This is a genomic window from Paracoccus simplex (assembly GCF_042648325.1).
GTDB classification, from domain to species: Bacteria; Pseudomonadota; Alphaproteobacteria; order Rhodobacterales; family Rhodobacteraceae; genus Paracoccus; species Paracoccus simplex.
On the sequence record NZ_JBHRXE010000031.1, the window covers coordinates 9,195 to 50,607 of the forward strand.

At 70.1% G+C, this 41,413-nt stretch carries 32 protein-coding genes; 5 read left to right on the top strand and 27 right to left on the bottom strand.

The features are described 5' to 3' along the window. Window positions 1-104: 104 nt before the first annotated feature. The gene (locus ACFOMP_RS11310; RefSeq protein WP_379030585.1) at window positions 105-1,247 is read left to right on the top strand and encodes an alpha-D-ribose 1-methylphosphonate 5-triphosphate diphosphatase; all 1,143 of its coding nucleotides are present in this window, start codon (window positions 105-107) and stop codon (window positions 1,245-1,247) included. A 103-nt stretch (window positions 1,248-1,350) separates the two neighbouring features. Beyond that, window positions 1,351-1,689: a carboxymuconolactone decarboxylase family protein gene (locus ACFOMP_RS11315; protein ID WP_379030505.1), complete on the top strand. Its 339-nt coding sequence runs from the start codon at window positions 1,351-1,353 to the stop codon at window positions 1,687-1,689. 29 nt (window positions 1,690-1,718) lie between these two features. On the opposite strand, the gene ACFOMP_RS11320 is transcribed toward ACFOMP_RS11315, so the two are convergent. The 10 genes from ACFOMP_RS11320 to nadA all read right to left on the bottom strand — a co-directional run bounded on the left by ACFOMP_RS11320 (window position 1,719) and on the right by nadA (window position 18,312). Next, complete coding sequence (locus ACFOMP_RS11320; RefSeq protein WP_379030508.1) at window positions 1,719-3,350, bottom strand: alpha-D-glucose phosphate-specific phosphoglucomutase; 1,632 nt, start codon at window positions 3,348-3,350, stop codon at window positions 1,719-1,721. A gap of 10 nt (window positions 3,351-3,360) precedes the next feature. Beyond that, on the bottom strand, window positions 3,361-5,196 hold the full coding sequence (locus ACFOMP_RS11325) for a 4-alpha-glucanotransferase (RefSeq protein WP_289893493.1): 1,836 nt from the start codon (window positions 5,194-5,196) through the stop codon (window positions 3,361-3,363). Next, window positions 5,189-7,282 (bottom strand): glycogen debranching protein GlgX, encoded by a 2,094-nt coding sequence (glgX, locus tag ACFOMP_RS11330; RefSeq protein WP_379030511.1) that lies wholly within the window; start codon window positions 7,280-7,282, stop codon window positions 5,189-5,191. The genes ACFOMP_RS11325 and glgX overlap by 8 nt, the downstream gene beginning before the upstream one ends. Next, entirely contained in the window at window positions 7,282-8,682 is a 1,401-nt protein-coding gene (gene glgA, locus ACFOMP_RS11335; protein ID WP_379030513.1) for a glycogen synthase GlgA, read from the bottom strand. Before glgA ends, glgX begins: the two co-directional genes overlap by 1 nt. Continuing rightward, entirely contained in the window at window positions 8,679-9,941 is a 1,263-nt protein-coding gene (gene glgC / locus ACFOMP_RS11340) for a glucose-1-phosphate adenylyltransferase (RefSeq protein ID WP_379030516.1), read from the bottom strand. Before glgC ends, glgA begins: the two co-directional genes overlap by 4 nt. 43 nt (window positions 9,942-9,984) lie before the next feature. Continuing rightward, complete coding sequence (gene glgB / locus ACFOMP_RS11345; protein ID WP_379030519.1) at window positions 9,985-12,180, bottom strand: 1,4-alpha-glucan branching protein GlgB; 2,196 nt, start codon at window positions 12,178-12,180, stop codon at window positions 9,985-9,987. A 17-nt stretch (window positions 12,181-12,197) separates the two neighbouring features. Next, window positions 12,198-14,594 carry a glycogen/starch/alpha-glucan phosphorylase gene (locus tag ACFOMP_RS11350; RefSeq protein WP_379030522.1) on the bottom strand — a complete coding sequence of 799 codons (2,397 nt, stop codon included), beginning with the start codon at window positions 14,592-14,594 and terminating at the stop codon, window positions 12,198-12,200. A 245-nt stretch (window positions 14,595-14,839) separates the two neighbouring features. Further along, a complete protein-coding gene (gene nadC / locus ACFOMP_RS11355; RefSeq protein WP_289893487.1) occupies window positions 14,840-15,691 on the bottom strand; it encodes a carboxylating nicotinate-nucleotide diphosphorylase in 852 nt (283 codons plus the stop codon). Next, complete coding sequence (locus ACFOMP_RS11360; RefSeq protein ID WP_379030525.1) at window positions 15,688-17,256, bottom strand: L-aspartate oxidase; 1,569 nt, start codon at window positions 17,254-17,256, stop codon at window positions 15,688-15,690. The genes nadC and ACFOMP_RS11360 overlap by 4 nt, the downstream gene beginning before the upstream one ends. A 3-nt stretch (window positions 17,257-17,259) precedes the next feature. Further along, window positions 17,260-18,312 (bottom strand): quinolinate synthase NadA, encoded by a 1,053-nt coding sequence (nadA, locus tag ACFOMP_RS11365; RefSeq protein WP_289893485.1) that lies wholly within the window; start codon window positions 18,310-18,312, stop codon window positions 17,260-17,262. A 263-nt stretch (window positions 18,313-18,575) separates the two neighbouring features. Here nadA and ACFOMP_RS11370 point away from each other — a divergent pair, with 263 nt between their 5' ends. Further along, window positions 18,576-19,340, top strand: coding sequence for an IclR family transcriptional regulator (locus ACFOMP_RS11370; protein ID WP_379030528.1), 765 nt, complete (start codon window positions 18,576-18,578; stop codon window positions 19,338-19,340). A 5-nt stretch (window positions 19,341-19,345) separates the two neighbouring features. On the opposite strand, the gene ACFOMP_RS11375 is transcribed toward ACFOMP_RS11370, so the two are convergent. The 15 genes from ACFOMP_RS11375 to ACFOMP_RS11445 all read right to left on the bottom strand — a co-directional run bounded on the left by ACFOMP_RS11375 (window position 19,346) and on the right by ACFOMP_RS11445 (window position 36,342). Beyond that, window positions 19,346-19,981, bottom strand: coding sequence for an aminotransferase class IV family protein (locus tag ACFOMP_RS11375; protein ID WP_379030531.1), 636 nt, complete (start codon window positions 19,979-19,981; stop codon window positions 19,346-19,348). Then, complete coding sequence (locus ACFOMP_RS11380) at window positions 19,933-21,066, bottom strand: aminodeoxychorismate synthase component I (protein WP_379030534.1); 1,134 nt, start codon at window positions 21,064-21,066, stop codon at window positions 19,933-19,935. The genes ACFOMP_RS11375 and ACFOMP_RS11380 overlap by 49 nt, the downstream gene beginning before the upstream one ends. A gap of 427 nt (window positions 21,067-21,493) precedes the next feature. After that, the gene (locus tag ACFOMP_RS11385; RefSeq protein WP_289893481.1) at window positions 21,494-22,114 is read right to left on the bottom strand and encodes an SCO family protein; all 621 of its coding nucleotides are present in this window, start codon (window positions 22,112-22,114) and stop codon (window positions 21,494-21,496) included. Continuing rightward, a complete protein-coding gene (locus ACFOMP_RS11390; RefSeq protein ID WP_379030538.1) occupies window positions 22,101-23,093 on the bottom strand; it encodes a DUF1775 domain-containing protein in 993 nt (330 codons plus the stop codon). Before ACFOMP_RS11390 ends, ACFOMP_RS11385 begins: the two co-directional genes overlap by 14 nt. Before the next feature lie 66 nt (window positions 23,094-23,159). Beyond that, complete coding sequence (locus ACFOMP_RS11395) at window positions 23,160-23,567, bottom strand: hypothetical protein (RefSeq protein WP_379030541.1); 408 nt, start codon at window positions 23,565-23,567, stop codon at window positions 23,160-23,162. A 103-nt stretch (window positions 23,568-23,670) separates the two neighbouring features. Then, window positions 23,671-24,936, bottom strand: a complete 1,266-nt coding sequence (locus tag ACFOMP_RS11400; protein WP_379030544.1) for an ABC transporter permease — start codon at window positions 24,934-24,936, stop codon at window positions 23,671-23,673. Beyond that, on the bottom strand, window positions 24,933-25,586 hold the full coding sequence (locus ACFOMP_RS11405) for an ABC transporter ATP-binding protein (protein ID WP_379030546.1): 654 nt from the start codon (window positions 25,584-25,586) through the stop codon (window positions 24,933-24,935). The genes ACFOMP_RS11400 and ACFOMP_RS11405 overlap by 4 nt, the downstream gene beginning before the upstream one ends. Next, window positions 25,586-26,011: a hypothetical protein gene (locus tag ACFOMP_RS11410; RefSeq protein WP_379030549.1), complete on the bottom strand. Its 426-nt coding sequence runs from the start codon at window positions 26,009-26,011 to the stop codon at window positions 25,586-25,588. The genes ACFOMP_RS11405 and ACFOMP_RS11410 overlap by 1 nt, the downstream gene beginning before the upstream one ends. Before the next feature lie 56 nt (window positions 26,012-26,067). Next, window positions 26,068-27,579 (bottom strand): alkaline phosphatase, encoded by a 1,512-nt coding sequence (locus ACFOMP_RS11415; protein ID WP_289893475.1) that lies wholly within the window; start codon window positions 27,577-27,579, stop codon window positions 26,068-26,070. Between the two features lie 108 nt (window positions 27,580-27,687). Then, complete coding sequence (locus ACFOMP_RS11420) at window positions 27,688-30,303, bottom strand: molybdopterin-dependent oxidoreductase (protein WP_379030552.1); 2,616 nt, start codon at window positions 30,301-30,303, stop codon at window positions 27,688-27,690. A gap of 12 nt (window positions 30,304-30,315) precedes the next feature. After that, entirely contained in the window at window positions 30,316-30,651 is a 336-nt protein-coding gene (gene nirD / locus ACFOMP_RS11425) for a nitrite reductase small subunit NirD (RefSeq protein ID WP_379030555.1), read from the bottom strand. Continuing rightward, on the bottom strand, window positions 30,648-33,080 hold the full coding sequence (gene nirB / locus ACFOMP_RS11430; protein ID WP_379030558.1) for a nitrite reductase large subunit NirB: 2,433 nt from the start codon (window positions 33,078-33,080) through the stop codon (window positions 30,648-30,650). Before nirB ends, nirD begins: the two co-directional genes overlap by 4 nt. A gap of 15 nt (window positions 33,081-33,095) precedes the next feature. After that, window positions 33,096-34,304 carry an MFS transporter gene (locus ACFOMP_RS11435; RefSeq protein ID WP_379030561.1) on the bottom strand — a complete coding sequence of 403 codons (1,209 nt, stop codon included), beginning with the start codon at window positions 34,302-34,304 and terminating at the stop codon, window positions 33,096-33,098. Window positions 34,305-34,588: 284 nt separating this feature from the next. After that, the gene (locus ACFOMP_RS11440) at window positions 34,589-35,761 is read right to left on the bottom strand and encodes a CmpA/NrtA family ABC transporter substrate-binding protein (protein ID WP_379030564.1); all 1,173 of its coding nucleotides are present in this window, start codon (window positions 35,759-35,761) and stop codon (window positions 34,589-34,591) included. Continuing rightward, window positions 35,752-36,342 (bottom strand): ANTAR domain-containing response regulator, encoded by a 591-nt coding sequence (locus ACFOMP_RS11445; RefSeq protein ID WP_379030567.1) that lies wholly within the window; start codon window positions 36,340-36,342, stop codon window positions 35,752-35,754. The genes ACFOMP_RS11440 and ACFOMP_RS11445 overlap by 10 nt, the downstream gene beginning before the upstream one ends. Before the next feature lie 239 nt (window positions 36,343-36,581). On the opposite strand from ACFOMP_RS11445, the gene ACFOMP_RS11450 reads away from it, so the two are divergent. After that, window positions 36,582-37,373, top strand: a complete 792-nt coding sequence (locus ACFOMP_RS11450; protein ID WP_379030570.1) for an MOSC domain-containing protein — start codon at window positions 36,582-36,584, stop codon at window positions 37,371-37,373. Then, window positions 37,370-38,206: a pyridoxal kinase gene (gene pdxY / locus ACFOMP_RS11455; RefSeq protein WP_379030573.1), complete on the top strand. Its 837-nt coding sequence runs from the start codon at window positions 37,370-37,372 to the stop codon at window positions 38,204-38,206. Before ACFOMP_RS11450 ends, pdxY begins: the two co-directional genes overlap by 4 nt. A 69-nt stretch (window positions 38,207-38,275) precedes the next feature. On the opposite strand, the gene ACFOMP_RS11460 is transcribed toward pdxY, so the two are convergent. Both ACFOMP_RS11460 and ACFOMP_RS11465 read right to left on the bottom strand, forming a co-directional pair. Continuing rightward, window positions 38,276-40,588: a Tex family protein gene (locus ACFOMP_RS11460; RefSeq protein WP_379030576.1), complete on the bottom strand. Its 2,313-nt coding sequence runs from the start codon at window positions 40,586-40,588 to the stop codon at window positions 38,276-38,278. Window positions 40,589-40,661: 73 nt separating this feature from the next. Beyond that, window positions 40,662-41,108: a hypothetical protein gene (locus ACFOMP_RS11465; protein WP_379030579.1), complete on the bottom strand. Its 447-nt coding sequence runs from the start codon at window positions 41,106-41,108 to the stop codon at window positions 40,662-40,664. Window positions 41,109-41,413 lie beyond the last annotated feature (305 nt).

Consider the following 41,413-nt stretch of genomic DNA (forward strand, 5'->3'; position numbering starts at 1 on the left):
CCCCCCCCGCCACCCCCGGCCGCGCCGGCATCGCGCTTGACCATGGCGCGGCAATCGGCCACCCCTTGCCTTGCCGGAACCCGAACGCCACGCCCGAAAGCCCGATGACCCGAACCATCCTCGCCAATGCCCGCCTGATCCTGCCCGAGACCGTGACCCCCGGCGCGGTGGTGATCGAGAACGGCGCCATCGCCGGGATCCTGCCGGGCGCGGCGGTCCCGACCGGCGCCCTGGACATGGCCGGCGATTTCCTCGCCCCCGGCATGGTCGAATTGCATACCGACAACCTGGAACGCCACATGCGCCCGCGCCCCGGCGTGAACTGGCCCCATGCCGGCGCCATCCTGGCGCATGACGCCGAACTGGCGGGCTGCGGCATCACCACCGTCTTCGACGCCATGCGCGTCGGCTCGATCCCCAATGAGGGGCCGGACGAGGATTACGACAAATATGCCCGCGAACTGGCGCATGAACTGGCCGCCATCCGCAGCCGCGGCGTGCTGCGCATCAGCCATTTCCTGCATCTGCGCGCCGAGGTCTGCTCGGAAACCCTGCTGGCGGAACTGGACGAGTTCGGCCCCGGGGACCGGGTCGGCATCATCAGCCTGATGGACCACACGCCGGGCCAGCGCCAGTTCCGCGACATCGCCAAGCTCGCGCAATATGTGCAGGGGAAATACAAGCTTTCCGACGCGGCATTCGCCGATCACGTCGCCCGGCTCAAGGCGTTGCGCGCCCGGTTCGGCGATGCGCATGAGGCGGCGGCGGTCGAGATCGCGCATCGGCTGGGCGCGGTGCTGGCCAGCCATGACGACACCACCGCCGAACATGTCGCGGTCTCGGCCGGCCATGGCGTGCGGCTGGCGGAATTCCCCACCACGCCCGAGGCGGCGGCCGCCTGCCACCACCATGGCATCATGGTGATGATGGGGGCGCCGAACCTGATCCGCGGCGGCAGCCATTCCGGCAATGTCTCGGCCGCCGAGCTGGCGCGGGCCGGGCATCTGGACATCCTCAGCTCGGATTACGTGCCCTCGGCCCTGCTGGCCGGGGCGCTGATCCTGGCGCGGATCTGGGACGACCTGCCCCGCGCCATAGCGACGGTGACGGCCAACCCGGCGCGGGCGGCGGGGCTGGCGGATCGCGGCGCGATCGCGGCGGGGTTGCGCGCCGACCTGATCCGCTTCGCGATGATGGACGACACGCCGGTGATGCGCGAGACCTGGGTGCGCGGCCGCCGCGCCTGATCCCCGCTTATCTTCGTAAATTCGCAGATAAATTGACCTGGATCAAGCCGCGCCGCTTGCGGCCGGGCTAGCACCGGCCTGCCGGAACCAAGGAGGGCAAGCCATGGGCTACAGGGCCAAGATCGACGGGATGCGGGGCGAGCTGCGGGTGATGAATAAGGCCATCCCCGAGGTGATGAAGGGGTTCGGGGCGCTGTCGCAGGCGGTGGATGCCGGCCCGGCGCTGGAGGCGAAGACCCGCGAGATGGTCGCGCTGGGCATGGCCATCGTGCAGCGCTGCGAGCCCTGCATCCTGTTCCATGTCGAGGCGCTGATGAAGGCCGGCGCCAGCCGCGAGGAGCTGGCCGGCGTGCTGGCCATGGCGATCCAGATGAGCGGCGGGCCGGGCATGATGTATGCCGGCCACGCCCTGGCCTGCTGGGACGAGCTGGCGGCGGGCTGATCCCGCCGCCGCCGCTCCGCCGCCGCGGTTCAGGTGATGACGTCGGGTTGGGTGCGGCCGGTGCGGGTATGGATGCCGGCGATCTCGTCGGCGGCGGCGATGATGCCCGCCAGCGCCCGCTGCGGGTCGTCCTGCATTCGGGCCGGATCGGTCTCGACCCGTTCCAGGTAGACGCGCAGCGTCGCGCCCTCGGTGCCGGTGCCGGACAGGCGCAGCACGATGCGGCCGCCGCCCTCGGTCAGGATGCGCAGGCCCTGCGCCTCGGTGCGCGAGCCGTCCACCGGGTCGTCATAGGCGAACTCGTCCGCCGCCTCGATGCGCAGCCCGGCGGCGGTCCGGCCGGGCAGATCGGCCAGGCGCGCGCGCAGGGCATCGACCAGCCCGTTCGCGGCGGCGGCATCCACCGCCTCGTAATCGTGGCGGGAATAGTAGTTGCGGCCGTATTGCGCCCAATGGCCGGCCATGATCTCGGCCACCGGCTGCCGGCGCTCGGCCAGCAGGTTCAGCCAGAACAGCACCGCCCACAGCCCGTCCTTTTCCCGCACATGGTCCGAGCCGGTGCCGGCGCTTTCCTCGCCGCAAAGCGTGGCGCGGCCGGCATCGAGCAGGTTGCCGAAGAACTTCCAGCCGGTCGGCGTCTCGTAGCAGGCCAGGCCCAGGCTTTCCGCCACCCGGTCCAGCGCCCGCGAGGTCGGCATCGACCGGGCCACGCCCTTGAGGCCGCCGGCATAGGCCGGGACCAGCCTGGCATTCGCCGCCAGCACCGCCAGGCTGTCCGAGGGCGTGACATAGCAGTTCCGGCCGACGATCATGTTGCGGTCGCCGTCGCCATCCGAGGCGGCGCCGAAATCCGGCGCATCGGGGCCGAACATCGCGTCCATCAGCTCCTTGGCCCAGATCGGGTTCGGGTCGGGATGGCCGCCGCCGAAATCGGGCTTCGGGACCGCATTCACCACCGAGCCCGCCGGCGCGCCCAGCTCGCCCTCCAGGATCGCCCTGGCATAGGGGCCGGTCACCGCGTGCATGGCGTCGAAGCGGATGCGGAAGCCGTCGGCGAACAGCGCGCGGATCTTGGCGAAATCGAAGATCGTGCGCATCAGCTCGGCATAGTCGGCGACGGGATCGACGACCTCGATCTGCATATCGCCCAGGCTGGTGCTGCCCGGCCGGGACAGGTCCACGTCCTGCGCGTCGAGGATGCGGTATTCGGTCAGGGCCTTGGTGGCCGCGAAGATCGCCTCGGTCACCGGTTCGGGGGCCGGGCCGCCATTGCCGGTATTGTACTTGACGCCGAAATCCTCGGTCGGGCCGCCGGGATTGTGGCTGGCGGACATGATGATGCCGCCATCCGCCCCGCGCAGCCGGATCAGATGCGAGGCGGCGGGGGTGGAGAGCAGCGCGCCCTGCCCGACGATCACCTTCTTCGCGCCGCTGGCCGCCGCCATGCGCAGGATGACCTGCGCGGCGCGGTCGCCGAAATAGCGCCCGTCGCCGCCCAGCACATAGGTCTTGCCCGCGGCGCCGCCGGTGCCGTTCCAGATCGCCTGCACGAAGTTTTCCAGGTAATGCGGCTGCATGAAGACCGGGGTCTTCTTGCGCAGGCCCGAGGTGCCGGGCTTTTGCCCCGCGATGGGCTTGGTCGGGACGGTGTGAACGGTCATGGACCTCTCCTTAGCGTTCGTGGTCGCGCATGATGCTGGCAGTCCGCGCGACCGAGGGCAATGCCGGGAAATCCCCGGCCGCCACCGGCAGGCGCAACTGCCAGTTCGGATAGTCGCCGACCGTGCCGGGCAGGTTCGGCTGGTCGGCCATGTCAAGCAGCAGCTCGGCCTGCACCGCCACCAGAAGCGAGGGCGTGCGGGCCAGGAAGCCGTGCAGCGCGTCGATACCGGGATCGGGCAGCAGTCGGTCGAAGGCGGCGACCTCCTCGGCGCGTTCTTGCTGGCCGGCGGCGGTTTCCCGCCCGGCGATGCGGGCGCGGGCGGTGATGTCGGCGCCCTGCCGCCAGCCGCGCCAGGTCGGCAGGTCGTGGGTCGAGAAGCTGGCGATGGCGTCGCGGTCATAGGCTTCGGCCGGGCGGAAGGCCGGCGGATGCCAGCCCGCGCGCTCGAACATCGCCACCCGGCAACCGAGGATGCCGGAGGCCGCCAGCGCCTCGCGCAGGCCGTCGGGGATGTTGCCCAGATCCTCGCCGACGATCGCCGCATTGCCGGCGCGCGCCGCCTCGATCCGGGCCACGGCCAGCATGGCGTCGCGCGGCATGGCGACATAGGCGCCGGGCGCGGCATCGGGCACCCAATAGGCGCGCTCGAAGCCCAGGATGTGGTCGATGCGCAGCACCCCGGCGAATTGCAGCTGCCGGCGCAGGGTTTCGGCCAGCGGCGCATAGGCTTGCGCGCGCAGGCCCGGCGGGCTGAAGGGCGCAAGGCTCCAGTTCTGGCCCTGCGGGGCGAAGGCGTCGGGCGGCGCGCCGAGCGAGGCGCCAAACGCGAAGCTCGCGCGGTCCTCCCAGGTCTCGGCACCGAAGGGATGCGTGCCGACGGCAAGGTCGAGATAGAGCCCATGCGCCATGCCGCCGTCGCGCGCCGCCTGCCCGGCTGCCGCCAGGGCCCGCTCGGCCCGCCATTGCAGCCAGGCGTGGAAGCGCATCTCGGCCGCCAGCTCGGCCCGCGCGGCAAGGGCGGCGGGCATGTCGGGCGCGGCGAGCGTCGCCGGCCAGTCGCCCCAGAAGCCCCCCAGCCGCGCCGACAGCGCCTGATGCAGGGCGAAGCGTTGCAGGCCCTCGCCCTCGCCCGCCTGCCAGGCGTCGAAACCGGGATCGCCGGGAAAGGCGTCGTATTCCGCCCGCAAGGCCGCCATGCGTGCCGGGATGTCGCGGGCATAGTCGATGCGCGGGCCGGGGGTGCCGGGGCCGCCGGGCAGGTGGATGACGTTCAGCCGCCGGCGGTGCGAGGGGGTATAGGGGCTGAACAGCCGCGGCTCGGTCGGAAAGCCGGCATGGACCGGGTTGATGCCCAGGAACCCCGCGCCCTGCCCGGCCATGCCCCGCGCCAGCACCGCCAGATCGGCATAGCTGCCGATCCCGGTTTCCGAGATTCCGTAAAGCGGCGCCACCAGCCCCCAGCAACGCGCCGGCCCCGGCAGGCGCGGCGGGGCGGCGAGCAACGTATAGTCCCGGCCGCCGGCCCGCAGGCGGTGGATGCCCAGCGGCAGCTCGGGCAGCGGGCCGCGCCCCTCGGCCTCGGCGCCGCTCTCGAAGGCCAGCTGCCAGTCGCCAAGCGACAGGTCGGGCCGGGAACCGGCTGCGCAGATCACGTCCTGCGGCAGGCGGTCGGCGTGGTCGTCCAGCGCCGCCTGCGCCTCGGCCGCGGTCGGCACGGCAAGGCCCATGGCGGCAAGCAGCGCCACCGCCGTCTCGACCGGGGTCTCGCGCCATTGGCCGGCAAGGTCGTGAAAGCCCGGCAGCACGCCCATCCGCCCGGCCAGGGCCTGCCGGGGGTCAGTCATCCGCGCGCTCCAGATCGAAGGCCAGCACGGACCGGCCGTCCACCGCCAGCCGCTCGGCCTCGACCAGATGCGGGGCCAGGTCGGGGCGGCTGGTGTCCAGGTGCAGCCGCCAGCGCCAGCCCGCCGGGCGCTCGGGCAGCACCACCTCGAGCGGCTGGCCGTTGTTGAAGACCAGAAACAGCGCCTCCTCGCGCTGCGCATATTCCGGGGTGCCGGCGGCCATGCGCAGCTCGGCGCAAAGCACGCGCAGCTCGGGATTGCCCCAATCGGCCGGGGTCATCTGCGCGCCATCCGGGCGCAGCCAGAACAGGTCGGGCAGCCCGTCGGTCAGGCGCGGCCGCGAATGCAGGAAACGCTTCTGCCGCAGGATCGGATGGGCGCGGCGAAAGGCGATCAGCCGGCGGGTGAAGTCCAGGAAGGCCGGATCGGCCGCCGACCAGTCCACCCAGCCGATCTGGTTGTCCTGGCAATAGGCGTTGTTGTTGCCGGCCTGCGAATTGCCCAGCTCGTCGCCGCCGAGCAGCATCGGCGTGCCCTGCGACAACAGCAGCGTCGCCAGCAGGTTGCGGCGCCGCCGCGCGCGGGCGTCCAGGATGGCGGGGGCGTCGCTGGGCCCCTCGGCGCCCATGTTGTCCGAGAAATTCTGCGGATGGCCGTCGCGGTTCTCCTCGCCATTGGCGGCGTTGTGCTTTTCGGAGTAGCTGACCAGATCCATCAGCGTGAAGCCGTCATGCGCGGTCAGGAAGTTCACCGAGGCCGTGGCGGGCCGGCCGGAATGGTCGAACTGCCGGGCCGAACCCGCCATGCGGTCGGCCAGTTCCGGCACCTGCCGGGCGTCGCCGCGCCAGAAGCGGCGGATGCCGTCGCGATACTTGTCGTTCCATTCCAGGAAGGGCGGCGGGAAGCCGCCCAGCTGATAGCCGCCGGGGCCGATGTCCCAGGGTTCGGCGATCAGCTTCACCCGGGTCAGCACCGGATCCTGCCGGATCGCATCGAAGAACGAGGCGCTGCGGTCGAAGCCGCCCCGCACCCGCCGGCCCAGCGTGGCGCAGAGGTCGAAGCGGAAGCCGTCCACATGCATGACCTCGACCCAGTAGCGCAAGGAATCCATGACCATGCGCAGCACCATCGGGTGGTTGACGTTCAGCGTGTTGCCGGTGCCGGTGTCGTTCACGTAATGGCGCGGATTGTCCTGCAGCCGGTAATAGCTGCGGTTGTCGAGGCCGCGGAAGCTGAGCGTCGGGCCAAGCTCGTTGCCCTCGCCGGTGTGGTTATAGACCACGTCCATGATGACCTCGATGCCGGCGGCGTGCATCCGGGCGACCATGTGCTGGAACTCGGCGATCTGGCCCCTGGCCAGATAGCGCGGGTCGGGAGCGAAAAACCCCAGCGTCTGGTAGCCCCAATAGTTCACCAGCCCCTTTTCCAGCAGGAAACGGTCGTTGAGGAAGGCCTGCGCCGGCAGCAGCTCCAGCGCGGTGATGCCCAGGTTCTGCAGATGCTCCAGAACCGGGTCCGAGGCGAGGCCGAGAAATGTGCCGCGATGCGGGACATCGGGATGCGCTTCGGTCAGGCCCTTGACATGCGCCTCGTAGATCACCGTCTCGGCGATGTCGCGGCGCGGCGGCTGGTCGGGGCCCCAGGCGAAGGACGGGTCTTCGACCACGCAGCGCGGCATGAAGCGGGCGCTGTCGCGGCGGTCGAAGCTCAGGTCGGATTCGGGCGCGCCGACCGTGTAGCCCATCAGCGCGTCGTGCCAGACCGGGTGCCGGGTCAGCCGCTTGGCATAGGGGTCGAGAAGCAGCTTGTGATAGTTGAAACGGTGCCCCTCGGCGGGCGCATAGGGGCCGTCGGCACGCAGCCCGTAAAGCTGGCCGGGGCGCAGGCCGGGGACATAACCGTGCCAGACATCGCCGTCGCGTTCCGGCAGGTCCAGCCGATGCGTCTCGGACCGGCCGTCGGCCGAGAACAGGCACAGCGTCACCCGGCGCGCATGTTCCGAGAACACGGCGAAGTTCACGCCCTCGCCGTCGAAGGTGGCGCCCAGCGGTTCCGCCCGGCCCTCGAGGATGCGCAATTGGGTCATCAGGCGGCCATCGCCCCGAACAGTCCGGCATAGGCGCGGGCCGAGGCGTCCCAGCCGACCGGATGCGCCATGGCGTTTTCCATCATGCGGTGCCAGACGGCAGGCTGGCGCCAGAGCGCGCAGAGCCGCGACAGCGCCCGGGACAGCGCCCGGGCATCGACCGGGTGGAACTGCAGCCCGGTCGCCACGCCGGCAGCCAGCCCGGCGGCCGAGGCGTTGATGACGGTATCGGCCAGCCCGCCGGTCAACGCCACCAGCGGCAGGGTGCCGAAGCGCAGCCCGTAAAGCTGGGTCAGCCCGCAGGGCTCGAAGCGCGAGGGCACCAGGATGGCGTCGCCGCCGGCGATCATGCGGCGCGACAGCGGCTCGTCATAGCCCAGCCGCAAGGCGACGCCGGGATGGCGGATGGCGGCCTGCGAAAACGCCGCCTCCAGGCCGGGATCGCCCGAGCCCAGCACCGCAAGCTGGCCGCCGTTTTCCAACAGCGCCGGCAGCGCCTCGATCAGCAGGTCCAGCCCCTTCTGCCCGGTCAGGCGCGAGACGACCACGCAAAGCGGCCCCTCGGCCTCGGGCAGAGCGAACTCCTTGCGCAGCGCGGCGCGATGCGGCGCCTTGCCGTCTGGCGCGGCATAGGGCGGCTTCCAGGCGTCCAGGTCGATGCCGTTCAGGATGCCGGTGAAATCGCCGGCGCGGTCGGCCAGCACCCCCTCCATGCCCATGCCGTATTCCGGGGTCATCAGCTCCTCGGCATAGGTCGGGCTGACGGTCGAGATCCTGTCGGCAAAGACGATCCCCGCCTTCAGCGCCGAGATCTTGCCCCAGTATTCGAAGCCGCGCGGGTTGAACAGATCCGCCGGCAATTGCAGCGCCGACAGCATATGCGCCGGCGCCAGGCCCTGGAAGGCGATGTTGTGGATGGTCAGCAGCGTCCGGACGTCCCGCACCCCCGCCCGGCGCAGATAGACCGGGGTCAGGCCGGCCTGCCAGTCGTGCAGGTGCAGCACCTGCGGGCGCCAGTCCTCGATCCCCTCGGCGGCGATCAGGGCGGCGGCCTTGGACAGCGCGGCGAAACGCTGCGGATTGTCGGGCCAGTCGCGGCCGTCCGGCCCCAGATAGATGCCGCCCGGCCGGTCGAAAAGATGCGGCGCGTCAAGGATGTAAAGCCCCGCATCCCCCAGCGCGCCGCGCCGGATGCGGGCCGGGCCGCCGAACAGCTCGGGGATCTTGCGCACGACCGGCGCCTTGGCCTGCGCGGCCAGCACCGCCGGATAGCCGGGCAGCAGCACCCGCATCCCGACCCCGTGCCCGGCCAGCGCCGCCGGCAGCGCCCCCGCCACGTCGGCCAGCCCGCCGGTCTTGACCAGCGGCACGCATTCCGAGGCGACGGACAGAACCCTCATAAAGACGCTTCCCTTCGATCCAGCATGTCCTGCGTGATCAGCGTGACGCCGCCTTCCGAGACGCGGAACCATTTCGCGTCCTCCTCGGGGTCCTCGCCGACCACGAGGCCTTCGGGGATTCTGACGGCGCGGTCAATGACCACGTTGGTCAAACGCGCGTGCCTCGCGACATTGGCATAGGGCAGCACAACCGCGCGTTCCAGGCTGGAATAGGAATTGGTGTGGACCTGGGTGAACAAGAGCGACTCGCGGATCTCGCTGCCCGAGATGATGCAGCCGCCCGAGATCAGCGAGCTGACGGCGCTGCCGCGGCGGTCCGGCTCGTCATGGATGAACTTCGCCGGCGGCACCAGTTCGGAATAGGTCCAGATCGGCCAGTCGCGGTCCCAGAGGTTCAGCTCGGGATTGAAGTCGGTCAGGTCGATATTCGCCCGCCAGAAGGCATCGACGGTGCCCACGTCGCGCCAATAGACCGGATCGCCGGGCGCGCGCACACAGCTGTCGGCGAAGCGATGCGCCTGCGCCTTGCCGTTCCTGACGATCTGCGGGATCAGGTCGTTGCCGAAATCGTGGCTGGACCTCTCGTCCTGCATGTCGCGGATCAACAGGTCGCGCAGGAAGTCCCAGCGGAAGACATAGATGCCCATCGAGGCCAGCGTCACATCCGGATCGTCCGGCGTGCCGGGCGGGTCCTTGGGCTTTTCCAGGAAGCTGGTGATGACGTCCTTGCCGTCCACCGCCATGACGCCAAAAGCCGAGGCTTCGGTCCGCGGCACGGTCAGGCAGCCGATGGTCACGTCCGCGCCCGCCTCGACATGGTGGCGGATCATCAGCTCGTAATCCATCTTGTAGATATGGTCGCCGGCCAGGATCAGCACGTAATCGACGCCGTAGCTGTCGATGATGTCGATGTTCTGCGCCACCGCATCCGCCGTGCCGCGATACCACATCGATTCGTCATAGCGCTGCGAGGCGGGCAGGATGTCGAGGAATTCGTTCCTCTCGGCCCGGAAGAAGTTCCAGCCGCGCTGGACGTGGCGGATCAGGCTGTGGGCCTTGTATTGCGTGGCCAGCGCCATCTTGCGGATGCCCGAGTTCAGCGCGTTCGACAGCGCGAAGTCGATGATCCGCGACTTGCCGCCGAAATAGACCGCGGGCTTCACCCGCTTGTCGGTCAGTTCGCGCAGGCGCGAGCCGCGGCCGCCGGCCAGAATGAAGGCCATGGATCGTCTGGAAAGCCTTTCCTCACGCTGGACCATCTCTATCCCCTCCCTCTTTACCCGGCACCTGCGCGCGGGATGGTTACATCCTGTCGTCCTTCACGAAGATCAGGGTCGAAAGCGGCGGCAGCACCAGATCGGCATGGGCGGGCTGGCCATGGCTCCCACCCGGCAGGGCGGCGACGCGGCCCAGATTGCCGCGCCCGGTGCCGCCATAGATCGCGGCATCGGTGTTCAGCGCCTCGCGCCACTCGCCCGGCTGCGGAAAGCCCATGCGCCAGCCGCGGCGCTCGACCGGGGTGAAGTTGCAGACCACCACCGCCTCGGGATCGCCCGGCCCGCCGCGCCGGGTCCAGGCATAGACGGAATGGGCGGCATCATTGGCCTCGATCCACTGGAAGCCGGCGCCGGCGCAATCCTGCGCGTAAAGCGCGGGCGTGGCGCGATAAAGCGCGTTCAGGTCGCGGACCAGCGCTTGCATGCCGCGATGCAGCGGCTTGCCGATGCAGGCCCAGTCGATCTCGGCATCGTGGTTCCATTCCGAGCCTTGGGCAAACTCCTGGCCCATGAACAGCAGCTTCTTGCCCGGATGGCCCCACATGAAGCCGTAATAGGCGCGCAGATTGGCAAATTTCTGCCATTCGTCGCCCGGCATCTTGGCCAGCATCGAGCCCTTGCCGTGCACCACCTCGTCATGGCTGATCGGCAGGATGAAATTCTCGGAAAAGGCGTAATGCAGGCCGAAGGTCATCTGGTGGTGATGATGCTTGCGATGGATCGGCTCGCGCCTGATGTAATCCAGCGTGTCGTTCATCCAGCCCATGTTCCACTTGAAGCCGAAGCCCAGCCCGCCGTCATGCACCGGCCGCGATACCTTGGGGTATGAGGTCGATTCCTCGGCCACTGTCATGATGCCCGGTTCCTCGCCATAGGTCAGGCGGTTCATCTCCTGCAGCATGGCGATGGCTTCGTAATTCTCGCGCCCGCCGTCCTTGTTGGGGATCCATTGCCCCTCGGCGCGGGAATAGTCGCGGTAGAGCATCGAGGCGACCGCATCCACCCGCAGCCCGTCGAGGTGATATTCCCGAAGCCAATACAGCGCGTTCGAGGTCAGGTAGTTCATCACCTCGGCGCGGCCGTAATTGTAGATCAGCGTGTTCCAGTCCTGATGGAAACCCTCGCGCGGGTCGGCATGTTCGTAAAGCGCGGTGCCGTCGAACTGCACCAGCCCGTGCGGATCGGTCGGGAAATGCCCCGGCACCCAGTCGAGGATCACCCCCAGCCCGGCCTTGTGCGCGGCGTTCACCAGGTCGCGGAATTCGTGCGGCGGGCCGAAGCGGATGGTCGGCGCGAACAGCCCGACCGGCTGATAACCCCATGAGCCGTCAAAGGGATATTCGCTGATCGGCAGCAGCTCGATATGGGTGAAGCCCATGTCGCGGACATAGTCCACCAGCTCCACCGCCGCCTCGCGGTATGAGATCGGGCGGCCGCCGTCCTTCCTGCGCCAGCTGCCCAGATGCACCTCGTAGATGCTGATCGGCCGGTCGATGCGCTGCGCCTCGGCCCGCGTCCCCATCCAGCCGCCATCCGACCAGCCATAGCCCGCGATGTCGCGCACCACCGAGGCGGTGGCCGGCGGGTGCTGGGCGCCGAAGCCGACCGGATCGGCCTTTCGCGCCAGCCCGCCATAGGCGCCGAGGATCTCGTATTGATAGGCGGTGCCCTCGCCCAGGCCGGGCATGAAGATCTCCCAGACGCCGGTGGCGCCGCGCCGGCGCATGACATGGCGCCGCCCGTCCCAGGCGTTGAAATCCCCGATCAGCGAAACGCGGCGGGCATTGGGCGCCCAGACCGCGAAATGCGTGCCGCGCGCGCCCTGATGCGCGATCACATGCGCGCCGAGCGCCTGCCAGAGCCGCTGGTGCCGCCCCTCGCCCAGCAGGTATTCGTCAAGCTCGCCCAGCACCGGGCCGAAGCGATAGGCGTCCTCGGCCAGCCATTCCTCGCCGTCCCGGCGGCCGCGCAGCAGATAGGGGTCCGCGCCGGGCACCTTGCCGTGGAACAGGCCGGGACAGCCCTCGACCGGCGCCAGCGGATACGCCTTCCTACCCAGCATCGCCGCCAGTTCCTGCGCGCCGGGATCGAAGGCGGTGACATGGCGCTGACCGCCGCGCAGATGCGGGCCGAGCACCGCGAAGGGATCGTCGAAACGCCCCTCGGCGATGCGGGTCAGCACTGCGGGATCGGCGACTTCCTTGGGGTCGATCTGCGCCATGGTTCCCCCTTGCGGCGTCACGCCTGCCCAAGCAGGCTTTGCGCGTTCCAGATGTCCTGCATGTAGCCGCGGATCGTGCGATCCGACGAGAACCAGCCCGAGCGCGCCACGTTCAGCGCCGCCATGCGCGTCCAATCGCTGCGGCTGGCATAGGCGAAATCCACCTCGCGCTGCGCCCGCCAGTAATCGGCGAAATCCGAGGCGACGAGGAAGTAATCGGCCCGCGTCAGGTTCTCGACGATATTCGCATAGCGGTCGGGCTCGCCGGGGCTGAAGGTGCCGCTGCGGATCGCCTCGATGGCACCGGTCAGGCGCGGATCGCCGGCCACGGCGCGGGCGGCATGGTCGGGGACGGCGCGGCGGGCCTCGGCCTCCTCGGCGGTCAGGCCGAACAGGAAGAAGTTCTCGGCCCCCACGCGCTCGCGGATCTCGACATTGGCGCCGTCCAGCGTGCCGATGGTCGGCGCGCCGTTCAGGGCGAATTTCATGTTGCCGGTGCCGGACGCCTCCTTGCCGGCGGTCGAGATCTGCTCGGACAGATCGGCGGCGGGGATCAGCCGCTCGGCCAGGGTGACGTTGTAATTCGGCAGATAGACGACCTGCAGCTTCTCGTTGGTCGCCGCGTCGGCATTGATGACCGCCGCCACGTCGTTGATCAGCCGGATGATGTCCTTGGCGAAGAAATAGCCCGGCGCCGCCTTGCCGCCGAAGATCTTGACCCGCGCCGTCCAGTCGGCCGAGGGGGTCTCGCGCATCTCCTGCCACAGCGCGACGGCTTCCAGGATGTTCAGGTGCTGGCGCTTGTATTCGTGGATGCGCTTGATCTGCACGTCGAACAGCGCATCCGGGTTCAGCATCACGCCATGCTCGCGGGTGGTCCAGTCGCACAGATCGGCCTTGTTGGCGGCCTTGACCGCGGCGAAGTCCTGCAGCCAGCCGGCATCGGCGGCATGCGGCTCCAGCGCCTGCAGCTGCTCCAGATCGCCGATCCAGCCGTCGCCGATGCTGCGGGTGATCAGATCCGCCAGGCGCGGGTTGCAGCCCAAGAGCCAGCGACGCGGGGTGACGCCGTTGGTTTCGTTCACGATGCGGTCGGGCCAGATGCGATGCTGGTCGGCGAAGACCGTGGTCTTCATCAGCCCGGTATGCAGCGCCGAGACGCCATTGACGCGGTTCGACAGGATGAAGGACAGCTCGCCCATCCGCACCTTGCCGTGGTCGCGCGCGGCATTCCTGCGGTCGGGATGGGCCTTGGCATCGGCCGCGTCGATGCGGTCGATGATCTGCAGGTGGCGCGGCAGCAGGTCCGAGAACAGCCCTTCGTCCCAGCTTTCCAGCGCCTCGGGCAGCAGCGTGTGGTTGGTATAGTTCACGCAGCCGCGGGTGATGGCCAGCGCCTCGTCGAAGGGCAGGCCGCGTTCGTCATGCAGGATGCGCAGCAGTTCCGGCGCGGCGACGGCCGGATGGGTGTCGTTCATCTGGATCGCCACCTTCCGCGGCAGCAGGCGCAGGTCGGCATGCTCGGCCTCGAAGCGGCGCAGGATGTCGCGGATCGAGGCGGCCGAGAAGAAATATTCCTGCGTCAGCCGCAGCCGCTTGCCGGCTTCGGTCGAATCCTCGGGATAGAGCACGCGCGAGATGGTGCGCGCCAGCGCCTCGGCCTCGGCGGCCGCCGTGAAATCGCCGGCGTTGAAGCGGTCCAGGTCGAAGGGGTCCACCGCCCGCCCGGCCCAGAGCCGCAGCGTATTGGCCCAGGCGCCGCGCCAGCCGATGACCGGCGTGTCATAGGCCTCGGCCTGCACGAAATTTTCGGGCTCCCAGACCGCGCGGCCGTCGCGGGTCGCGACCCGGCCGCCGAAGCCCAGGGTGAAACGCGCCTCGGGGCGTTCGAACTGCCAGACGAAGGGGTGGTCCAGCCAGTCCTCGGGCGCTTCCACCTGCCGGCCCTCGGCGAAGCTCTGGCGGAACAGCCCGTGCTCGTAGCGGATGCCGTAGCCATAGGCCGGGCAGCCCAGCGTGGCCAGCGACTCCATGAAGCAGGCCGCCAGCCGCCCCAGGCCGCCGTTGCCAAGCGCCGCGTCGGGCTCGTCCAGCAGCAGGTCGGAATTGGCGAGGCCGAAGCTCTCGATCGCCGCCTGCGCCGCCTCGGCCAGTCGCAGGTTGACGATATTGTCCTGCAGCAGCCGGCCGATCAGGAATTCCATCGACAGGTAATAAACCCGCTTGGCATCGGCGCGATAGGTGGCGCGGGTCGATGCCATCCAGCGGTCCACGATGCGGTCGCGCACCGCATGGCTCAGCGCCAGCCGCCAGTCGGAAAGCTGCGCATGATCCGGATCCTTGCCCAGCGTATAGGTCAGGTGCCGCAGGATCGCGTCGCGGAAATCGCTTTGGGGCATTTCGTCCTTGGCCATGCTTTCCCCTGTCCAGTCGCGGCCCCGGCAAGGAAATGCGGGCCGTTTCCCCGATTCTGCTTAAAGCACGTCAGACCGCAAGCGGCGCAAGGGAAAATGTTAGCGATAACTGATTTTCGGCGGAACGTGGCGGAAACGCCCGTCGCCGGCCGGGCGCGGAAAGGCCGGCCCACCGCCGGCCTTTTTCAAGAGATCCGGCTTAGCTGCCTGAACGGGTTATGGGTTTTCGGATTGATACGATCTGGTCAGAAATCCAGACCCAGATCCAGCGTGCGGGCGGAATGGGTCAGCGCGCCCACCGAGATGTAATCCACCCCGGTCGCCGCCACCTCGGCCACCCGGCCGAGTCGCATATTGCCCGAGGCTTCCAGCACCACCCGGCCGGCGGTCATCGCCACCGCCTCGCGCAGCTGCGCGGTCGCCATGTTGTCCAGCAGCACGACATCGGCGCCGCCCTCCTCCAGCACCTGGGCCAATTGGTCGAGGCGGTCCACCTCGATCTCGACCCGCATCATGTGCGAGGCGCGGGCCTTCACCGCTTGCAGCACCGGCCGGATCCCGCCCGCCGCGGCGATGTGGTTGTCCTTGATCAGGATGGCGTCGGACAGGCCGAAGCGGTGGTTGAAGCCGCCGCCATGCAGCACCGCTTGCTTCTCGACCAGCCGAAGCCCCGGCGTGGTCTTGCGGGTGCAGGTGATGCGCGCCTTCGTGCCCGCCGTCTCGGCCACGAAATCCGCCGTCTGCGTGGCGATGCCCGACAGCCGGCCGGCGAAGTTCAGCGCCACCCGCTCGGCCGAGAGGATCGAGGCCGCCTCGCCCTCGATCTCGGCCAGGGTGTCGCCGGGCTGGAAACGGCTGCCGTCGGCATGGCGCGGCCGCCACGCCAGCGCCGGGTCGATCAGCCGGAAGGCGATGCCGGCCAGTTGCATCCCCGAGGCCACGCCCGCCTCGCGCGCCACGATCCGCGCCCGGTAGCGGGTGCCGGCCGGGATCACCGTGCGGGTGGTGATGTCGCCATAGGTGCCCAGATCCTCGGTCAGCGCCGCGCGCAGCAGCGGCTCCAGCACCAGGTCGGGCAGCGGGGGCATCTCGGTCATGTCGTCTCCGGTTCAAGCGAGGCGCGCAGGGCAAGCGCCTGCGATAACGTCAGGCGCGAGCGGCGGCCTTCGGGCAGGGTCTGCGGGAAGTCGGTGCGGCAATGCGCGCCGCGGCTTTCCTGCCGCATCAGCGCCGCGGCGGCGATCAGCGTGGCGGTGGCGGTCATGTTCAGCAGCGCCGGGCAGTCGGGCTGCGCCGCCTCGATGGCGGCGATCTCGCGCAGGCAGCGGCTCAGGCCCGCGGCATCGCGCAGCACCCCCGCCCCCTCGGTCATGGCGCGGCGCAGGCGGGCGACCAGCGCCGGATCGGGCACCGGGCCGGGCGGCAGCAGGTCGGGCAGCGTCACCGGGGCCACAGCCTGCGCCGGGCCCAGCCGCGCCTCGATCGACAGCGCACAGCGGCGGGCAAAGACCAGCGCCTCCAGAAGCCCGTTCGAGGCCAGCCGGTTCGCGCCATGCAGCCCGGTCGAACTCGCCTCGCCGCAGACCCAGAGCCGGTCGAGGCTGGCGCGGCCGTCGCTGTCCACCGCCACGCCGCCCATGTGGTAATGCGCGGCCGCCGCCACCGGGATCGGCTCGCACGTCGGGTCGATGCCGGCCCGCGCGCAGGCCCCCGCCACGGCCGGAAACTCGGTCAGGATGCGGTCGCCCAGACAGGCGCGGGTATCCAGCATCGGCCGCAGCCCGGCCTGGCTTTGCGCATAGATCGCGCGCGCCACCACGTCGCGCGGCGCCAGCTCGGCATCGGGATGCACCGCCGGCATGAAGCGTTCGCCCAGCCGGTTGACCAGATGCGCGCCCTCGCCGCGCAGCGCCTCGGTGGCCAGCGGCGCCGGGTCTTCGCCGCAATCGATGGCGGTGGGGTGGAACTGCACGAATTCCGCATCGGCGATCTCGGCCCCGGCTCGCGCCGCCATGCCGATCACCTGGCCGCGAATGCGCGGCGGGTTGGTGGTCAGCGCGTAAAGCCCGCCCGAGCCGCCGCCCGCCAGCAGCACCGCCGGCCCCCGGATCAGGACCGGTGCCGAACCCTGCGGGCCGGAAAGCGCCACCTCGACCCCGGCGACCGCGCCGTCCTCGACGCGCAGCCCGGTGGCCATCACCCCCTCCAGCACCTGCACCGAGGGGGCCTCGCGCACGCAGGCGACCAGGGCGCGCATGATCTCGGCCCCGGCCTGATCGCCGCGCACCCGCACGACGCGGGCAAAGCCGTGCGCCGCCTCGCGCGACAGCACATAGCCGCCATCCGGCCTGCGGTCGAAGGGGGTGCCAAGCCGGGTCAGATCCAGGATATGCGCCCGCGCCTCGTCCGTGACCAGCGCCGCGATGGCGGGATCGACGGTGCCGGCGCCGGCGCGGAGCGTGTCGCGGGCATGGGCCGCGGCGCTGTCGCAAGGGTCCATGGCCGCCGCCACGCCGCCCTGCGCCCAGGCCGAGCTTGCGCCCTGGCCCAAGACCTCGGGCGAGATCATCAGCACCGGGCGCGGCGCCAGCTTCAACGCCGCGTAAAGCGCACCCAGTCCGGCACCAACGATGATGACGCGGCCGGTCGAGACCTCGCGCATCCGTCAGGCTGCCAGGCGCTGCGACAGGTCGATCATGCGCTGCACCGCCAGCCGGGCGCGATCGGCGACCTGCGGATCGACCTCGACCACGCCGGTCATGGTGTGCAGCGACCAGAGCACCTTCTCCAGCGTGATCTTCTGCATGTAGGGGCACATGTTGCAGGGACCGAGGAACTCGACATCCGGGTTCGCGTCCGAGATGTTCGAGGCCATCGAGCATTCGGTGACCAGCATCACCTGCTTCGGCCGCTCGCTCTCGACCCAGCCCTGGATATTGGCGGTCGAGCCGGCGTAATCGGCCTCGGCCACCACGTCGGGCGGGCATTCGGGATGGGCGATGATCTTCAGCCCCGGATTCCAGTCGCGGAAATCGCGCAGATCCTGGGCGGTGAACTGCTCGTGCACGATGCAGGCGCCGTCCCACCAGACGATGCGCTTCTGCGGCACCTTGTTGGCGACGTTCTGCGCCAGCCACTTGTCGGGGGTCATGATGACGGTGTCGCTGTCCATCGCCGCGACGATCTGCGCCGCATTGGCCGAGGTGCAGCAGATGTCGGATGCCGCCTTCACCTCGGCGGTGGTGTTGACATAGCTGACCACCGGCGCGCCGGGATAGCGGGCGCGCATCTGGGCGATGCCCTCGGCGGTGATGCTTTCGGCAAGCGAGCAGCCGGCCTCCATGTCGGGCATCAGCACGGTCTTCTGCGGGTTCAGGATCTTCGAGGTCTCGGCCATGAAATGCACGCCGCATTGCACGATCACCTGTTCCTCGACCCTGGTCGCGGCGATGGCCAGGGCCAGGCTGTCGCCCACCACGTCCGAGATGCCGTGATAGATCTGCGGCGTCATGTAGTTATGCGCCAGCACCACGGCATTGCGTTCCTTTTTCAGCCGGTTGATCGCCGCGACATAGGGCGCATGGATCGCCCAGTCCGGCCAGGGCATGACGCGGCCCATGCGGGCATGGATGTCGGCCATGCGCTCGGCCAGTTCGAGCGAAGGCTCCAGATCGTAATGCGAGGCCAACTCGCCACGAATGGTCGTCAGATCGAGCATGATGGTCCCCCCGGCTCTGCCCGCGTCGCGCCTGTCCCCGATATAGCGCGGCCGAGCGATGATACCAGTGCCGCCGGGGTCGTGAGTCGCGTTACCTAAAGGAAGGATGACGCTGGGGCAACGATAATGCTGCACTGCGATGACGCATTTGCCGGCGGCCGGGGATTTCCGGGCAAAAGCAAGGAAAAACGGGCATATCCGCCGCCTCGGCTCTGGACCTGCCGGGGTGGCGGGGTAAAAAGACTGAAATGTCGAGGCCGATCATGAAAGATATGCACCCCAGCTCCGGCACATCGCCCAGCCTGCGCAATCTGCAAATCCTGGAGGTTCTGGCGCGCGCCGCCCGGCCGCTGACCGCGACCGAGATCAATGCCGAGCTGGGTCTGCCCAAGCCGACCATCCACCGCCTCGTCGCCAATCTGGAGCAGGAGGGCTACCTGTCGCGGCAGCTCGACGGCCGCAGCTTCCTGCCCGGCCACAAGCTGCGGGAGATGATGCTGGGGGTGATGCACGCCGCCCAGTTCGACCTGCCGCGCCATGACGTGCTGGTGCGGCTGTACGAATCCGTGGGCGAGACCTGCTCGATCTCGATCCCCGAAGGCGATTCGCTGGTCTATGTGGACCGGGTGGAGACGCCTTGGCCGCTGCGGCTGGTGATCGCGCTGGGCACCCGGGTGCCGCTGCACGCCACGGCGGCCGGCAAGGTCTGCCTGGCCTTCATGAACCCCGGCAGTTTCGAGCATTACCTGCGCCATGCCCGGCTGCGCCCGCATACCGAGCGCACCCTCTCTTCTGCCACCGCATTGCGCGAGGAGATCCGGCGCATCCGCAAGCAGGGCTATGCCACGGACGAGGAGGAGTTCATTCCCGGCATGGTCGGCGCCTCGGTCCCGGCGCTGGACGGGCGCGGCCGGGTGCTGGCGCTGCTGACCTTCCACGCCCCGATCCAGCGCATGTCGATGCAGGCGGTGATGTCGCACCTGCCCGCCCTGCGCCGCGCCGCCGCGGAACTGGCCGAGCTGATCTGAGCCGCTCAGCCCGCCCAGACCGCCGGCATCAGCCCGCGCAGCGCATTGCCGACCCACAGCCGGACATGCGGCAGATCCCCGGCCGGCAGCATGTCCTCGCGGCAGGCGCCCTCGGCCAGCATCTCCGCCCGCAGCACGCCCGGCAGAAGCCCGCAGGCCAGCGGCGGCGTGCGCATCCCCTGGCCGCGGTCGAAGAAGACCGTGGTGATGGTGCCGTCGCAGACCTCGCCACGCTCGTTCAGGAAGACCACCTCCTCGATCCCCTCGGGCAGCGCGGCGCGGGCGGCGTCGTAATGCGCCCGCCGCGTGGTCTTGAGCCGGAGCCAGGGATCGCCTGAATCGAGCCGGGTGCCGGCCAGCGCCAGCCGCCATTCCGGCCGCGACTGCGGCAGGGGCGCGCGCGTCACCTCGATCCGCCCGGCCCGGTCCAGCGTCAGCCGCAGCCGCGCCGGCCGGCCCGGGGGGGCGATCAGCGCCGCGCGGGCGGCCGGCGCATCGCAGGGCCAGCCGAGCGCCCCCGCCCCCGCCGCCAGCCGCGCCAGATGCCCCGCGATCCGCGGGCAGCCGGCACCGTCCCACAGCACCGTCTCGATCAGCCGCAATCCGGGGTCGTCAGATCCTGCGCGTAGCGGGCTTTCCATAGCGCCTCCTCCCATTCGCCTTCGGCGGTCGAATCCTGCACGACGCCGCCGCCGACATTCAGCGTGACCGCGCCATCCGGCCAGACCGACAGCGTGCGGATCGCCACCGAGAAACAGGCCGCCCCGTCCGGGGCCATCCAGCCGATGGCGCCGCAATAGACGCCACGCGCAAACGGCTCGACCTCGCGGATGATCTGCATGGCGCGGATCTTGGGCGCGCCGGTGATCGAGCCGCAGGGAAACAGCGCCCGCAGCATCGCGCCCAGCTCGGCCGGGCGCTCCAGCCGGCCCACGACGCGCGAACTCATCTGGTGGACGGTGGCGAAGCTGTCGACGGCGAAAAGCTCGGGCACCCGCACCGAGCCCACGCGCGAGATGCGGGCGATGTCGTTGCGCAGCAGGTCGACGATCATCAGGTTCTCGGCCCGGTTCTTTTCCGATGCCGCCAGCGCCGCCGCTAAGGCCGCGTCGCGCGCCGGATCGGGGTCGCGCGGCGCCGTGCCCTTCATCGGCCGCGCCTCGATCCGGCCCTGCGCATCCAGGCGGAAGAACAGCTCGGGCGAGCGCGAGACGACGATCGGCCCCTGCCCCAGATCGACATAGGCGCCGAAGCCGACCGGCTGGCGCGCGGCCATCGCGGCGTAAAGCTGCAGCGCCGAGCCGGAGACCAGGCGCGAGCCGAGGGGAAAGGTCAGGTTGATCTGGTAGCAGTCGCCGGCCGCGATATAGTCGCGGGTGCGGGCGAAGGCGGCCGCGTAATCCTGCTGCGAGATCATGGGCGTCAGTGGCGCCAGCCGGGCCATGTCGCCCGCCGGCAGCGGCGGGGCCGGTTCGGGCGCATCATGGACGGCGAAGGCCAGCAGCGGCGTACGCCGTTCGACCGGCATGGCGCGGGCCAGCACCGGCTCCAGCGCATAGCCGAGCTCATAGGACAGGTAGCCGGCGATCCAGGCGCCCTGCCGGCGCCGGGCCTCGAGATGGTCGAGCGCGGCGGCGACCTCCTCGGGGCGAGTCACCACCAGCAATTCCCGCGGGTCCCGGAACAGGACCGGCCCGCCGTCAGGACCGAATTCGCAAAGGATCACGCGCGCCTCCATTCTCGGGCGCGAGGTAGCATGGCCGGGGCGCCGGGAACAATGGCCGCGATGGGAGCGGCGCGACAATGCCGCGGTGGCGATGGACCGGGGATGGGAGGTCCGGCGGCGGCGGGGAGGAGGAGGCGCATCGCCCGGCGGCCGGACGGCCAGGCCGGCGCCGGACCGGCCCGGCAGGCGTCGCAGCGCCGCGCCACGGACGAACGGGATCGCGTTCAGGAACAGCGCCGCGCATCCGGCATCGCGATGGCGCGGATCGGTGTCGTGGCCGGGAAGAAGATGGAGCACATGGCCTGCGCCTTGCTGGCGCATGCCGAAGCCGTCCGCCCAGACGTTCCGGTTCACGGGCAAGCCTCGGGGAAACCGCCCCGCGGAGCCCTGAAATGAAACGGCGCCGGACCGGCCGGCGCCGTCGGGTTCAGCTTTCGAGCAGCCGCCGCAGGCTGGCCATGGCACGCTCGGGGTCTTCCTGGTAGCCGATCAGCCCGGCATATTCGCCGTTCCCGTCGAACAGCAGCATGGTCGAGGAATGGTCCATGCTGTATTCGCCGCCCTCTTGCGGCACCTTGCGGGCATAGATGCGGAAGGCCTTCACCGCCTTGGCGACCTCTTCGGGCGCGCCCGAGACGCCGACCACCCCCGGCACCCAGGACACGTAATCGCGCAGTGCATCGACCGTGTCGCGCTCGGGGTCGACGGTGACGAAGAACACCCGCAGTTTGCCGGCATCCGCGCCCAGCTCCTCTTGCCAGCCAGCGATGTCGCCCAGCGTGGTCGGGCAGACATCGGGGCAATGGGTGAAGCCGAAGAACACCGCCGAGGGCTGGCCCTTCAGCGTCGCTTGGGTGAACTCGGTGCCGTCGGTGGCGACCAGCCGGTAATCGCCGCGGCCCAGCGAGGCGGTGCCGGCATCGGCGACCTCGGCCAGGCGCGGGGCGCCGAACTTCATCCAGCCGACCACCGCCAGCGCGACCACGACCAACGCCCAGAGCGCATAGCGCAGAGGGCGCAGCGGCGAGCCCTGCTTAATGTCCGCCATGTCCACCATCCTTTCCGCCGCGCTTGCCGGCATTCATCGGCCCGACCGTCATCGGCACCTCGACTTCGCCCGCCTTCTCGAATTGCAGCGTGACCTTGACCGTCTCGCCCTCGACCAGCGGCTGTTTCAGATCCATGAACATCAGGTGATAGCCGCCGGGCTTCAGTTCAACCGTCGCCCCGGCCGGGATCGCCAGCCCGTGGGACAGTTGGCGCATCTTCATGACATCGCCCTCCATCGCCATCTCGTGGATCTCGGCCCGGCCGGCGAAATCGACGCGGGCCGCGACCAGCCGGTCATCCGCACCGGCATTGGCGACGGTCAAGAAACCGCCCGCCACCGGCGCACCGGGCGGCGTGGCGCGGGTGAAGGGCCCGCTGAGCGTCAGATCGCCCAGCGTGATCGGCGCGGCCTGCGCAGCCGGGGCAGCGGCGGCGGCGGCGGCGCCATGGCCATGACCATGCCCGGCCTTGCCCGCGACGACGGTCACGCCCGGCGCGGGATTCTGGGCTTCCTTGCTGCCGGTGACGTCGATCCATTCCTCCTTGCCATCCGCGCATTCCTGCACGGTCGAGAAATACAGCACCGTGCCCGGCGTCACATCGGCGCCGACCGTGCCGCGGATGACGAATTCGTCATACCAATCGTCCTGCAGATCGCCGCCGGACCAGACCACCTCGCGCGTGCCCTCGGTCATCGGGGTGCCGTGATTGTCGAAGGGCTGGGCATAGGGGCCCTTCACCGTTTCCAGCGTCCAGCCGGCCTTGGGCATGGGCTTGGCGTTGTAGAAGCCCTCGGGCAACTGCACGCGCAGGGTCTGGGTCGCCTGGCCGTCGCAGCCATGGCCGATGCGGATCACCGCGCGATAGGCGGCGCCGGCGGGCGCCTCGGACTGTTCCAGCGTGGCATGGGCAAGGGCCGGCGCGGCGGCCAGCGCCAGCGCCGAGGCGCAAAGCGCGCCAAAAACAGGGTTCTTCATGATCGTTCTCGTCTGAATAGGGGCGTGAACCGCCGGCCCATGGCCGCGCGGATCGGAAAGCTCGGGTCAGGCGAGCCGCGGCGGTCCCCGCGCCGAGGGCGCCAGCATCTCGGCGCGATACAGAGGGTCGGGCAGGTCCAGCACCCGCGCCAGATGCAGCGCCTGCAGCAGCGGTGCCGGCGCCGCGGCGATGTCGGCCCCCAGCAGCGGCTGGCCATGCGGCGCCCAGTCGCAGGGCCGATGGTCGCCATGCGGGGCCTTGCCGGCCGGGGACAGGCTGCCATCGGCGGCCATGACCATCTCGACCAGATCGTCGCCGGCGCAAAGCACCACGGTGACGCCGCCACGGGCGTCCCGCTCCAGCATGGTGCCCGGCACGATCAGCGACAGCAGCAGGAACGGCAGCACGGCCAGCCAGCCGATCAGCCGGTGGCCCCTTCCCGTTCCCTGCTTTCGTCCGGCCAGCGCGCCCATGCCTTCATCCGCGAGATTTCGGCCGCAGGGGTGGCAGAAATCCGCGCGCAGGGAAAGGGACAATGTGCCGCAGCCCGGCTTTCGACCGCGCCGGCCCGGGCGTTCAGCGCAGCCCCTCGACCAGCGGCTGGCGATAGACCCGCCAGGCCGGCAGCAGCGCCAGCAGGAAGCCGGCCAGGATCAGCAGGCCCGCCATGGCCAGTTCGGACCCGCCGAGGGTGGCGGCGAAGGCCACCCCCGTCTCGCGCGAGATCAGCGCCGAGACCAGCTGCGACGCCGCCCAGCCCAGCGGCAGCCCGGCCAGCGCGCCCCCCAGCACCATGACCGCGACATAAAGCCAGACCGACAGGAAGACATAGCGCCGCGGCGCCCCCAACGCCCGCAGCACCGCAAAGCTGCGCCGCTGCAGGTCCAAGACCGCCAGGATGCCGGCCAGGATCGCGGCCACGATCAGCACCTGCGCCGCCAGGGTCAGGCCCAGCATGACCCGGGTCGCATCGCCCATCACCGCGTAAAGTTCGACCAGCGTCTCGGCCGGGAAGAAGGCGGTCGAGACCTCGCTCCGGTAGCGCGCCCGCAACCCGTAGGCATCGGCGACGCTGGCGGGCTTCATCACGATGGCCGGCAGGCCCGGCATCAGCTCGGCCTGCCAGGGCGGGCCGATGCGCTCGGTCCCCGGCGGATGGCCGGTGCCCATGACATGCGCCGACCAGATATATTCCACCGGCACCACCACGGCGCGATCCCAGGGCGTGCCGGTCGGGCGCATCCGGCCAGTGATCACCACCTCCTCGTGGTGATGGCCGTCCTGTCCGGCATGGCCGTGGTCGCGATCGTGGTCGGGCGTCTCGGCCGCGCGGTCGGCGTCAAGCCCGGCCGCCACCTCGTCGGCATGGCCGTGGCGGATCGCAAGGGCCGCGCCGATCTCGCCCTCGACCAGCGCGCCGATGACCGCCTCGTTCAGGCGCGTGAAGCCGCGGCCCTCGGCCAGGCCGCCGCTCAGATGGGCGACGAACGCCGCGGTGGTGCCGATCACCGGGCTGTCGCCATGGCTGTCGCCAAAGGCCAGCGGCGCGGCGAATTCCGCGTCCGCGTCGCTCAGCACCCGATGCGCCAGCGGACCGGGCAGCAGCTCGACCTGGGCCGGGCGCAGGAACACGGCCGACATCAGCAGGTCGGTCTGGCTGCCCGGCGCCGCCACGATCAGGTCGAAGCGATCGGCGGCGCGGGCCGAGCCCTGGCGCAGCGCCCGCTCCTGCGCGCTGATGGCGATGCCCAGGGCGGCGGCCAGCGCCACCAGCACTGCAAACAGCCAGACGGTGCGCGGGTTGCGGGCCAGCAGCGCCCGGACGAAGGGGACGGGGTTCATGCGAAAACCTCGATCCGGCCATGTTCCAGATGCAGGCGGCGCCCGGCCAGCGCGATCAGGTCGGGATCGTGGCTGGCGGCAATGACGCAGCGCCCCTCGGCCGCCAGCGCCTGCAGCGCCTCGGCCACCACCCGCCCGGCCGCGGCATCCAGGCTGGCCGTCGGCTCATCCGCGAACAGGGCGGCCGGATCCATCAGCAGGGCCCGGGCCAGCGCGGCGCGCTGCTGTTCGCCCCGCGACAGCAGGGCGGCGCACCGGCGGTCGGGCACGCCGAAGCGGCGCAGCAGTCCGGCCGCCCGCCCGGCATGGCGCCGTGCCGAGAAGGCGGCGAAGCGCGCCGGCATCAGCACGTTCTGCAGGGGCGAAAGCTCGGGCAGCAGGTGGAAATCCTGGAAGACGAAGCCGGCATGGGCGCGCCGCCAGCGGTCGCGGCCGCGCTCGGACAGCCGCGCCAGGTCCACGCCGTCCCAGATCACCGCCCCCGCCTGCGGCCGGATCAGCCCGGAAAGCAGGTAAAGCAGCGTGGTCTTGCCGGAACCGGAGGGACCGGTCAGCACCGTCAGGCCCGGCTCCAGCTCCAGCATCGGCAATGCCACCACCGGCTGGGCATGGAAGGCATGACGCAGGCCGCGCACCGAAAGCCGCGCCATCACAGCTTCTCGTAGCGGGTGCCGCGCAGGCGCACGAAGCTGATGAAGCCGGTTTCGGGATCGGTCTGGAAGCCGGTCTCGAAGATGCCCGTCGCCCGGATCAGATCGGTATAGCGCACCGGGCGCACCGGATGGTCGGTCAGCGCCAGCACGATGTCGTCGGGCCATTGCGCCTCGGTCTCGCAGAACGGGCAGGTGGACATGGGCAGCTTGGTCAGCACGAAGAAGGCGATCTCGGGCTTCAGCGGCGGCGCCATATAGCCGATCATGGTGACCTGCTGCCCGGCCAGCGCGGCGGCGCGCGGCGTCAGCTGGCGGCCGCGGACGTAAAGGTCGCGGAACTTCAGCGCCTCGGGCACGGCCAGCGCGCCGCGCGGCAGAAGCGGCAGCAGCAGCGGGGCGGTCAGCAGGGCGCGGCGGTTCATGGCATCATCCGGTCGAAGGGATGCGCCGCCGGCTGCCCGGCGGCGCATGTGTCGTGTCACTTCGCGGCCTGGCTGGTGGCCAGCGCCGCCCGGCTGGCCAGACCGGTCGCATGTTCCATGACGTGATAGATCAGGTTCTGCTCGACGACGCCGTGGAACAGATGCGCCCAGGGCCCCTGCGCGAAGATCGCCACGTCGTCGCCGGCATGGGTCTCGCTTTCGCCCAGCGGCACCAGCGCCTGTTGCAGGAAGTCGATATCGGTGGTGTCGATCCCGGTCAGGTCGGCGCGCGGCTCGTCCAGGCGGGCGCCGGGGCCGTTCAGATAGCCCAGCGTGGTATAGGGCTTGCCGTCGTCGCCCTGCCCCGCGATGCCCAGGATCGGGTTGTTGCGCGCCGGATAGCCGGCGATCGAGAAGACATGGCTGTGGTCGGCGGTCAGGATGATCAGCGTCTCGGCCGGATCGACCTTGTCATAGACCGCCTTCACCGCCTCGGCCACCGCCACCGTATCGGTCAGCGCCCGGGCGGCATTGCCGGCATGATGGGCGTGGTCGACGCGGCCGCCCTCGATCATCAGCACATAGCCGTTCTCGTTGCGGGACAGCATGTCGATGGCCTTGACCGACATCTCGGCCAGCGAGGGTTCGCCGGCGGCATCCTTCTCGCGATCCGCCTCGTATTGCATGTGGCTGGCGTTGAACAGACCCAGCAGCTTGCCGGTGCCGGCCGGATCGACCGCGTCGAATTCCTGCTTGTTCCAGACATAGGCGCCGTCATTGTGGCGCGCCTTCCACTCGGCGATCAGGTCGCGGTCCTTGCGCGCGCCGGTCTTGGTCTCGTCCTCGGGATCCTGCTGGCTGGCCAGCATGAAATTGCCGCGGCCGCCGCCCAGGACGACCTCGAACCCATCGCCCGCCGGCCAGTCGACCAGCTGCGCGGCGATGTCCTTGCAGCCGTTCTGCACCGCTTCCTCGGGCAGGTCCTTGTCGGCTTCCCAGTCGCGGCCGGTGACCTTGGCATAGGTGGCGGCAGGCGTCGCATGGGTGATGCGCGCGGTCGAGATGATGCCGGTCGAAAGGCCCGCGGTCTCGGCCAGCTCGAACAGCGTCGTGACCTCGGCGCCCTTCTGGCTGGCGCAATCCTCGACCTTGGCCTGCTGCGTCACGCCGACGGTGCCGTTCAAGGACTTCACCCCCGAGACGATGGCCGTCGCGGTCGGGGCCGAATCGGCCACCTGGCTGTCATGTGTATAGGTCTTGGACAGCGCCGTGTAGGGCAGCAGTTCCTCGAACGACAGCACGTTCGATTCCCCGTCCACGCCGCGGCTCTGGCCCTCGTGGATGCGCGCGGCGGTGATGGTCGGCACCGACAGCCCGTCCACGACGAACAGCACGACGTTCCTGGCCCGGCCGACATTCGGCTGGTCGGCGATCTTCCGGGCAAGCTCGGCCTTGGCCGCGGTGAAATAGGAATCCTCGGCCTGCAGCACATTGTCCTGCGCGACGGCGTTCGAGGCCAGCACCAGAAGCGACGCGCCTGCCATCAGCGAGCGGAGTTGGTATTTCATGGGTCCCCCGGGGGTTTTCGGTCCTTGCGCCGGTCGGCGCGAGGCCCCGCCTAAGCCGGCCGGGTAACGCTTTCGTGGCAGCCTCGTGGTATCTTCGTGACAGCGCCCCTACTCGGCCGCCGTCCGGCAGGCGGTGCCGGCATCCAGCAGCGCCCGGATCTCGGGGCGGCACGAGCCGCAATTGGTGCCGGCCCGCAGCGCCTGCCCCACCGCCTCGACCGAGGTCAGGCGCCGGCTGGCAATGGCCTGCACGATGCTGTTCACGCCGATGCCGAAACAGGCGCAGACCAGCGCCCCCTCGTCCGGGCGGTCGGCGCCGGGACGGCCGGCCAGCGCCTCGGCCCCGCTCAGGGTCGCGCCCTCGCCCAGCAGCGCCGCGACATGGCTGCGCGACAGGGCCACCGGCCCGGGCGCCACGAACAACGCCGCCTGCAGCCGACCCTCGTGCAGGAAGGCCAGCCGCACCTGCCCGCGGGCGCGGTCCTGCAGCACCAGCGGCTCGTCCGAAAGGCCGAACAGCGCGCGGGCATGCGCGGTCCAGTCCTGCGGCGGCGCAAGCCCGGCCAGTTCGGCCTGCTCGCCCCTTGGCAGCGTGGCCCGCGCCCAATAGTCGCAATCCGGCCGGATCCGGCCGGCCGAGACGGCGAAGCCGAACCAACGCGCGGCAAAGGGCCGGATCGCCACCGCCGCCGATTTCAGCGCCGGCTGGCCCGAGACCGGATCGACAGCACCCGGCACCAGCGCATCGACCCGGCCCGAGGCCGCGGTCTCGCCCGTCCAGTGCATCGGCGCGAAGGGATGGCCCGGCGCCACCCGGCCGCTCACCAGCACCCGCAGCACCGCGCGGCCATGCGGGCTGACGATCTCGGCCAGGCTGGCGGGCTGCAGGCCCAGCCGGGCGGCGTCGTCGGGGTGCAGTTCCAGAAAGGGCTCGGCCAGATGCCGGGACAGCCGCGGCGACAGGCCGGTGCGGGTCATGGTGTGCCAATGGTCGCGCACCCGGCCGGTGTTCAGCCGGAAGGGATGGTCCGCATCCACCGGCCGCGGCGGGCGCGGCGTGACCGCCACCATGCGGCCCCGCCCCGAAGGCGTATGGAACCGCCCGTCGCCGAAGAACCGTCCGCCCTGCCGGCCCGCCGAATGCGGCCACAGGAACGGCGCCAGCGCGTCATATTCCGCCGGGGTGATGCCGGCATGGGCCGAGATGTCGAAATCGCTGCCCAGACCGCCCGCGATGCCCGAAAGCGCCGCGTGTTCGGCAAAGACCTGCGCCGGGTGCCGCCAGGCGAAGGCCTCGGCCCAGCCCATGCGGCGCCCGACCTCGGCCAGGATGCGCCAGTCGTCGCGCGCCTGCCCGACCGGGGAAAGACTACGGCGCTGGCGGCTGATGCGGCGTTCGGAATTCGTCACCGTGCCGTCCTTTTCGCCCCAGCCGGTCGCCGGCAGCGCCACATGCGCCAGCCGCAGGGTGTCGGTCCGCGCCATGATGTCCGAGACCACGGTGAAATCGCAGCCGGCAATGGCGCGGGCGACGCGGTCGGCCTCGGGCATGGTCGCGGCGGGGTTGGTGCAGATGATCCACAGCGCCTTGATCCGGCCGTCCTCGACGGCGCGGAACATGTCCACGGCCTTCAGCCCCGGCCGCTCGGCCATGCGCGGCGCGTTCCAGAATGCGCGCACCGCCGCGCGATGCGCGGGATTCTCGATCTCCAGATGGCAGGCCAGCATGTTGGCCAGCCCGCCGACCTCGCGCCCGCCCATGGCATTGGGCTGGCCGGTGACGCTGAACGGGCCCATGCCGGGCCGGCCGATGCGGCCGCTGGCAAGGTGGCAGTTCAGGATCGCGTTCACCTTGTCTGTGCCGCTGTCGGACTGGTTCACGCCCTGCGACCAGACCGTCACCACCTTGTCACTGTGCAGCCAGAGGTCGAAGAACTGCCGCAACTGGCTGTGCGCCAGCCCGGTGGCCGAGGGGGACGTGGCGCGCGCCGCGGCCATCGCATCCTCGATTCCTTCCAGATTATCAACGCATAACTCTGATATTCTGCCGATTTCTGCCAGAAGCAGGTTGAACAGCGCCGCATCCGAACCCGGCGCCAGCGGCAGATGCAGGTCGGCGATGTCGCAGCTTGCGGTGCGGCGCGGATCGACCACCACGACCCGCGTGCCCCGCACCGCGCGCGCCGCCGCCAGCCGCTGGTAAAGCACCGGATGGCACCAGGCGAGGTTCGAGCCGACCAGCACCACCGTATCGGCCAGTTCCAGATCCTCGTAGAGCCCCGGCACCGTGTCCGAGCCGAAGGCCCGCCGCTGCCCCGCCACCGCCGAGGCCATGCAGAGCCGCGAATTGGTGTCGATATTGCCCGAGCCGATGAAGCCCTTCATCAGCTTGTTGGCGACATAGTAATCCTCGGTCAAGAGCTGCCCCGAGACGTAGAAGCCGACCGAATCCGGCCCGTGTTCGGCGATGGTTTCGGAAAACCGGCGCGCGACCAGGCCCAGCGCCTCGTCCCAGCCCGCCTCGCGGTCATGGATGCGCGGGGCGAGCAGCCGGCCGGCATGGCCGACGGTCTCGCCCAGCGCCGCGCCCTTGACGCAGAGCCGGCCCCGGTTCGCCGGATGCCCGGGATCGCCGGCGACGCCCAGCCCGCCCCGGCCGTCGGGCGTCGCCAGCACGCCGCAGCCGACGCCGCAATAGGGACAGGTGGTGCGGATGGTCTGCATGATGGCCCCTCCTCAGGCGGCGTGCGAGCGGGTGACGAGTTCGGCGCTGATCAGGACGCGGCCCTGCTCGACGCGGACCGGCCAGGTGCGGACCGCGCCCTCGTCGGCGCCCTGCGCGGCGCCCGAGTTCATGTCGAACACCCAGTTGTGCAGCGGGCAGGTCACCCGGTCGCCATGCACCATGCCCTCGGACAGCGGGCCGCCCTTGTGCGGGCAACGGTCGTCCAGCGCAAAGACCCGGTCGTCCAGGGTGCGGAACACCGCGACGCAGCCCTGCGCGGTGCGGATCACCCGCGCGCCCTGGCGGGGAATGTCGTCCAAGGCTCCGATATCGACAAAGACGGTCATTCCGCGGCCTCCAGGGTCAGATCGGCAAGGGGCGCCCAGCGGGGCGTCTCGGCGGTGGTGGAATGTTCGGCCCAGGGGTCGCGGCGATAGACCGACTGGCTGATCTCGAAGCGCTCGACCAGCGCGCGGCGGGTCGGCAGGTCGGCGACCTGCGCCTTGACCCAGTTGAGCCCGACCTTGGCCACCCATTTATAGGGCCGGTCCAGATAGCGGGCGTTTTCGCGGTAAAGCTGGACGAAGGCGGTGACGATCTCGACCGCCTCGTCCTCGGACGGGGTCGCGGCCAGGGGCTCGGTCTCCTTCACCTCCATCCCGGCGGCGCCGGCGACGCTGATCTGGTAGCCGCTGTCGACGCAGATCACGCCCACGTCCTTGCAGGTCGCCTCGGCGCAGTTCCTGGGGCAGCCCGAGACGCCCAGCTTGACCTTGTGCGGCGTCCACGAACCCCAAAGCAGCTTTTCCAGCCGGATGCCGAGGCCCGTGGAATCCTGGGTGCCGAAGCGGCAGAACTCGCTGCCGACGCAGGTCTTCACCGTGCGCAGCCCCTTGGAATAGGCATGGCCGGAAACCAGCCCGGCGGCGTTCAGGTCGGCCCAGATCTGCGGCAGATCCTGCTTGCGGACGCCCAGCAGGTCGATGCGCTGGCCGCCGGTGACCTTGACCATCGGCACGGCATATTTCTCGGCCGCGTCGGCGATGGCGCGCAGCTCGGCCGGCGTGGTGACGCCGCCCCACATGCGCGGCACCACCGAATAGGTGCCGTCCTTCTGGATGTTGGCGTGGTTCCTTTCGTTCACGAAACGGCTCTGCCGGTCGTCCTGGTATTCCAGCGGCCATTCCGCCAGCAGGTAATAGTTCAGCGCCGGGCGGCAGGAATGGCAGCCGCCGACGCTCTTCCAGCCCAGCTCCTGCATGACCGCCGGGATCGACTTCAGCCCCATGGAGCGGATCAGCCGCCGCACGTCCTCGTGGCTGTGGTCGGTGCATTTGCACATGCCGCCAGAGGCGGGCGCGACGAAGCCGTCGCCCAGGGTCAGCTTCATCACCTGTTCGACCAGCCCGGTGCAGGTGCCGCAGGATCCCGAGGCCTTGGTGCAGGCGCGCACCGCATCAAGCGTGGTCGCGCCGTCCTGCACCGCGGCGACGATGGTTCCCTTGCAGACGCCGTTGCAGCCGCAGATCTCCGCCTCAGGCGGCAAGGCTGCAACGGCCGCCATAGGGTCCAGCTTGGTCCCCCCCTGGAAGGCCGGGCCGAAGATCAGCGTGTCGCGCATCCCCGACACGTCGGTTTCGTCCTTCATCAGCCCGTAGAACCAGTTGCCGTCGGCGGTGTCGCCATACATGACCACGCCGATGATGCGGTCGTTCTCCAGCACCAGCCGCTTGTAGATGCCGCGGCCGGGGTCGCGGAACACGATGTCCTCGCGCCCCTCGGCTTCGGCGAAATCGCCGGCGCTGAACAGGTCGCAGCCGGTCACCTTCAGCTTGGTCGCGGTCTGCACCGGGCGGAACCCGGCCGCCTCGCCCAGCAGGGTCCGGGCCAGCACCTTGGCCTGATCGTAAAGCGGCGCCACAAGGCCGAAGACCTGATCCCGATGCTCGACGCATTCGCCAAGCGCGAAGATCTGCGGGTCCGAGGTGCGCAGGGCGTCGTCGACGACGATGCCGCGCTCGACCTCCAGATGCGCGTCATTGGCCAGCCGCACCTCGGGGCGGATGCCGACGGCCATGCAGACCAGATCGGCGGGATGGACGGTGCCGTCCTCCAGCAGCACCGCCTCGGCCCGGCCATGGCCCAGGATCGCCTTGGTCGCGCCCTTGCAATGCACCTTGATGCCGCGCCGCTCCAGGTCGCGCTGCAGCAGATAGCCGGCGGCGGGGTCGAGCTGCCGCTCCATCAGATGGCCCATCAGATGGACGACGGTGACGCGGGCGCCGCGCGCGGCCATGCCGGCCGCCGCCTCGAGACCCAGAAGCCCGCCGCCGATCACCACCGCGTCCTTGCCGGCGATCCCGGCCTCGATCATGGCGTTGGTGTCCTCGAGGTCGCGATAGGTCACCACGCCCGGCAGATCGCTGCCGGGCACCGGGATGATGAAGGGCGCCGAGCCGGTGGCGATGACCAGGGCGTCATAAGGCGCGCCGCCCGCGCTGGAATAGACAGTGCGATTGGCGCGGTCGATCCGCACCACCGGCTCGCCGAAGCGGCAATCGACGCCATGCGCGGCATACCAATCCGCGTCATGGGTGACGATCTGCTCATAGGTCTTTTCGCCCGACAGGACCGGCGACAGCATCAGCCGGTTGTAATTGCCGCGCGGCTCGGCGTTGAACAGGGTGACCTGCCATGCGCCGGGCGCGGCCTCGAACAGATGCTCCAGCAGGCGGCCCGAGGCCATGCCGGCGCCGATGACGACAAGGTTCTTCATTGCGGGACTCCTTTCTCAGGCGGCTTGCAGGGCGGCGCGGCCCATCTGGCGGATCGAGGCGTGCATCCACAGCGCGCAGAACCCGACCAGCAGGAAGAGCGCCATGAAGCAACTGGACCACAGCCCGGTCTGGTCGCGCAGCCAGCCGAACAGCAGCGGCAGCACGAAGCCGCCCAGGCCGCCGATCATGCCCACCAGCCCGCCGACCGCGCCGATATGGCCGGGGTAATAGCTGGGGATGTGCTTGTAGACGGCAGCCTTGCCCAGGCTCATGAAGAAGCCCAGCACGAAGATCACCGCCAAAAAGACCGGCACCGGCACGCCCGAGGGGATCGACAGGATCGCGGTCGCGACCAGCGAGACGGCAAAGGTCGCATACATCACCACCCGCGCGCCGATGCGGTCCGACAGCACCCCGCCCCAGGCGCGGAAGATCGAGCCGGGGATGGAATAGGCGGCGCCGATCATGCCGGCGGTGGCGATGTCGAAGTCGTAGACCTCGGTCAGGTAATGCGGCAGCCACAGGGCCAGGGCGACGAAGCCGCCGAAGCTGAAGAAATAATAGGCCGAGAAGCGCCAGACCCGGATCTGGCCCAGCGGCGCGAATTCGGCGCGCAAGGGCGCCTTGCGGCCGATCCCGGCGGCGGTGACGGGGTCGTCCTTGCTCAGCAGCCAGAACAGCACGGCGGTCAGCGCCAGCACGGCGGCCCAGATCTGCGCGGTCGCCTGCCAGCCCAGCGCCAGCATGACGAAGGGCGCGGCGAATTTGGTCAGGGCGGCGCCGACATTGCCGGTGCCGAAGATGCCCAGCGCCGTGCCCTGCCGCCCCGCGGCATAGAAGCGCGAGACATAGGCGACGCCCACCGCGAAAGAGCCGCCGGCCAGCCCGACGCCCAGCGCCGCCAGCAGCATCTGCGGATAGGTGCTGGCCCAGGACAACAGGAAGGTGGCGCCGGCGGCGGCCAGCATGGTCAGGGTATAGACCCGTCGCCCGCCCAGCCGGTCGGTCAGCACGCCCAAGGCGATGCGCACCAGCGAGCCGGTCAGGATCGGCAGGCCGATCAGCAGGCCGAACTGGGTTTCGGTCAGGGAAAGCTGCGCGCGGATCTGCAGGCCGATGATCGAGAAAATCGTCCAGACCGCGAAGCAGATGGTGAAGGCGAAGGTCGAAAGGCCCAGCGCGCGGCTGGCCTCGGAGGGGGGAACGGGGGGAACGGCGGGCATGGTGGCTCCGATGCGTTGCTGATGGCGAAGGCGGTCGGAAAGCACGCGGCCGGGCGGCGGGACGCCGCAGCGGATTTGCGCTTTCGGGGGAGGATCGCCGCATCGTCGCGGGAATCCGTGCCGCATCATTGCGAGCGGGCCGGTGGCGCGCCGTTGCGCCGGGCCATGGGATCAGACTGGATCAGCGAACCGGGCGGATCAAGCGTCGATGCGGCATCGCAGCATCCGCCGCCGGTTCCGCCCGAAACCCGGGCAGCACCGCGCCCGGCCTGCCCGCGAAACGCTCAGCTTGCGAAGGGCGGCTCGAAGACAATGCCGTCGAAGAAGGCATCGGCGCGCAGAATCATCTGGCCCTTTTCGGCCGCGACCTCGCGGTCCTCGGCCAGCGCGCCCTCCAGCCGGGCCGAGGCGCCCGGAAGCGCCGCCCCGGCTTCGCGCAGATGCGCGCGGTAAAGGTCGGTGCGGAAATGCGTCATCGCCTTTTGCATCGCCGGCCCGGGCTCCAGCCCATGACGCCGGGCGATGCGCTGCGCGAACAGGGCGGCCAGGCTTTTCCAGGGGAAGTTCGCCGCCCCGGCATGGAAGGCGACAAAGCCCGGCACATGGCGGAACTCGCCCGCAGGGGTGACCTGCAGCCGTCCGGTCAGTCCGCGCTCGGCCAGTTCGGCCGGCAGGTCCAGATATTCGCGCCGCGACAGGATCTCGGCGGCGGTGTCGCGGTTCTCGGGCTCGTCGAGCCAGCGCCCGGCCCGCCAGACCGCCCGCATCAGCGCCCCGGTAAGCTGCGGATCGGAGACGGTGAAATCGCGGCGCAGCACCAGGCCCTTTTCCGGTGGTGCGGCCCAGATCGCCGTGCCGGGCAACAGCAGCGCGGCAAGGCCCCGGTCCACGGCGCTGGACGCCCAGGGCTCGCCGACGCAAAAGGCGTCGAGCTCGCCCGCGGCCATGGATTCGGCCATCAGCGGCGGCGGCACGGTGACGACCTCCAGCGCCGGGCTGAAGCCGCAGGCGCCAAGCCAGTGCCGGATCAGCTCCAACTGCGTCGAGAAATGGAACGGCACGCCCACCCGCAGCCGGGCGGACGCGGCGCGTTGCAGCGCAAGCCCCGCCTTGCGGGCATCGCGAAAGTCGAAATCATGGCCCTGGTCGCGCATCCTGGCGGCCAAGGCGGCGCCGACCGCGACCGCCTGCCCGCCTTGCGACAGGAACATCGCAAGGTCCAGATCCGGCAGCGCCGGACCCAGCCCCAGCGCCTGCGCCACCGGCATCGGCGCCAGCATATGCGCCGCCTCGATCAGCCCGGCGCCCAGCATGTCGCGGGCCTGCGCCCAGGCGCCCAGGCGCAGCAGCCGGAACGCCAGCCCTTCCTCGGCGGCGAAGCCCAGCTCGCGCGCCACGATCAGGGGCGCCGCGTCGATCAGCGGCACATAGCCCAGGCGCAGGGGCGTCAGCGGCATGACAGCAACCCCGCGGCCAGGACCAGCTGCTGGGCGATCTCGGCCACGCGCTTGCCCTGGTCCATCGCCGTCTTGCGCAACAGCGCATAGGCGGCCTCCTCGTCGATGCCGCGCGCCTTCATCAGCACCGCCTTGGCGCGGTCGATCACCTTGCGCTCCTCCAGCGCGGCGCGGGTCGCGGCCAGTTCGGCGCGCATGCGCTGGAACATGTGAAAGCGCGCGATGGCCGCGTCCAGCACCGGCTTGATGCGCTCGGGCCGCAGCCCGTCCACGACATAGGCCGAAATGCCGGCCTCGACCGCCGCCCGCGTCAGGTGCTCGTCCGAGCGGTCCACGAACATCGCCACCGGCCGCTCGGTCGGGCCCGAGGCCAGCGCCAGCTCCTCGAGCACGTCGCGCGAGGGGTTGGCCAGGTCGATCAGCACCATATCGGGCCGGCATTCGGCGATGTGGCGCGCGAGACCGGTTTCCTCCGAGATGATGCGGATGTCGTGGTCGCCGACCTCGCGCAGCCCGTCCACGATCGGGGCGGCGCGTTCCGGGTCGGGCTCGATGACGACGATCGAAAGGCGCTTGTCCATCTGCTTCCTGCTCTCTCCCGTCCCAGCAGGTGCCAGCGGAACCGGGCGCCGGCAATGCCTGCCGCGCGCGTCGCCCGGCCCATCCGCGCCCTGCGCAAGGACCGGGCAGATATGCGCCGCCGCGCGCGGGGAACGGGCAGCGCGGCGATGCGGGCGGGGCGGGACCGGCCGGGTCTTGGCCCCTTGAGCTTGCCGGTTCCTTGGCTAATCTGCCCGCATCCAGGCAAGCCGGGGGAACCATGGCCCAGATCATCCTGCTGACGGGCAAGGCGGCGCCGCTGCCGGGCAGCGACCAGCTCAGCGGCATCGACAAGCGCCCGGCGGACCGGCCGCTGACGCTTGGCCCCGAGGGGTTCGAGGGCGACGAGCAGGCCGACCGCCGTGTGCATGGCGGGCCGGAAAAGGCCGTGCACCATTATGCTTTCGACCATTACCCGGCCTGGCGCGAGGAACTTGGACCACTGCGTCCGGCCGAACCGCCGGGCGGGCCGCACCCGCCGGCCGCCGATTCTCGGACCGGTGGCGGATTCGGCGGCCAGCCCCCGGTGGGTCATCCGGAAAACCGGGAAACCGGCGCCCCGCTGGATGCACCCGGCGCCTTCGGCGAGAACATCTCGACCCGGGGCCTGACCGAGACGGATGTCGCGGTGGGCGACATCTTCCGGCTCGGCTCGGCGCTGGTGCAGGTGTCGCAGGGCCGGCAGCCCTGCTGGAAGCTGAACCGGCGCTTCGGCGTCGCGGACATGGCGCGGCGCGTGCAGCAAAGCGGCCGCACCGGCTGGTATTACCGCGTCCTGCAGCCCGGCATCGTCGCCCCCGGCGACCGGCTGGAGCGGATCGACCGCGTGGCGCCCGACTGGACGCTGCGCCGGCTCTGGCATGCGCTCTACGTGGACCGGCTGAACTTGGGCGAATTGCAGGGCATCGCCGCGCTGGACGTGCTGGCCGAGGGCTGGCGGCGCTACGCGGTGCGCCGGCTGGAAAGCGGCCGGGTCGAGGATTGGTCGAAGCGGCTGGAGGGCGGCGCATGAGCCGCCCGCTGGTGATCTCGATCCAGAGCCAGGTGGTCATGGGTCATGTCGGCAATTCGGCGGCGGTGTTTCCGATGCTGGCGGCGGGGCTGGAGGTGGCGCCGGTCCCGACGGTGATCTTTTCCAACACCCCGGACTATCCCAGCCTGCGCGGCCGGCCGCTGCCCGGCGATTTTTTCGCCGACCTCCTGCAGGGCCTCTGGGATCGCGGCCTGCCGGAACGCGCGGATGTCCTGCTGACCGGCTATATCGGCTCGGTCGAGGTGGCGCGGCTGACCGCCGATTTCGTCGCCCGCGCCAAGGCAGCGAACCCGGGCCTGCGCTATTACTGCGACCCGGTGCTGGGCGACGAGCAACCGGGCCTCTATGTGCCGCAGGAGATCGCCGACACCTTCCGCGACCGGCTGCTGCCCATGGCCGACATCGCCTCGCCCAACCCGTTCGAGGTCGCCTGGCTGACCGGGCAGCCCATCACGGAACTGGCCGACATCCACCGCGCCGCGCAAGGGCTGCGCATGGCGCCCGCGGCGCAGCTGATCGTCACCGGCTGCCGGCTGCGCGAGACCGCGCCCGGCATGCTGGAAAGCGTGATCCTGGGACCGCAGGGGCTGACGCGCCATCCGACGCCGCATCTGCCGGTGGCGCTGGCCGGGACCGGCGACCTGTTCGCCGGGCTGATCACCGCCGCGCTGGGGCAAGGCCGCAGCCTCTCCCAGGCGGTGGAGTTTGCGCAGCTCCAGACCGCGCGCGCGCTGACGCGCGCGGCGGAACTGGGAACGAAAGAGGTGGTGCTGTCGGATCCCAAGTTCCGGGCGGCCCTGCTGGGCTGCTGATCCCGGGCTTCTTCGTTGCCCAAATACCCCCTTAGCCGTGCCGCAGGCGCGGCGGGGGCAGCGCCCCCCTCAGGTCTTGCGCAATGCGTTCAGCAGCGCCGCGCCCAGGGCGCCGGGCTGCTCCTTGCCGGCAGGGGCGGCGGATTTCGGGCCGCGCGCCGGCTGGACCTTGGGCCCGCGCTCCTTCTGCGCCTCGCGGGCGGCGGCGCCGCCGTCCTTGCGCATGGTCAAGCCGATGCGCTTTCTGGCCACATCCACCTCGGTCACCCGGACCTTGACCACATCGCCGACCTTCACCACCTCGTTCGGATCCTTGACGAAACGGTCGGCCAGCTGGCTGATATGCACCAGCCCATCCTGATGCACGCCGATATCGACGAAGGCGCCGAAGGCGGCGACATTGGTCACCGTGCCCTCCAGCGCCATGCCCGGCCGCAGATCCCTGATATCCTCGACCCCCTCGGCAAAGCTTGCGGTGACGAAGCTCGGCCGCGGGTCGCGGCCGGGCTTTTCCAGCTCGGCCAGGATGTCGCGAATGGTGGGCAGGCCGAAATGCTCGTCGACGAAGGCTTCCGCCCGGACGCCCTTCAGCGCCGCGCCATCGCCCATGATCTGGCGGATGTCGCGGCCGCAGGCGGCGACGATGCGGCGGGCGACGCCGTATGCCTCGGGGTGGACCGAGGAAGCGTCCAGCGGCTCCTTGCCGTCGCGGATGCGCAGGAAGCCCGCGCATTGCTCGAAGGCGCGCGGGCCAAGCCCGCCGACCTTCTTCAGCGCCGCGCGCGACGGGAAGGCGCCATTCTCGTCGCGCCAGGCCACGATGTTCTGCGCCAGCGACGGACCCAACCCGGCCACATGCGCCAGCAGCGGGGCCGAGGCGGTGTTCAGGTCCACCCCCACCGCGTTCACCGCATCCTCGACCACCGCCTCCAGGGTCTTGGCCAGCCGACGCTGGTCCACGTCATGCTGATACTGCCCGACGCCGATCGCTTCGGGCGGCACCTTCACCAGCTCGGCCAGCGGGTCTTGCAGCCGCCGGCCAATGGAGACCGCGCCGCGCAGCGAGACGTCGAGCTCCGGGAATTCCCGCGCCGCCAGCTCCGAGGCGGAATAGACCGAGGCGCCGGCCTCGCTGACGATCACCTTGACCGGCTGTTTCACCCCGTCGGGCAGGCGCTTCAGCACCTCGGCCACGAAACGCTCGGTCTCGCGGCTGGCGGTGCCGTTGCCGATGGCGATCAGCTCGATCCTGTGCTTGACGATGGCGGCGGCCAGCGCCGCTTCCGCGCCGCGCAGGTCGGATTTCGGCGGGAAGGGATACAGCGTCGCCGTCTCGACCAGCTTGCCGGTGCCGTCGACGGCGGCCAGCTTGACCCCGGTGCGGATGCCGGGGTCCAGCCCGATGGTCGGGCGCGGTCCGGCGGGCGAGGCCAGCAGCAGATCCTTGAGATTGCGGGCGAAGACCCGGATCGCCTCGGCATGGGCGCGGGTGCGCAGCTCGGTTATCAGGTCGATATACATGGTGTTCGACAGCCGCACCCGCCAGCACCAGCCCGCCACCTTGCGCAGCCAGCGGTCGCCCGGCTGGTCCCCCAGCCGCCCCAGGGCCGAGGCGACGATGCCCTCGGCCCGCGCCGCGCCGGTTTCCGGCTCGGGGGCGATCTCGATGGTCAGCACCTCCTCCTTGGCGCCGCGCAGGATGGCCAGCGCCCGATGCGCGGGGATGCTGGCCCATTTCTCGGACTGGTCGAAATAATCGCTGAACTTGGCGCCGACCTGCTCCTTGCCCGGCACCACCTTGGCGCGGATGATCGCCTCGGCCTGCATGAATTCGCGCAGCCGGCCCAGCAGCGCCGCATTCTCGGACAGTTCCTCGACCAAGATGTCGCGCGCCCCGTCCAGCGCCGCTTTCACATCCGGCACCGCTTCCGAGACATGGCCCGCCGCCAGCGCCTCGGGTTCGGCGGCGCGGTCGTCCTGGATGGCGCGCAGCAGCGGCTCCAGCCCGTTTTCGCGCGCGATCATCGCCTTGGTGCGCCGCTTGGGCTTGAAGGGCAGGTAGATGTCTTCAAGCGTGGCCTTGGTCTCGGCCCCGGCGATGGCGCGGGCCAGATCCTCGGTCAGCTTGCCCTGCCCCCTGATCGATTCGAGGATCGCGCTCCGCCGCGCCTCGAGCTCGCGCAGATAGGCCAGCCGCTCGGACAGCGTGCGCAGCTGGGTGTCGTCCAGCCCGCCCGTCACTTCCTTGCGGTAACGCGCGACGAAGGGCACCGTGGCGCCCCCGTCCAGCAGGCTGGTCGCCGCCGCCACCTGGTCGGGGCGGGCAGCGATCTCGGCGGCGATGGTGCGGGCGATGCGGTCGGTTGCGTCCACGGGCGGCATCCTTTCAGGTCTGGACCGCCGTCATAGCCAAAACCGGCCCGCGATCCAAGCATCGCGAGAACCGGGCCGCGGCTCAGCTCAGCCGCATCGCGGCGCGCAACTGCTTCTCGAAGCCGGCATCCAGACGCGGCATGCGCATGTCGCCCTGCGTCGTCTCCATGGCACGCCACAGGCTGGCGACCGTCTGCCAGTCCAGATCCGCCTGGCCCTCGACCGTCTCGACCACCTGCAGTTCGCCGGCGAGCCGGCGGAAGGCGACGCCGCGAAGCAGCGTATTGGCATGGGCCAGCACCTCGTCGGACAGGTCGGCGTCGAACTGCGCCTCGGCCATCGAGAGGAAGCCGCCCAGATCGTTTTCAATGTAGATGTTCTGCGCCTCGATCAGATAGCTTTCGCAGATCGAGAAGCCGAGTTCGCACCAATCCGCGACCGAACCCGAAAAGCTCACGCCCAGCGTCTCGATGCCCGAGACCTGCAGATGCGCAAAGCCGAACTCGCCCGACTCGCGGGCAGCGTTCATCGCGGAAAAATTCAGGACCTTACCGTTTACCAGCATCACTCACCAACTCGAAATTGAGAACATTTAATAAAATGCAATTAACGCGTTTCGCACGCGGATTGCCAGTTGCCCTTTGGGACAGGTCGGGAAATGGCCGGATTACTGCAATCAATTTATTGATATTTCTGTATTTCCTTATGAACTTCCAGAGTGGTTCCGCTAACAGCCTCAGGTTGCGGATGGCCGTCGTTAACCGGCTCTGTTGCACAAATCGGCTTAAGGCCGAGGTTCCCCTTTCCCCGGACGGACTTATCCCACAGCTTCCG

Coding starts and splice junctions, on each gene's coding strand:
- ACFOMP_RS11310 (WP_379030585.1), top strand. CDS start 105: ATGACCCGAACCATCCTCGCCAATGCCCGCCTGATCCTGCCCGAGACC.
- ACFOMP_RS11315 (WP_379030505.1), top strand. CDS start 1,351: ATGGGCTACAGGGCCAAGATCGACGGGATGCGGGGCGAGCTGCGGGTG.
- ACFOMP_RS11320 (WP_379030508.1), bottom strand. CDS start 3,350: ATGACCGTTCACACCGTCCCGACCAAGCCCATCGCGGGGCAAAAGCCC.
- ACFOMP_RS11325 (WP_289893493.1), bottom strand. CDS start 5,196: ATGACTGACCCCCGGCAGGCCCTGGCCGGGCGGATGGGCGTGCTGCCG.
- glgX (WP_379030511.1), bottom strand. CDS start 7,282: ATGACCCAATTGCGCATCCTCGAGGGCCGGGCGGAACCGCTGGGCGCC.
- glgA (WP_379030513.1), bottom strand. CDS start 8,682: ATGAGGGTTCTGTCCGTCGCCTCGGAATGCGTGCCGCTGGTCAAGACC.
- glgC (WP_379030516.1), bottom strand. CDS start 9,941: ATGGTCCAGCGTGAGGAAAGGCTTTCCAGACGATCCATGGCCTTCATT.
- glgB (WP_379030519.1), bottom strand. CDS start 12,180: ATGGCGCAGATCGACCCCAAGGAAGTCGCCGATCCCGCAGTGCTGACC.
- ACFOMP_RS11350 (WP_379030522.1), bottom strand. CDS start 14,594: ATGGCCAAGGACGAAATGCCCCAAAGCGATTTCCGCGACGCGATCCTG.
- nadC (WP_289893487.1), bottom strand. CDS start 15,691: ATGACCGAGATGCCCCCGCTGCCCGACCTGGTGCTGGAGCCGCTGCTG.
- ACFOMP_RS11360 (WP_379030525.1), bottom strand. CDS start 17,256: ATGCGCGAGGTCTCGACCGGCCGCGTCATCATCGTTGGTGCCGGACTG.
- nadA (WP_289893485.1), bottom strand. CDS start 18,312: ATGCTCGATCTGACGACCATTCGTGGCGAGTTGGCCTCGCATTACGAT.
- ACFOMP_RS11370 (WP_379030528.1), top strand. CDS start 18,576: ATGAAAGATATGCACCCCAGCTCCGGCACATCGCCCAGCCTGCGCAAT.
- ACFOMP_RS11375 (WP_379030531.1), bottom strand. CDS start 19,981: ATGGAAAGCCCGCTACGCGCAGGATCTGACGACCCCGGATTGCGGCTG.
- ACFOMP_RS11385 (WP_289893481.1), bottom strand. CDS start 22,114: ATGGCGGACATTAAGCAGGGCTCGCCGCTGCGCCCTCTGCGCTATGCG.
- ACFOMP_RS11390 (WP_379030538.1), bottom strand. CDS start 23,093: ATGAAGAACCCTGTTTTTGGCGCGCTTTGCGCCTCGGCGCTGGCGCTG.
- ACFOMP_RS11395 (WP_379030541.1), bottom strand. CDS start 23,567: ATGGGCGCGCTGGCCGGACGAAAGCAGGGAACGGGAAGGGGCCACCGG.
- ACFOMP_RS11400 (WP_379030544.1), bottom strand. CDS start 24,936: ATGAACCCCGTCCCCTTCGTCCGGGCGCTGCTGGCCCGCAACCCGCGC.
- ACFOMP_RS11405 (WP_379030546.1), bottom strand. CDS start 25,586: ATGGCGCGGCTTTCGGTGCGCGGCCTGCGTCATGCCTTCCATGCCCAG.
- ACFOMP_RS11410 (WP_379030549.1), bottom strand. CDS start 26,011: ATGAACCGCCGCGCCCTGCTGACCGCCCCGCTGCTGCTGCCGCTTCTG.
- ACFOMP_RS11415 (WP_289893475.1), bottom strand. CDS start 27,579: ATGAAATACCAACTCCGCTCGCTGATGGCAGGCGCGTCGCTTCTGGTG.
- ACFOMP_RS11420 (WP_379030552.1), bottom strand. CDS start 30,303: ATGCAGACCATCCGCACCACCTGTCCCTATTGCGGCGTCGGCTGCGGC.
- nirD (WP_379030555.1), bottom strand. CDS start 30,651: ATGACCGTCTTTGTCGATATCGGAGCCTTGGACGACATTCCCCGCCAG.
- nirB (WP_379030558.1), bottom strand. CDS start 33,080: ATGAAGAACCTTGTCGTCATCGGCGCCGGCATGGCCTCGGGCCGCCTG.
- ACFOMP_RS11435 (WP_379030561.1), bottom strand. CDS start 34,304: ATGCCCGCCGTTCCCCCCGTTCCCCCCTCCGAGGCCAGCCGCGCGCTG.
- ACFOMP_RS11440 (WP_379030564.1), bottom strand. CDS start 35,761: ATGCCGCTGACGCCCCTGCGCCTGGGCTATGTGCCGCTGATCGACGCG.
- ACFOMP_RS11445 (WP_379030567.1), bottom strand. CDS start 36,342: ATGGACAAGCGCCTTTCGATCGTCGTCATCGAGCCCGACCCGGAACGC.
- ACFOMP_RS11450 (WP_379030570.1), top strand. CDS start 36,582: ATGGCCCAGATCATCCTGCTGACGGGCAAGGCGGCGCCGCTGCCGGGC.
- pdxY (WP_379030573.1), top strand. CDS start 37,370: ATGAGCCGCCCGCTGGTGATCTCGATCCAGAGCCAGGTGGTCATGGGT.
- ACFOMP_RS11460 (WP_379030576.1), bottom strand. CDS start 40,588: ATGCCGCCCGTGGACGCAACCGACCGCATCGCCCGCACCATCGCCGCC.
- ACFOMP_RS11465 (WP_379030579.1), bottom strand. CDS start 41,108: ATGAACGCTGCCCGCGAGTCGGGCGAGTTCGGCTTTGCGCATCTGCAG.